This window comes from Dickeya ananatis, from assembly GCF_019464615.1.
GTDB classification, from domain to species: Bacteria; Pseudomonadota; Gammaproteobacteria; order Enterobacterales; family Enterobacteriaceae; genus Dickeya; species Dickeya oryzae.
Genome location: NZ_CP040816.1, coordinates 4,608,569 through 4,666,239, shown reverse-complemented (window position 1 = coordinate 4,666,239; position 57,671 = coordinate 4,608,569). Strand labels below are relative to the sequence as shown.

Sequence of the window (57,671 nt, the reverse complement as noted above, 5' to 3'; positions counted from 1 at the left end):
CACGCCGGTGCCCGTCCGAAAGACCGCGACGCGGTGGATAAACGCATCGTTAGCGATTTCCAGAAACGTAGCGGCACCTTCGTCAATAGCCAGAGTGAAGTGGGCGGTTACCCCACCGCGACCGCGACCACGCGTACGTTGACAGTGCCATCCACCGGCGTGGACAGCTGGCTGCAACAGATGGCGAAAGATCTGGAATAATCCCCCCCAAACTCATCACCAGCGCGTTAAAAAATAGCAGGGAACCGATTATAGGTTCCCTTTTTTCTGGCAGCATGACGCGCGTATACCCTAAATAATTCGAGTTGCAGGACAACACGCTAGCGTGTTGAACAACGCCACGCGTTGGCTCTTTAGGGCAAGGTCATTAGAGCCTTGTCACGCGGTAAGCGAGTGACAAATTCGTTGGGAACGAATTTGACCAGCCAACGGCTGGCCTCTGGTGAGAGACAGGATGTCTATCATTTCATCCCGATGAGCTTACTCAGGTAAGTGATTCGGGTGAACGACAACTCTGCCGGGAGCAGAGTTGAACGCAGCGTGCTGCGGCCCTGACAGGGCGAGGCCCAGGGATGGGCCGAGTAATGCAACCAACACACCGGCAACTTGAAGTATGACGGGTATATTGACAACAACCATCGCTAAACCGTATATCAATACTATCAAAACAGCGAAACAGACCGACATCGCGAAAACAGACACACAGCAAAATAGGCCGGACAGGTCATCATCAGGATGACGATGCCATTGCGTTGCCGAACGACATCCTATTCGGCCCTCCTGATTCTCACCCTGGTCAGGCATTATTCCGCCACGCTACGCGGTATCCTGCTATCGGATGGCAATAAACAAGCCTGCAACGAGTACAGACTTTCAGACACGCTTTTTATATCGTGTGCCTGCCTTGTCATGCTCTTGTACTGCAAATTCAATATATTTGTATTGGCCACTGTATCAGCATCAATAAAATCGATAGCAGTGACGCAAGGAAAGAGAATAAAAACCTAACTGCTATTCCGCTGAGCACGCACGAATAACAACGAATGCCAGTGACAGTCACACTTTTTGCTTTTTTTTATTTTGAGGTGATACATGCGAGTCGATGTCCCCACAATGTTTATGATGATCATCGTCTCAAGTTTTGCCCTGGCTCTGTGTGTGCGCTGGGCAGCGCATAGCCACCGGGATCGAGAACTGATTATTTGCACCTGGGCATTAATCTTTCACGGAATCGCCTACATATTGTATGCATTACGCGGCCAAATTCCTGACACGCTATCCATCATTCCCTCGAACATCCTGATTGCTCAGGCCTACTCATTACTGCTTCTTTCCGTCACCACGTTCCAGCAACGGCGTGTCCCGCACTGGTTGCTGTGGATGCCAGCAGTATTTGCCGCCGTGTTCTTTAGCATCATGCTGGATAACCAGAAAGCCCGTACGCTGGTCAGCGGCATTCTGTGCATGCTGCAATCCGGTGTGGTGATTGGGTATTTGTTGACACAGGCAACCGATCAGCCCGCTCGAGGGCGTAACCTGATGGTGTTAGGGTTAGGCGTGAATATCCTCAGCCTTATCCATCGACTCTTCTTGTTACTATCCAGCGGCAATTATCCTACTTCATTACTCTCCAGCTCCCCGGCACTGACGATTATCAATGTGGCGAGTCTCGCCACACTGCTTTTCATTGCTAACGGACTGATCATGATGGCGAAAGATCGTTCAGACCATCTCAACAGCCTGATGCTGCGCCAGGACAGCCTGACAGGTTGCTGGAACCGCATCCGGGTACAAGAGATAGCGCGTCAGGAAATGGACCGTCTGGAGCGATATAGCTATCCCGTATCGTTGCTGATGTTCGACCTGGATCATTTTAAGAAAGTAAACGACGATTACGGCCACGCAACGGGAGATGAAGTGCTCAAAGCATTCGCCCACATTGCCCGCACCACGTTGCGTTCCACCGACGTACTCGGGCGATGGGGAGGCGAAGAGTTTGTCGCGATCCTGCCTTCTACCGGTATCGGCGGTGCGATACTGACCGCTGAACGCATCAGACAGGCACTCGAATCACAACGTTTTTCCAACAGCCTGCAGGTGACAACCAGCATTGGCATCGCTGTTTGTCAGTCTAGCGACCATTGGGAAAGCTGGCTCAGCCGGGCCGACTCCGCGCTCTATCGCGCTAAAGCGGCGGGCCGTAACCGTATCGAGACAGAAGCACTGATTGTCGATAATTCGCTGATGGTGTTACCGGATACCAATCTGGTTCATCTGACCTGGCACTACAGCTACGCTACCGGTCATCCGGATGTCGACCAAGAGCACCAGTACCTGTTTCGCCAGGCTAATGCACTGTTGCAGATAATACTGCGTGGCGGAACACGGGAAGAGTTCTCACAGCAGGTCAGCCAGCTTATCGATTTACTGCACGAACACATGCAGCATGAAGAGCAAATACTGCGCGAAAAGCAGCACCCGGACGCCGGTTATCATGCCCGCTTACACAGCCACCTGCTCTATCGGGCAAGCGAGCTACTACAGCGGTTTGAGCAGCAACAGATAGGCATGTCGGAACTGTTTCACTATGTGGTGTACGAAGTGATCACCCAGCACATGCTGATTGATGACAAACAGCTGGCGCTGTCTAAAAAGTAAACGAGGCTGTTTCCCCACACCACAGCATCCTGCTGCGAAAATGGGGAAATAATGCAAAAAACATGTCAAACCAACAGGCGATTACTTCTTAATCACTTTTGCTGACTGAATGATAATAGGCTTCGTCGGTACATTCTGGTATGGCCCGACATTGTCTGTCTGGACTTGAGAAATCTTGTCCGCGACCTCCATGCCCTTGACCACTTTACCAAATACCGCATAACCAAAATCACGCTGGCCGTGATCCAGAAAAGCGTTGTCCGCCACATTGATAAAGAACTGACTGGTGGCGCTATCTTTTTCACTGGTGCGCGCCATAGCGATAGTGCCGCGCAGATTACGCAGACCATTATCCGCTTCATTCTTGATAGGCGGATTGGTGGCTTTCTGTTTCATATCACTACTAAAACCGCCAGCCTGAACCATGAACCCTGGGATAACCCGGTGAAAAATAGTGCCATTGTAAAAACCGCTGTTGACATAATCGACAAAGTTTTTCACGGAAATCGGCGCTTTTTGATCATCCAGCGCCAGTTCAATGTTACCTGCGGTGGTTGTCAGCAACACGTGAGTGGACGTGGTAGCGGCAAAAGCCGGTGAAAAGGCGGTCAGGGCAAATACAGTCACTACCGCTGCCAGTATACGTTTTGACATGAAGCATTCCTTTTGAGGATCAACGACAGAAAGCGTACCGATTTTAAATAGCCGTACCTTTCTGCGCCACCCATTTACCTTTTTTTACGCGATCACGGCCACCCATTGGCGAAAAAAAGAGCACTATTTGCTCTCCCACCCGCCGGCTCAACATTATGACAGCCGCCACCGCTCCCCCGGAGTCGAAACATCATAACCGGGGGAGAGAAAGGGTCAAAAGAATGATGTGCTACCTGGCTATTAATGCTGGCTCAGCGTGTGCGCCTCGATCCAGTCAAAGTTGATATCCTCGCCCAGGCCGGGACGTTGCGGCAGGTGAACGAAACCGTCTTCGTCCATCGGGTCCACCAGTGAATTGAGGTAAGCAGCTGGTTCGTCGTAGTTCATGAATGGATGCAGCAGACCACGTTCATACCAGCGACAGTTTTTAATCGCTCCCACGACGGCCAGATTGGGTGCCCCGTTGCCATGAATTTCGCAATCCATGCCGAAGGCTTCCGCCAGATGTGCCACTTTAAGGCACGGTGAAATACCGCCCACACCCTGTACCCCGGCACGCAAGATGTCGCAGGCACCCTCCTTCACCCAGTCAGCACGGCTGAAATATTTCCCGCCCAGACTTTCCGGCCCGATGACATCGATATCCAGATTTTTGTTCAGCCAACTGTAGGATGCCATGCTCTGCTCCTCCATTGGCTCTTCGAACCAGGTGAAGTTCAGTTTTTGCAGCTCACGACCGATATACAGAGCCTCGCTACGGCTGTACCAATGGTAGCCATCCAGCATCAGGTTGATATCCGGCCCTACCGCTTCACGCACCGCCGCACAGGCTTTCACATCCATTTGCGGGCTGGGTGCGAATGATACCGGCGGCATCCAGGTATGCAGTTTAATGGCCTTGTAACCGCGCGTGACCAGCTTTTCGGCGAACTGACCGTACTCATCCGGTGTCGACAGGCCACCTTTCAGTTCATCGCCACACATAGTGCTACCGTATGCCAGTACTTTATCGCGGTAACCGCCCAGCAGTTTATAGACCGGCGCGTTCAGTGCCCGCCCTGCCAGATCCCACAAGGCTTGCTCGACGATAGCCAGCGCCCGGTCAGTTAACTGGTTAGCACTACCGCGCTGCCAGTGCACCAGATCCTGCCATAAACGCTCACGATCAAACGGATCCTGCCCAATCAGTACTTTGCGGAAAAAACTGTTCACCACATAGGGACGAATGACCTCCGGCGGTGCAAATGCATAACCTTTGTGCTCATCCTCTGTACTGATGGTTAGCAGCGCCATGCTAGCCTGATGCTCATCGCCTGGGTGGGAATGTCCTGCGCTGTCAGAAACGCGGCGAGTGGGATAAGTGAAGACGGTGACGTCAATGGATTCAATTTTCACGTTGATTACCTGCCTGAAGGTGAAGCGCCCGCCAGCATCGGTTTTTATGAATTGATAAAAATAAAAACACAGTGCTGATTTAATAAAATTGCGTTTTATTTATATCGATTATTGAGGAAGTTTACCGCGAGGTCATTAGGCAATTTATAACATTTGTGAAAATTATCCGCCCGATGATTATGCAATTGCCCTATTTACAATCTCCATTTTTATTATCTTTATTTTCCTTATCTGCCGTCCAGACTGACATCAATAAAAAACGCCGCTTCCGATAAGAAGCGGCGCTGTCTGAATAAAAATAACCATGACCAGATAACGAACGATCAGATTACGGGCGAGCAACAAACCCCACCACGTCATAGGCTTTACGCAGTGTTTCCTGCGCACGGGCACTGGCTTTTTGTGCCCCATCACGCATCACCTGCTGCAAGAAGGCTTCGTCATCACGGAAGCGGTGATAACGCGCCTGCAGTTCGCTCAGCATGCCGGAAACGGCATCGGCCACTGCGCCTTTCAGGTGGCCATACATCTGCCCTTCGAACTCTTTCTCCAGATCAGGGATAGCTTTCCCCGTCACCCCGGAGAGGATATCCAGCAAATTGGACACCCCGGCCTTGTTTTGCAGATCGTAACGCACCACTGGCGGCTCGTCAGAGTCAGTGACTGCGCGTTTAATCTTCTTCACCACCGATTTCGGGTCTTCCAACAGGCCAATGACGTTATTGCGGTTGTCATCCGACTTGGACATCTTCTTGGTCGGCTCCAGCAAAGACATCACTCGCGCGCCGGATTTCGGAATAAACGGCTCAGGAACACGGAACACCTCACCGTAAATCGCGTTGAAGCGCTGGGCGATATCCCGGCTCAGTTCCAAATGCTGTTTCTGGTCTTCGCCTACCGGTACCTGGTTGGTCTGGTAGAGCAGAATGTCAGCCGCCATTAACACCGGGTAGTCAAACAATCCGGCATTGATGTTTTCTTCATAGCGGGCAGATTTGTCTTTAAACTGGGTCATGCGGCTCAGTTCGCCGAAATAGGTATAGCAGTTCAGCAGCCAACCCAGTTGTGCGTGTTCCGGCACATGCGACTGGACAAAAATCGTGCTCTTTTGCGGATCGATACCGCAGGCCAGATAGAGTGCCAGCGTATCCAGTGTCGCCTTGCGCAGTTGCTGCGGATCCTGACGCACGGTGATCGCATGTTGATCCACGATGCAATAAATGCAGTCAAAATCATCCTGCATGTTGACCCACTGACGTAACGCACCCATGTAGTTACCAATGGTCAACTCGCCTGACGGCTGTGCGCCGCTAAATACAATGGGCTTACTCATGTCATGCTTCCTGATCGTGTAAAAGGGATAACCCGGCAAGGGTCAATAAATCCGCAAAGCGATCCAGCACCACATCAGGGTGACTTAGCGCGATCGCTTCGCCATAGTTATAACCATACGTCATGCCGACGCACGGGCATCCGGCAGCTCGGGCAGCCTGAATATCATTACGAGAATCGCCGACAAACAGCAATTCGTTTACCCGCAACCCCAGTTTACCCAACACCATGTACAACGGTGCCGGATGTGGCTTTTTCTCGGTAACGTCATCGCCGCCTAAAATCAGCGAGAAATAATGTCCTATCCCCAGCACATCCAGCAGCGGCGCGACGAAAGGTGTCGGTTTATTGGTGACGACAGCCATACGAAAGCCGCGGGCGGCAAGCTCAGCCAGCGTGTCCTTCACGTCGGGAAACAGCAGGCTGCCGCTATCTACCGTGCGGGCATAGTACTTATCAAACAGCGAACGGGTGTCCTGAATCTGCCGACTCGTTGGTTCTACCCCCGCCCAGCGTAACGCCCGCTCCATCAGTACATCAGCGCCGTTACCAATCCAGGTGGATACTCGCTCTTCACCCGCACGCGGCAGCGACAATGCACCTAATGCCATATCCACCGCTTCGGCCAACCCCGGCGCGCTGTTGACCAGCGTACCATCCAGATCAAACGCCAGCCCGCGAATCGTAGCAAAATCAGTCATGACGTACTGTCTCCAACTCCTGGCGCATCTTATCAATCACCGCACGGTAATCCGGCTGGCCGAAAATCGCCGAACCGGCGACGAACATATCCGCACCGGCTGCCGCAATCTGCGCGATGTTATCGACTTTGACGCCACCATCGACCTCAAGACGGATATCGTAGCCGCTTTCATCAATCCGCTGACGCACCTGGCGTAATTTATCCAGCGTAGAAGGAATGAATGACTGGCCGCCGAAGCCTGGATTCACGGACATCAGCAAAATGATATCCAGCTTATCCATCACATAGTCAAGATAACTCAGTGAGGTGGCAGGGTTAAACACCAGGCCCGCCTTACAGCCATGACTCTTGATCAGTTGCAGCGTCCGGTCGACATGTTCGGATGCCTCAGGATGAAACGTAATGAAGCTGGCACCCGCCTCGGCAAAATCAGGTATCAGCCTGTCCACCGGTTTTACCATCAGATGCACATCGACCGGTGCGGTAATGCCGTAGTTGCGCAAGGATTTCAACACCAGCGGGCCAATCGTCAAATTGGGGACATAGTGGTTATCCATCACATCAAAGTGGACGACATCTGCTCCGGCAGCCATTGCGCGCGCGGTATCCTCGCCAAGACGGGCAAAATCAGCCGACAAAATAGACGGGGCGATTAAAAACGGTTTCATGCGTTTCTCCAAACCATCAAGTCTGCATTCCGCTGCCGGGTACGCCCACTGATGACACACCTTCGCAGCCACTCTGTTAGGGGAACAAGGGTGAGACTTTTCTCACCGTTATTCCCCCTGCCCATCGTCTCTCGTCACACTCAAGACGCCCGGCAGTACAACGCCAGCAGTTCATTGACCTTACTGCGGCCCGAAATATTGCGGCTGATGGTGCGACGCGCCTTGACCACATACAACGATGACGCATCACGATACCACTCGCGAGTCAGTACCGTATCATGGTTGGAAATCAGCACCGGGATCTGGTTTTGCGATGACAACTGCTGTGCCAACTGCGCCAGATTTTGCTGATCCTGATGGTTAAAGTTGTTGGTGTGGTACGCCGTGAAATTGGCCGTGGCCGACAGCGGCGCATAAGGCGGATCGCAATACACCACCGAGCCTGAGGTCGCATTGGTCAACGTCTGCTGATAATGCTCGCAAACAAACGTGGCGTTTCGCGCCTTTTCCGCAAACCAGTAAAGTTCTTCTTCCGGAAAATAGGGCTTTTTATAACGCCCGAACGGCACATTGAATTCACCCCGCATGTTATAGCGGCACAAGCCGTTATAACAATGCCGGTTCAGATACAGAAACAGCAACGCGCGGTGATAGTCATCGGTGCAGAGGTTAAATTCTGTTCTCAACTGATAAAAAACATCCGAGGTATTCACCTCATCAATAAACAACTCGCGGGCATCGCTAATGAACGTATCGGTTTCAGTTTTGACAATTTTATAAAGATTAATGAGATCGCTGTTAATATCCGCCAGAATATAGCTGTCGTAGTCGGTATTGAGAAACACGGAACCCGCGCCCACGAAAGGCTCGATTAATCGCTCTCCCGCTGGCAGATATCGGCGAATCTCCTCCACCAGCGGATATTTCCCACCGGCCCATTTTAAGAACGCGCGGTTTTTCTTCATGCCGTCGTTAGTTACTCACACAGTTCAGAGCCACGGATTGTACTCTGTTAAGACAGCACATCAGGGCCAATTTGGTCTTACTTGGTCAAGTCCTGCTTCACCTGACGGATCGGCCTGACCCATGGTTTTTTCGCCTGGACATCAGCAGGCAGGGACGCAATAGCACGCTTGGCATCTTCCGGTGTGGCGTAAACACCATTCACCAGCACATACCAGGGCCGCCCGTCACGTTTCGTTTCATATACCCAGTAGTTCGCCAGTCGCTGTTCCCGTGCATAAGCCTTGAGAGAATCTTCACGGGACGCACTGCTGAGCTGCAAGGTAAAGTGGCTGGCAGGCGCACTCTGGATAGCGGTACTGCTCTGGCTTGCGGCTGACGCCGCAGGTTTACCTACCGCAACTGGTCTGCTCGATGGTGCGGGCATCACAGCGGTCGTAGGGGCGCGATGCGTATTCGTAGCAGGCTTAGCCGCTTCTTTGGCTTCTGCGACCGTTTTATGGGATGGCCTGGTTTCATGGAATGGCACAGTAGAAGGCTGCTTTTCAACCTGCACACGCGAAGGTGACTTCTCCACGGGCTGCGTGCGCCCGCCTTTGGCCGTCGGCGAGAATACAGTAGCCGGCTCGGTCGGCAATCCCGCCGACAAGGCATTAACCCTGTCTTGCTGCTGAGGCTGAGACAAGGCATCGGTGATATTACCCGGCAGCTCAATACGCTGCTGGTTGTTATTCTGTGCGGGCAAGGGTGCCTGCGTAGGGGTACCGGAAACCGGCTGGCCGCTTAACGCCTGTGGAGCACTACTTCCTGCATTCGGGTTATTGCTTACCGGTACTGGGGAAGAAGGCTGAGATACCGCCGGTGATGCTCCCTGGGTCTGACTGGAAGACATCGACGATGACAAATCGATATTCTTACCAGAACCTGCTGCGGGTGACGACGCTGAAGGCGTATTCTGGCTGGGTGACTGCAAGGCAGAGCCGATACCGATGATCAGCAGCACCAATACCACAATGCCGATACCAATCATGGTGTGTTGTCTGGATAGCGAAACACTCGGAGCAGATAAACTTTTGCTTCTTCTCTGCTGACGCACGGGGCGTCGATCACTGGTATCCGGTTTCAACTCTTCTTCCGGGTTGAACTCATCCATTTTACCCTCCCACTGAAAGGCTAGCTTTCGCACACATCCGACGCTGCGAAAGTCTAAATCATAAGGCATTGTATTTTAAACGTAAACCACCGCAATTCCACCTGCTGGCTATTCAGCCAGCTCAGTGGAGGGTTTAGGGAAGGCAGTCGGCGATGGATGCCAGCACCAGTTCGTGCGATACACCCGACCGGACTTCAGACTGACCAATTGCCGTAGGCAGAACCAGACGCAACTCTCCGGCCAGAACCTTCTTATCCCTCATCATGTGCGGTAAATACGCTTGCGGGACCATTTCACGTGGTCCGGTAACAGGCAAACCGGCCCGCAGCAACAGCGCCTTGATACGCTCAACATCGTCAGCGCTCAACTGCCCAAGACGACGAGCCGCCTGAGCAGCCATCACCATTCCGGCCGCTACGGCTTCGCCATGCAGCCAGTTGCCGTACCCCATTTCCGCCTCAATGGCATGTCCATAAGTGTGGCCTAAATTCAGCAAGGCGCGCAGCCCGGACTCACGTTCATCCGCAGCCACTACCTCTGCCTTAAGCTCACAACAACGACGGATACAGTAGGCTAGCGGCACACCCTCCAGTCGACGAATTTCGTCGATATGCGCTTCCAGCCATTCAAAAAAGACGCGATCGAGGATAACACCATACTTGATCACTTCAGCAAGCCCGGAGGAGAGCTCGCGTGCAGGCAATGTTTTAAGGCAATCCAGATCGACAACCACCGAGGCGGGCTGATAAAACGCGCCAATCATGTTTTTGCCAAGCGGATGATTGACTGCCGTTTTACCACCGACAGAGGAGTCAACCTGAGACAACAGCGTGGTGGGAACCTGAATGAAGCGAACACCGCGTTGATAACAGGCGGCAGCAAAGCCGGTCAAATCACCGATGACGCCGCCGCCCAACGCTACCAGCGTGGTATCACGACCATGCGGTTTAGCCAGCAATGCGGAAAAGACCTGCTCCAGCACCGCCAACGACTTGAACTGCTCGCCATCAGGCAAAATAACCTGATCCACCCGTACACCGCTGTTCTCCAGCAGACTACGTACCCTGTCCAGATACAGCGGAGCCAACGTTTCATTGGTCACCAGCATGGCCTGATCGCCAGCCTTCAGCGGCATAAAAGAAGCCGCGTCGTTGAAAAGACCGGCGGCGATCGTAATGGGGTAACTACGTTCCCCGAGGGTTACGGTGACTCTTTCCATGCACGTTCCATTGATCTGTCAGAGACCTGCGGTATACAGGAGATTACACAAAATCAGTTGTTTTCCAGCATGCTGATAATCTGGTTGGCAACGACTTTGGCGCTTTGTTCATCGGTGCGAATTGTAACATCGGCGATCTCTTCATACAGCGGATTACGCTCTCTCGCCAATGCCTCCAGCACTTCGCGTGGTGGGGCTTCAACCTGAAGCAACGGACGTTTTTTATCTCGTTGAGTACGGGCCAACTGTTTTTCAATCGTGGTTTCCAGATACACCACCACGCCACGTGCTGACAGACGATTGCGGGTTTCGCGTGATTTTACCGAACCACCGCCGGTTGCCAGCACAATGCCCTGCTTTTCCGTCAATTCATTAATGACTTTCTCTTCGCGCTCGCGGAAGCCTTCCTCGCCTTCCACATCAAATACCCAGCCCACATCAGCCCCGGTACGACGCTCAATTTCTTGATCGGAGTCGAAGAATTCCATATTGAGCTGCTGAGCTAACTGACGGCCAATAGTGCTTTTGCCGGCACCCATAGGCCCAACCAGAAAGATATTGCGTTTCTCTGCCATTTTTTTGGTATTACTAAGAAATTCGTTAATGATAACCCGCCCCGCCATGTAACCTGCGGCGGAACCTAAACTGAAACCTCATGAGCGATAGTGCGAGAATCAGACAAAAAATTATCTCAATACTCAGGGTGGTTTGGCAACCGAATAAAACGCCACACAAACCAGGTCGTCATAAACCGTGCGTTTTATCTACACTGCTGATGTAACACCACTTCCGTGCTCAAGCCGCTATCCTTGTATGCTAAAACGACGGTATCGTCAAACAATGAAGGGCACTATTTCACAAAGCGAGTGTATAAAGCGGGCAGACGCATCGCACTGCCCACCGTTTAAGATAATCAGGCTGCTGGTGCACGCCTGGCCGCCTGAATCAGCGTAGGCGTGATAAAGATGACCAGCTCGCGGCGTGTATGCTGCTGGCTTGTGGCGCGAAACCACTGACCAATGCCCGGTAACGACCCCAAGCCCGGTACCTGACGCTCCCCTTGATTTTTTTGCTGCTGGAAAATCCCACCCAGCACAATGGTTTCGCCATCCTGTACGGTGACCTGAGTCTGGATCTCCTGTTTATCGATCGCCAGAATTTCGCCCCCTTCCCCCTGCTTGATAGCCCGCCCCGGCATATTCTGGCTAATCAGCAGGTTGAGCGTAATCTGCCCGCCATGCAGAATCCTGGGGGTGACTTCCATGCCCAACACCGCTTCCTTGAACTCGATCGATGTCGAACCGCTGGCACCGCTGGATACCTGATACGGGATTTCCGTGCCTTGCTTGATGCTGGCTGTTTGCTGATGCGCAGTAAACAGGCGCGGACTGGCGATAATCTCCACCTCGTTTTCCTGCTCCAGCGCCATCAGTTCCAGGTCAAGCAATCGTCCATTGAGCTTTGCCAGATGAAACCCGGCGTTAACAGCGGGCGATTCAACCGGGAGGCTAACCGTGAAGTTATTCATCTGCATCGCCTGCCCTGCAATAGAAGCGTCCCCCAGCCCCCAGTTAACGCCCAAGGCTTTAAGGTGCTCGCTGCTGATGGTGACGATGTGCGCCGCCAGTTGCACCTGCGACAATGGCTTATCCAACGCGTCAATCCAGGGTCGAATTTGTTCAAGTGCGGAAGCGACATCCCGAATCAGCAGCGTGTTGGTGCGTTTATCGACGGTGACGTTACCGCGTTCCGTCAGCAACGTACCGCGCTGGCTTTGCAGATTCGCCGCCACCTCAGTCGCTTCCGCGTATTGCAAGGTGACGGACAGATTTTGCAACGGTAGCTGCAAACGCTGCTTAGCCGCTTGTTCTTCCTGTTTCTGCTGACGGTCTTTCACATAGGTATCGGGGTAAACCATCATGACGCTATTTTGCTGTTCAACCGTCAATTGCCCCATTCGCAGAATAATATCCAGCGCCTGCTGCCAGGGAACCTGCTGTAAATTCAGGCTAATGTTACCTGCTACCCCCGGTGCCACCACCAGATTAAGTTGCTGGTGGTCTGCCAGCGCCTGCAAAACTCGCTGCACGGGCACATCGTCAAAGACCAGTGAAACCGGCTCACCGCTACCTGCTTTGGCCAGCATGCTGCCACATAACATCATCAACCAACTGTACCGGTAAAACCGTCTACCGGGAAAACATCCTGTCTTCATCCTTCATTCCTTGTTGTGATGAAAAGGCGGCCCAAGACGTATTTCCGCCACTCCACAGCTCACTTTCCCACCCGTTTGACGCAACGTTGCACCACCACGGTCAAGCTGGGTAATCTGCCAGTCACCGGGTGGAATAACATCGCCATCACGAACACGTAGCCAGCCGATTTGCGGCTGCACCAGCCAGGCAATCCACCTCGACGATGACCCCACCATTCCCTTGAGTTGCCATTTCTGCTGATCCTGCCCACTATTACACGACATCTCCGACAAGGGCTGGAACGGATCGCGCATAACGGACTCGCGTATTACTGAATCACATAGTGCCGCTGTACTCACCAAGCCAAGAAGCCCCCCGACACACAGTGCACAGCCTTGCCAGTAATTCATTGCCCCACCTTCACTGATGACGCTTGCGGCAGCGAGAGCCGCAGTTCGGTACGCAGCCCGACAGACGCCTTTCGGATAGTAATGTGGTCGATGCGCAGCACCACTGGCAGCGATTGAAAACGCGACAGGAAATTCAGGGTTGCACCGTACTGCGCATTAAAAACCAGTAACCAGGCAGATGGCTCACCATTAGCGCCCTCCGCCGGTAATGGATGCCAGCTTTCAAGTTGAACACCACTGTCACGTAACGGCCCATCCAGTAATGACGCGATGCGATTTACCGACCTGCCTTCTGCCAGAGAAGGTTGCTCAGCAAGCCAACGTTGTAATACGTGTAACGCCGGTAACGCGGTAATTTTCTCTCGCCATTGTCTGATGACCTGTTCACTGTCACGGACTTGCTGTTCGAGTTGCGCTAATTGCCGTTGTTGCGCCTGCATCCATATTCCACCGATGACAACCGCCGCCAACATGACCAGCATTGGCGGTGCCAGCAGCCATAACCATAGCGGCGCGGTCAGCCAATGTGCGATCCGGGGATAAAGCCAGCGCATCATCCTTTCGCTCCCACCCCGTCTACAGCCTGCCAGTGCAGGCGTAATGAAAAACTCAGCCGGGCACTATTGTTAGGATCGCGATCGGCCTGTTGCACGCTGGCGTGGGCTATTTGTGGTAACGCCGACATCGCCTTCACCAACGTGACGATAGCCGAATAGTGATTACTCACTCCAGACAGTGATAAACGCACACCGTTGTCGCCAATTTCTGTCAGCCAGAGTGCATCGGGCATCAGGGTCGGTAGTTGTGCCAGTAAGGTCTGATAACGCTGGTTCTGCCGCTGGCTCTGTTCTTGTGCCGCCAGTTGTGCCAATTGGACTTCACGTCGCTGCCAGGCAGCGAACGTCTGATGATAGCGCTGCGCATAGCTCGCCTGTTGCGACTGTGCCAGCCCAACCTGCAACTGCCACCACACCCGTTGTTGACGGTAGTTCACGCAGGTGATGACTGCCGCATAACCGACAACCACCACAACGATACTGGTCAGCAACAGGCTTAACCATATACGCCGGTGCAACAGGCGAGGTCGCCATGCCAGAAGATTCACAGTCAGCATGGTGAATCCTCCGGGCGAATCGCCAACCCACCCGCAATAGCAAAAGCGGCCGGGAACCCCGGTAATGGCGGTTGTTGTTGAGCAAATGCTGTCAGAGGCGACCAGGAAATCAGCCCGGCAGACGTTTGCTGCAACGTCACAGGAACAGATGCACTGAGATAGGCAGCAGGCGGGATCTCTTTTTGATAGCAAGTGCTCACGTACTTTAATAGTTCGTGCTCGGCTCCTGTACCCGTCAGGTCGTCTGCTATCTCATCCGGATGAAACGTACCGAATGCCAAAGGCGCGTCCAGCGGTGACACCCACAGCCAGTGATCATCAAACCGATGCAACAGCAGACGATCGCCAGCCAACCCGGCCCGTGCCGCCATACACCGCAATGCGCAAGGGGTAATATCCACCACATCGGGTTGCAGGCCAGCATCACGCAGGCAATGCAGCCAGACATCCAGCTCCGTCTGACGCGCCGCGGTAACCAGCAACTTATTGGGGGTTTGCGGATCAGGACGATAATCCAGCGCCAGATCGTCGCCACTCACCGGCAGCACCTTGGCCGCCATTTTACGAATATATTCGCCGCGTTGCGGTTCACGCAGACGATGGTCTGGCATCGCCAGCCGTTGTTGCAGTACGCGCGGGGCGGGGAACCCCAACCGTAGTGAAACAAATCGTGGCAATTCATGCCGCCATTGACGAAGAACCGTACAAAGTGCAGCGGGATGATGTAGACTACCGCCGCGTAATGTGTCGTCTGGTAACGGCAATTGCCACCAATGGCGTAATTGCCAGCTATGTCGGCGACGTTGTACGGCCAGAGCGCGCATCACGCCGTTCTGAATGTCCAACCCAACCTGCCAGATGGGATAAGCCATGAATGTTCGATCTCCTTATCGTTTCATACAGAACAGATACCCGATGGACATCGCGGTGCAGGTAAGGCGGTCATAGAGTAATACCCGGTTTACGGCGCCCCGCAAGGGAAGAGGACCATAAAAAAGCCGGGTACAGCGGGTCGCCATGCGCCTGTAACCTGAAAGACGACGGGTATATCCACCTTGCTGGCTTCCCTTTATACTAGCGCCCGTCTGTTTATAAACTATTCAATTGCTACTGAATGGAAAATCTCCGGTGAAGTTCGTAAAGTATCTATTCATCCTTGCAGTGAGTTGCATTCTGCTGGGAGTCGCTTCGCTCTATGGCCTCTATCGCTATATCGAGCCACAGTTACCCGATGTCGCTACGCTGAAAGACGTCCGCCTGCAAACTCCGATGCAGGTTTACAGTGCTGACGGCGAGTTGATCGCCCAGTTTGGCGAAAAGCGTCGTATCCCGCTGAAGCTGGACCAGATCCCGCCGATGCTGGTTAATGCGTTTATCGCCACGGAAGACAGCCGCTTCTTTGAACACCACGGTGTTGACCCGCAGGGGATCGTCCGCGCGGCGGTCATTGCCCTGACATCGGGTCATGCATCGCAGGGGGCCAGTACCATCACCCAGCAGCTGGCACGTAATTTCTTCCTGAGTCCTGAGCGCACGCTGTTGCGTAAGATTAAGGAAGTGTTTCTGGCTATCCGCATCGAACAAACGCTGACCAAAGACGAAATCCTGGAACTGTATCTGAACAAGATCTACCTGGGGTACCGTGCTTACGGCGTGGGTGCCGCCGCACAGGTCTATTTCGGACAACCGGTCGACCAGTTGACGCTGGCGCAAATGGCAATGATTGCCGGCCTGCCGAAAGCGCCGTCCACCTTTAACCCGCTTTACTCTTACGATCGCGCCGTGGCACGTCGTAACGTGGTGCTGTCGCGCATGCTGGACGAGAACTACATTACGCAGGCGCAGTACGATCAGGCCCGTAACGAAAAGCTGGTGGCGGACTATCACGCACCGGAAATCGCCTTCTCCGCCCCTTATCTGGCTGAAATGGTTCGCCAGGAAATGGTGAAACGCTATGGTGAAGATGCGTATAGCGATGGTTATCAGGTGTACACCACTATCACCCGCAAACTGCAATTGGCAGCGGAAGACGCGGTACACAACAATGTCATCGCCTATGATATGCGCCACGGCTACCGCGGCCCGGACCAGGTGCTGTGGAAAGTCGGCACCCCAGCGTTGACGCAGGACAAGATTGTCGAGGCATTGAAAAAACTACCGGTTTACGGGCCATTGTTCCCGGCGGTCGTCACCGATGCCAGCGCCGATAAAGCCCATGCCGTGATGGCTAACGGCGATAAGATCGAACTGCCAATGCTGGGTGTACGTTGGGCGCGCGCCTATCGTTCAGATGACCAGCAAGGCCCCACGCCAAAACGCGTCACCGATGTACTGGCTGCCGGTCAACAAATTTGGGTACGCAAAGTCGACAACGACTGGTGGCTGGCTCAGGTACCTGACGTCAACTCGGCGCTGGTTTCCCTCAATCCGAAAGACGGCGCGATACTGGCGCTGGTGGGCGGGTTCGATTTCAATCAGAGCAAGTTCAACCGTGCTACGCAGGCGCTGCGGCAGGTAGGGTCGAATATCAAGCCATTCCTGTACACCGCCGCGATGGATAAAGGTCTGACGCTAGCGACCATCCTCAACGACGCCCCGATTACACGCTGGGATCCCGGAGCCGGTTCCGACTGGAGCCCGAAAAACTCACCGCCGGTGTACGACGGCCCAATCCGTTTACGTCAGGGTCTGGGGCAGTCGAAAAACGTGGTGATGGTGCGGGCAATGCGTGCGATGGGTGTGGATTACGCCGCTAATTATCTGGAACGCTTCGGCTTCCCGGAACAGAACATCGTACATACCGAATCACTGGCATTGGGTGCAGCATCGTTTACGCCGTTGCAGGTGGTGCGTGGTTACTCGGTAATGGCTAACGGCGGCTATCTGGTCGACCCTTACTTCATCACCAAAATCGACAATGCCGCCGGCAACACCGTTTTCAGTGCTACACCGAAAATCGTGTGCGATACCTGCAATCTGCCGGTTATTTACGGCGATACCCAACGTTCCGCCGTCTTGTCGGATGACAGCATGGAAAACGTGGCGACATCGCAGGAAAATCCGGTGCAGGCTGCCCCGCAGGTTGACCCGATTACACCGTCGGAAGTCGCCAAACAGGCCGCCACCCAACCGTACGCCCCGCATGTTATCAGTACGCCATTGGCTTTCCTGATCAAAGACGCGCTCAACAGTAACGTGTTTGGCGAACCGGGCTGGATGGGTACCGGCTGGCGTGCGGGTAAAGTACTGCAACGCCATGATATTGGCGGTAAAACTGGTACGACCAACAACTCGAAAGACGCCTGGTTCTCCGGTTATGGCGCGAATATTGTTGCCTCGGTGTGGATTGGTTTTGACGATCACCGCCGTGATCTTGGCCGCACGTCGGCATCCGGTGTCATTCGCGACCAGATTTCCGGTTATGAAGGCGGAGCAAAAAGTGCTGAGCCTGCCTGGGATGACTTTATGAAAGTGGCGCTGGCTGGTGTGCCAGAACAACCGAAGACGCCGCCGCAGGGCGTCGTGACGGTTACTATCGATCGCAGCACCGGTAAGCTGTCGGATGGCGGCGGGAATAGTCGTCAGGAATATTTCATCGATGGTACGCAACCCACCGAGCGGGCAGTACATGACGCCGGTACCACGCTGTACAACACCAGCAGCGGTCAGGCAGAAGAGTTATTCTGATGCGAACACGCGGTGCAGCGCTGATGGCAACTGCACCACGACTGCGATAACAACGCAGCAAAAAGGCGCGATATTCGCGCCTTTTTCTTTATCTGGATCGACTGCTTTATCTGGGCTGTGATAAAGCGAGTGTTTTGGCAAGTCGTGTTTTGATAGTTAGTCCTGCTGCGCTAAAAACTGTTGCGCTAAGAACAACGCACTCACATTACGCGCCTCACGAAAATCCGGTTCTTTCAGTAGCGACATCATGTTTGCCAGCGGCCAGCGCACCAACTGCAATGGTTCTGGCTCGTCGCCTTGTAAGCGTTTCGGATAAAGACCACTCGCCACCACGATATTCATGCTGCTGGAAAAATACGACGGTGCCATCGTCAGGGTGGATAACAACTCAAACCGCTCCGCGCCAAACCCGACCTCTTCCATCAGTTCACGGTTAGCCGCTTCAAACACGGTCTCACCCGGATCAATCAGCCCTTTGGGAAACCCCAATTCATACTGCTCAATCCCCACCGCATATTCACGAATCAGCAACAGTTCATCGCCGATGACCGGTACTATCATCACCGCTTCACGGCCTGACGGACGCATACGTTCATAGATGCGGCGCTCACCGTTGCTAAACTCCAGATCAACGGCCTCCACATTGAACAAATGTGAACGGGCTACGGTCTCAACCTTGAGGATTTTAGGTTTTTGCAGGTTATTATCCATCGTGGCCTCGATGAGGAAACCGCAACAGGCTTTCCCCGTTCAGGCCAGTGTCGGCACGGAACACAAACTGGTAGAGCCGCGATTTCCTGCAGAATATTCAGTAAGTCATATTGTGCGTTAACATTAACAGTCGCTGCAACTCCATCATGGTGAATTTACATATTCGCAACAACGTTCACACATTAATTTTTTTTATACAAAAAACGACCGCATGAAGATATACCTCCACCCTAACCCCACCAGAAAAAATTCAGATTTTCCTCATTTTCGCGTTCGTGTTCGCTTGCTACCATACACTGTTAAACAAGTAATAGTCGGTTAATTCAGTTATTAACTGTACGACGTGGGTTAACATTGTTCGTGTAGTTTTGTTACTATCCGGGAATAACAGGGGGAACCTTACGCTGTTGGCTGGAGATAATATGCGCACAATACTCATCATATTGGCTGTATTGTTTGCCTGTCTAATTGTCGTGGGGGGGATCATTGGCTATCTCATGTATCGTCGTCTTCTATTCGCCAAACGTTTGCCGGTTACACCATCAGGGCATCGCCAGCTGACAGCGTCGGAACGTATTGCCGTCGAACGCTATCTGGCTATGGCCCATATAGACAGTCCGGTTTCTGCGTCTGTTCCGGCCACCTTGCCCCGTCTGCTACCGGGCAATCGGGTGTATCCCATAACTCATAGCATTACCCGCTATGGGCTGAGCACCGACGCGCCCAACAAATGGCGCTATTACATCGATACTCAGGAAATCCACCTGCCTGCACGCTGGGAGCAATACATTACTCAGAACAATGAAATCGAACTGATCAAAACCCGTTCGATCCCTCTGGTGATTTCGTTGAACGGCCATTCATTGACGGAAGTGGTTACCGAAATGGATTCGTTCGCCGGTTCACACATACCCGGCGAACAGGCATACATTCGTCCGGAAAGCCATGAACACACCGAACTGGTTGCTATCCGCAAGGAAACGCCGGAAGAACATGCCGTACACCGTTCACGCGGCCTGCGTGAAACCGGAGTGCTGAGTCTGGCGTTTCTGCTGCTGGTGTTTAGCCTGACCAGCCCGCTGACGATGCTGCCCTGGCTGGCTGGTGCCGCTTGCCTGATGGCCGCCTGGGGATGCTGGCAACTGTTTCGGCCTCCATCGCAAAAAGAGCTGCGCGAAGTGCATTGCCTGCACGGCACACCACAATGCATGGGATTATTCAGCGACACCACACAAAGCCAGATCAGTAATGTCTCGCTTGGCAATATCGACCTTATTTATCCCCCCCACTGGCAGCCTTATATTGGTTACGACCTCGGCAAAAAAACCGATGTGGATATTTATCTGACCCGTCAGGTCGTGCGCCAGGGCGGCTATCTGTCCTTACATAACGAAGTCAAATTCTTCCCGCTACAGCAATGGGGCAAAAACGCTGTACTGGCTGTCGGTGCCCTGCTCAGCCTTATCCTACTGTTAACCTCGGTACCGCTTGATCTCCCCTTAAAGCTCAGTCTGGCTTGGGTTCAGGGTGCCAGCAGCATCAAGGTAACCCAGGTTGAAGAGCTGGAGCGCATGCCGCTGCACATTGGCGATAAACTACAGGTTCGCGGCAGTGGGATGTGCTACGTGCCACCAATTAGTCTCAACCCGACGGCATCCAAAGCCTCGCCTTTCGCCCCGTTTGATTGCGCCGCCATTTACTGGAATAAAGCGGCACCGCTGCCATTACCTGAATCAGACACCATCGAGAAAACTGCGGCCTTGCAAAAAACGGTGAACGAACAGTTGCACCCCGCCGCCAGCGACAATCAGGTCAGTTCCCAGTTGGCAGATGCTATTCAGAAATCCGGCATGATTCTGTTAAATAACTTCTCCGATATCGTGCTGAAAACCGATGCCTTATGTGAGAAAGAAGAAGATTGTATCCGGCTCAAAAATGCGCTGATCAATTTGGGTAATGCCAAAAACTGGGACCTATTAGTTAAACGGGCGCGCTCCGGCGCGCTAAAAGGCATGAGTGTGGTATTACGTCCGGTCAGTGCTGAATCACTGGATGGATTGGTGAAAAGCGCCACCGACGAGTTCTACAGCCGCGAAATCATTACCGCCTCCAATTCACTGAATAGCCCGCCGCCGGGCGGTTTCCTGATTCGCAGTGACGAAGGCAGGCAATTCGTTAATCATCAGGCACCGGTCGCACCGCTACGTGATCTCCCGCCGCAGGAGCAATGGCAGGAACTTGAACGCCTGTCCTCACTGTTGCTGCATACGCCGTTTGAAGCCAGCGGCGTGATAACCCAGATCAGTATCGACGCAAATGGTACCCGCCATATTTCGCTGCATAGCGAGCCTGATGCCGTTACCATGTGGCGCTCACTGGGTGCCTGCCTGCTGTTGCTGACCTTTAGCGTCATTCTGGTGCTGAATCTGGTGCTGCTGCTGGTCAAACGCCGCCGTAGCCAGCAGCGTATCGCCAATATTCAGCAGTACTATGCGCGCCATCTGGTGCCAGAAGCGCCGACCGCCAGTACCTTGTACGGCAATGCGGTTCACTCCTAGCCCTCCTCAATCGATACGTGCTATCAGCCGCGTTTAGCGGTTATGCTACGCGGATAATATCGACTACCCCGTTTCCGGTTGAACCGGAAACGGGGCATTGTCCTGGAGTATGTATGAATCCCGAACTGAACTGGAATGAGATTGATACCGTCCTGCTGGATATGGACGGTACGCTGCTCGATCTTGCGTTCGATAGCTATTTCTGGCTGCAATTAGTACCGGAATCGCTGAGTCGTCAGCGTGATATCAGCCTGGATCAGGCACAGCAATTGATCGCGGTGGAATACCAGGCGGTGCGTCATACCCTGAACTGGTACTGCTTCGATTACTGGAGTGAGCGGCTGGGGCTGGATATTTACCAGATGACCAGTGACATCGGTCACCGCGCCCGCTTGCGGGATGACACCACGCCATTTCTGCACGCACTGCGTAAAAGCGGTCGCCGGTCGGTTTTGCTGACCAACGCCCACCCGCATAGTCTGTCGGTCAAGGTGGCCCATACCGGGCTGGATAGACACCTTGATTTATTGCTTTCCACCCATACTTATGGGTATCCCAAGGAAGATCAGCGATTATGGCAGGCGGTGCAGGAAGACATCGGGTTTAACCCGGAACGTACCCTGTTTGTGGATGACAGCGAGCCAATATTGGATGCCGCCAGAACCTTCGGTATCCGCTATTGTCTGGGTGTCCGCAATCCTGACTCGACCAGCCAGCAGGAAAATCGTTTCCGGCAACACCCGTCGATGAACGACTATCTGGCCTTTCTGCCGGACATTCATCAGTCGATTCGCGTCGGCAATCAGGAGTGTTCATGAGCAAAGACCGTCAACACGATGACGACAACGCCGTCCGGTTAGATAAGTGGCTATGGGCTGCGCGTTTTTACAAAACCCGTGCCCTGGCGCGTGAGATGATCGACGGCGGCAAAGTACACTATAACGGCCAGCGCAGCAAACCCGGCAAACTGGTGGAATTAGATGCCGAAATTACGCTGCGCCAGGGTAACGATACGCGCACGGTGATGGTTCGCGCCATCACCGATCAGCGCCGCCCGGCGGCACAAGCACAGGCGTTATATGAAGAAACGCCGCAGAGCATTGAAAAACGCGAAAAGCTGGCCCAAGCCAGAAAATTGAATGCACTGACAATGCCGCACCCGGACCGACGGCCGGATAAAAAAGAGCGTCGGGATTTAATCAAATTCAAATATAGTGACGCGGAATAAGCCGTCGTCACCACGAGAGAACATTATGGCCAATCATGACCAATTACATCGTTACCTGTTCGAAAATCACGCTGTTCGCGGCGAACTGGTCACAGTAAGCGACACTTTCCAGCACATGCTGGCGAATCACGACTACCCGGTACCGGTAAAAAACCTGCTGGGCGAGATGCTGGTAGCAACCAGCCTGTTGACCGCGACGCTGAAATTCAGCGGCGATATCACGGTGCAGTTACAGGGCGACGGCCCACTGAAACTGGCGGTGATTAACGGCAACCATCAGCAGCAAATGCGCGGCGTTGCGCGTTTGCAGGGCGACATTGCCGCTGACAGTTCACTGCGCGACATGGTCGGCAACGGTTATCTGGTGATAACCATAACCCCGACTGAAGGGGAACGCTATCAGGGCGTAGTGGGGCTGGATGGCGACGACGTGGCAGCCTGTCTGGAAAATTACTTCCAGCAATCCGAGCAGTTACCAACGCGTCTGTTCATTCGCACCGGTGAGCATGATGGTCGCCAGTGCGCTGCCGGTATGCTGCTACAGGTGCTACCCGCACAGCACGGCAACCGCGAAGACTTTGACCATCTCACACAGTTAACCGCCACGGTGAAAGCGGAAGAACTGTTTGGTCTGCCGGCCAACGATGTGCTGTACCGGTTGTACCATCAGGAAAACGTCACGCTGTATGAGCCACAGCCAGTCGTGTTCAAATGCCACTGTTCACGGGAACGTTGTGCTGACGCGCTGATGACGCTGCCAGCGGATGAGGTCAGCGATATTCTGGCGCAAGACGGGCAAATCGATATGCACTGCGACTATTGTGGCAGCCATTATCTGTTTAATGCCCAAGACATCGATAACATTCGCCAGTCCAGCGCCAACCCAACCTTACATTAATCACGCTAATTATTTGCGCGCCGTATCACTGTGTGTTAATCCACCACAGATAGTCCGCCAGCGGGCTATCTGTGCTCTCCAGGCTCATCAGTACATTCAGTACATAAATAAGCCACTGGTGTTTTTATCACACCATTCTGCTTACATACCAACCAATTGATTACTTTTCATTCACATGTATAAGCAAAGTTATTAATGAATTTATTTAATTTTTTGATTGGTATCGCGGTTAAAATAAGCTCACCTTCTAGACTTACTATGTAGTACAACTATAACGATCTAGGAGTAGCAACATGCAGATGAAAGGCATTACGCCAGAGGCACTGACGGCTTATGGTATTCATGATGTCCGCGAAATTGTCTACAACCCAAGCTACGATTTACTGTTTACTGAAGAAACATCCCCTACCCTGCAAGGCTATGAGCACGGTATCGAAACCCAACTGGGTGCCGTTGCCGTGGATACTGGCATTTTCACTGGCCGTTCGCCGAAGGATAAGTACATCGTCCGCGATGATGTGACCCGCAATACCGTCTGGTGGTCTGATCAGGGCAAAGGCAAAAACGACAACCATCCGCTTAGCCAGGAAACCTGGCAACACCTGAAACAGCTGGTCACCAACCAGTTGTCAGGCAAACGCGTGTTTGTCGTTGATGCTTTCTGTGGTGCTAATGCCGATACTCGCCTGAAGGTCCGTTTTATCACCGAGGTGGCCTGGCAGGCTCACTTCGTGAAAAACATGTTTATTCGCCCCAGCGAAGAAGAGTTGCAGGGTTTCGAGCCTGATTTCATCGTGATGAACGGTGCAAAATGCACGAATCCACAGTGGCAGGAACAAGGGCTTAACTCAGAGAACTTCGTGGCGTTCAACCTGACGGAGCGCATCCAGCTCATCGGCGGTACCTGGTACGGCGGCGAGATGAAGAAAGGGTTGTTCTCCATCATGAACTACCTGCTGCCACTCAAAGGCATCGCGTCAATGCATTGCTCGGCCAACGTCGGCGAGAAAGGCGATGTCGCGGTGTTTTTCGGTTTGTCCGGTACCGGCAAAACCACGCTGTCCACCGACCCGAAACGCCAGTTGATCGGCGATGACGAACATGGCTGGGATGATGACGGCGTGTTCAACTTCGAAGGCGGTTGCTATGCGAAAACCATCAACCTCTCCGCCGAAGCCGAACCGGACATTTACCACGCTATCCGGCGCGATGCGCTGCTGGAAAACGTGACGGTGCTGGCAGATGGCAGCGTTGATTTCAGCGACGGTTCTAAAACCGAAAACACCCGCGTGTCCTACCCTATCTATCACATCGATAATATCGTGAAGCCGGTGTCCAAAGCCGGGCACGCCACCAAGGTGATATTCCTGACCGCCGACGCTTTCGGCGTGCTGCCGCCGGTCTCCCGCCTGACAGCGGACCAGACCCAGTACCACTTCCTGTCCGGTTTTACCGCTAAGCTGGCAGGAACCGAGCGCGGCGTCACCGAACCCACGCCAACCTTCTCCGCCTGCTTTGGCGCAGCGTTCCTGACGCTGCACCCGACGCAGTACGCTGAGGTTCTGGTGAAACGTATGCAGGCAGCAGGCGCGAAAGCCTATCTGGTCAATACCGGCTGGAACGGCACCGGCAAACGTATCTCCATTAAGGACACCCGCGGCATTATCGACGCGATCCTCAATGGCAGCATCGATGACGCCGAAACCCAGACGTTGCCGATCTTCGATCTGGCGATCCCAACGGCTCTGCCGGGTGTCGATCCAGCGATTCTGGATCCTCGCGATACCTACGCCTCTGTCGAACAGTGGGAAGAGAAAGCGCACGATCTGGCGCAGCGTTTTATCACCAACTTCGATAAATATACCGACACCCCAGCCGGTGCGGCACTGGTATCCGCCGGGCCGAAACGCTAACCAAACAACCGCCGCCGCTCACCCGGCGGCGTTGTCCTGACAGCAGTTTTCTCAATAGCTATTTTCCCGACAGCAAAAAGGCGCGATAACCGCGCCTTTTCTTTGCTATTTTTACCGGTTTCACCTCGGTGGGTCGACATTATTCTTTGTCTTGCCGGGTGCGACCTGTCTGCGTCGAACCACGTCGATGGCCTTCACGTGCACGGACTGAAGCCGTGCCGGATGGATTCGGGAACGTCAGTGGCAAATAAGCCCGCACGCGCAGTCCGCCGCGTTCACTGGTCCCCACATCCAACGATCCATTGTGTGCGTCAATGATACGCTGCACGATCGCCAGACCTAATCCCGTACCGCTAGTGCTGCGGGCGCTATCACCGCGAACAAACGGCTGAAACAGGTGCGCCAACTGCGATGGATCGATACCGGGGCCATCATCTTCCACCTGGAACCAGGCACGCTGTAATTCCCGGCCGCTGCTGACACGAATCCAGCCATTACCATAACGCGCGGCGTTCACGACCAGATTCGCTACCGCCCGTTTAATCGACAAGGGACTGACCTTCATGGGTAATTCGCCCAGAGTCAGTTCACTGTCGATTTCCCGCTCATAACCGCTTTCAGACGCAACCACTTCACCCAGAATCGCATTGAGGTCAGCGACTTCCATCTGCATTTCCTGACCAGTACGCAGGTAGTCGATGAACTGCTCGATGATGGCGTTACACTCTTCAATGTCTTTATTGATAGATTCCGCCAGATATTCATCCTCCTGGCCCATCATCTCGGTTGCCAGGCGAATGCGGGTCAACGGCGTGCGCAAATCATGGCTGACGCCAGCCATCAGCAACGTTCGGTCATCCGCCAGTAACTTGACCCCGGATGCCATCTGGTTGAAGGCACGCGTCACCGAACGCACCTCCGAGGCACCATATTCACGTAACGGTGGCGGAATAATGCCTTTCCCCACCTGAATGGCGGCATGCTCCAGTTCCACCAAGGGTCGATTCTGCACCCGAATAAATAACCAGGCGCCGCCTATCACCAGCAGCATGATAGCCAGGGTATAGCGAAACAGTGGCGAGAAGTCGCCCTGATGGATTTCCGTTAGCGGCACCCGTACCCAGATATCTGGTGATAACCAGGTTTTCAGCCATACCACCGGCGTATTCTTGCTTACCTCAACCCGCACTTCGGTCGGCCCACCCAGTTGCTGCGCCATCTGTTGGCTCAGAAACTTGTAGTGCTGCGCCCAGCGCAGACCGCTCTCTTCGGCTGCGGCGTTGGTGTAGAGCGAAATACCCAGCTCGCGATAAATCTCACGCCGGAACGCCGGGGGGACGTCCAGCGTGGAACCATCTTCCAGTTGCAGCTTGTCCGTCATCAACATTCTGACCTCATAGGCCAGAACTTTGTTGAACTGTTGCAGACTGGGCAGAATCGCGAAGTTAAGCACCACCAGATAGGTGGTGACAAGGCTAACGAATAGCAGAGTAACAATCAGCAACAGCGTGCGGGCGAAGGCGCTGCGTGGTGAGAAGCGCCATCGAATCATGCTTTACTGCCGTCCGGCACAAAAACGTAACCCAGTCCCCAAACGGTCTGGATATAACGCGGATGTGCCGGGTCTTCCTCAACCATGCGGCGCAAGCGGGAAATCTGCACGTCAATGGAACGTTCCATGGCGCTGTACTCACGGCCACGAGCCAGATTCATCAGTTTGTCACGGGACAGCGGCTCACGCGGGTGGCTTACCAGCGCCTTGAGTACCGCGAACTCGCCACTGGTCAGCGGCATAGGCTCATCGTCACGGAACATCTCACGTGTGCCCAGATTCAGTTTAAATTTGCCGAACGCGATAACGGCTTCTTCCTGTGACGGCGCACCGGGCAATTCATTCGCCTGACGGCGCAGTACCGCACGAATACGGGCCAGCAGTTCGCGTGGGTTAAACGGTTTGGGAATATAATCGTCGGCACCGATTTCCAGCCCTACGATCCTGTCCACTTCTTCACCTTTCGCCGTCACCATGATGATCGGCATCGGGTTGCTTTGACTGCGCAGACGACGGCAAATGGACAACCCATCCTCGCCCGGCAACATCAAATCCAACACCATCAGATGGAAAGACTCGCGCGTCAGCAGGCGATCCATCTGTTCGGCATTGGCAACACTGCGTACCTGAAAACCCTGTTCGGTCAGATAGCGTTCCAATAACGCTCGCAGGCGCATATCGTCATCCACAACCAGAATTTTATAATTCTCTTGCATCTCTCTTCTCCAAAGACATGATAGCCGCCAGCGCTTGGTTCCATCACGAAACACAATCTAGTATTGTTCAGAAACCCGCAACGAACTGACAGCCGTTTCTGGTATACATTCTAGGCAAAATTGTTACAAAGGATATAAAAATACGTTGTAATCAAGCCGTTCCCGCCATAATTCACCGTAAGCCACGCTACAAATGACGATTTATCCGCTATGTTATCTCACAGTCGTCGATTATAACGATTTTATGATCTTCACATTTCAGAAAAGCGTATGAAAACCGATCTGATCACTCGCGAAGGCTATGAAGCCCTGCATCAGGAACTGAACTATCTGTGGAAAGAGCGTCGCCCGGAAATCACAGAGAAGGTGGCCTGGGCGGCCAGTTTGGGCGATCGCAGCGAAAACGCCGATTACCTCTACAACAAACGCCTGCTGCGTGAAATCGACCGCCGGGTACGTTATTTGCGCAAACGCCTGCAGGTGGTGCGGGTGGTGGATTATTCCCCCCAGCAGGACGGTAAGGTCTTTTTTGGTGCCTGGGTCGAGGTGGAAAACGAAGAAGGTGAGGTGAAACGCTTTCGTATCGTCGGGCCGGATGAAATCTATGGTCGTAAGGATTACATCTCGATTGACGCGCCAATGGCCCGCGCCCTGCTGAAAAAAGCGGTGGACGAAGAAGCGGTGGTCTCGACACCTGCCGGTCCCAGGGTCTGGTACGTCAATAAAATCAACTATCAGCACCCGATTGACTGACGGTGAAACAGGCAACACTGAACGCAACGGCAGACCCCGATCTGCCATTCATATTTTCTTTCATCTTCCTGACATGTAACTGAGATTTTTTTGCAATAACCCCGTAGCATTCCCCCCTACTGATAACACTCCAAGAATAAAAATGGATAACTACCAGCAGCATGCCCGCACCCTGTTAAAAACCCTGTGGTGCCAAATTTTATTATTGAGCCTGTTGTTGTCCGGCGCCCGTCTGACCATGTTTGCCGTGTTTGCCGACACTCAGCAATTACACCATTACGACGCTGCCGTGAGGCTGATGTGGCTCACCGGGCTACGTTACGATTTACGTGCAGTGTCCATCCTGCTGGCACCGCTGCTGGTCATCGGCCTGGCGATGAGCCTGCATCGCACCGGCTGGCGCTGGGTGCAGCGTATTGCGCCCTGGTATCTGGGGGTATGCGCATTTCTGGTCAGCATCATCGCCATCATCAACTATTTTTATTACCAGACCTACCACACCTACATCGATATCTTCGCTTTCGGGCTCATTGACGATGGCCCGCTCGCTGTCATGACCACCATCTGGCAGGACTACCCGATTGTCAGATCACTGCTGCTGGTAGCGTTGTTTGTCTGGCTGAGCAACCGAATGGGCAGGAAAGTCCTCTTTTCGCAGCCTCAGCAGACTGGGTTTGCACAAATACGGCAGTCAGCACGGCAGCCTCGTTTGCTGCCCAACCCAGTCTTTGTGGTGTACCTGCTGATTAGCCTGCTGGTGTTTTTCGCCATGATCCGCGGCAGCCTGAGTACCTTCCCGCTGCGGCGTAACGACTCGCAAATTTCCTCCGTCACCATCCTCAATAAGTTGACCCCCAATGGTTTAATGGCATCGGCCTGGGCGATGGGTGACAGGGATGACGATATCCACTTCGAGCCGGTAACACGTGCAGCGGGAGAACATTTGCGAATCCAAAGTGGGCTGGCCACACTGGAAAGCCGCACCCCTGCTAATCCCTGGCTGGCCCAGCATCGCCCCAACGTGGTGATGGCGCTGATGGAAAGCATGGGGAGCAATATGTTGGTGTATGACCACCTGCCAGATAACGACATGCTGGGCGCGCTGCGGCCTCATTTCGCATCGGATTTCGTTTTCCGTCGCTTCGTATCAGAAGGCAATGGTACAGCACCGTCGTTCGCTGCCCTGTTTTTCCAAAGCCCTATCCAGAACCTCAGCCATTCATCCGCACAATATAAATCGCTGGATGACACACCTTACGCCACGTACAAAAAAGCGGGCTACAAAGTGATATTCATCACGTCAGGAAGCCGGATGTGGCGTAACTTTGGCAACTATTTACCCCGGCTTGGTGTGGATGAGATTTACGACCAAAGCTCCCTGATGGAACGCTACCCCGAATCACGCGCCATGCTGACCGACTGGGGCGTACCGGATGAGTTTGCGTTTCGCCTGGCGCAACGTTTGCTGACAGAAGCGCACCAGCCGCTCTTCATCAGTATTCTAACCGTCACCAACCATCCCCCTTACAAGGTTCCTGCCAGCTATCACCCGCAACCGGTGCATGCCGGGCCGGAAATGATGGCGCACGCCGAGGTAAGTCAACAAGAGCAAGAATCCATCGCTGCTACCTACCAGTACGCTACCAACGCGCTGGGAGAATTTATCGCTGCGGTGAAATCCTCCCCGGTGGGAGAATCCACACTGATTGCGGCAACCGGCGACCACCAGATGCGCCGTCTGAAGGCACAGTATCCGCATGAGCAGTTCCTGGATCGGGCCGTCCCTTTTTATCTGTACGTGCCAAAAACCATTCTGGCGAACACCGCCTGGCGTTTTGACCCATCACGCCCCGGTTCGCACAAGGATATCTTCCCAACGCTCTACGCTTACAGCCTCGCCGATACCCCCTATTACGCACTCGGCGGGCGCAATATGCTGGCGGAGCAGGACGATACCTCGCGTGCGTTTGGCTACAACCAGGTGTTGTGGATTGATGAACAAGGCGTGATTCCTGTCGGCAGTACCGGACGTTATTCCTGGGATGCAGCCAACCCGATGCTCACCCAGACAACCTCTCACCCCATCAGCACCGAGCAGCAACAGCAAATCGCGGCCTTCCCCGCCTTGCTGCACTGGCAGATTAATGCCCGCGAGCAGGGTTTCACCGAGAAGTAACCACTTACGATGCCTGCCCCCACAGGCATCGTTACGCTCACTTGCTTTTGCTTTACTTCAATTACATTAAGAAAAATTTGTTCTAAGTCTGAAATAAAGATGTCATTTCCCTCCCTTACCGTGACAACGGTGACTATGGAGGCCAATTTATGTTCAGCCTGGATACCATTCTGCAAGATCTTGCTCCGCATCGTCCCACGCCGAAGTGGCAGCGCTCCATTCTGCGCACGATGTTATTCGAAACTGAAATACAGGATTTTGCCCAGCGCTACCCACACCTGAAAGGGTTGGATCTGGTAGAGCAGATCCTGGATCACTTCAGCCTTAACTGCGAAATGGTAGAGGGCGACCTGGAAAACATCCCTAGCCAGGGGCCGGTGGTACTGGTGGCTAACCACCCAATCGGTTCACTGGATGGACTCGCCTTACTGCGTACCGTTGCCAGCGTGCGCCCTGATGTCCGTGTCGTCGCCAGTCAATTACTTTCCTATATCGGGCCACTGAAAAACCTGTTTTTCTCGGTAGATAACTTCAGCAACCGAACCCGGCGCCACCAGCTTGCTGCCATTCAGGAACATCTGGCCGCCGAGGGTGCGATCATTATGTTCCCGGCCGGTGAAGTCTCCCGCATGAGCCTGAAAGGCATCCGCGACGGTCACTGGCATAGTGGCTTTATTCGCATGGCAGCCAAAGCGCGTGCGCCGATAGTCCCAATACACATCAGCGGCCGTAACAGCAACCTGTTCTATCTCTCCTCGCTGATTTATCGCCCGTTATCCACCCTGTTGCTGGTACGGGAAATGTTCCGCCAGCACGGCAACCGGCTGCGTTTTCGCATTGGTGCACAGATCCCCTACCCGACCTGGAGTCAGGGCGAGTGGCAGCCCAATGATCTGGCCGCCCGTTTCCGTCGTCATGTCTACCGCCTGGGACAGGGTAAGCCCGGCAGTTTCTCTGGTGAAAAGCCGATTGCGCTACCCGAAGAGCGCTCGCTGCTTAAACGCGCGTTAGAAAGCTGCGAAACGCTCGGTACCACACCGGACGGCAAGAAAATTTATCTCTACCGTCGCGGCAGTGAAGATTATGTGCCTATCTTGCGTGAGCTGGGACGCCTGCGGGAAATCGCCTTTCGCGCCGTGGGGGAAGGTACCGGCAAACGCCGTGATCTCGATAGCTTCGATGACGACTACCTGCATCTGGTGCTATGGGATGAGCGCGAGCTGGAAATCGTTGGCGCTTACCGGTTCACGCCGACAGCACGTCTGCTGATGGAAAAAGACATCGGTAGCCTGTACAGCCACAGCCTGTTCCAATATGGCGAAGAGATGGCCCCGGTGTTAGCCAGCGGCATTGAACTGGGCCGCAGCTTTATCCAACCCAAATACTGGGGAAAACGCGGTCTGGATTATCTGTGGCTGGGCATTGGCGCCTATATTGCCCGCTACCCGGAATACCGTTATCTGTTTGGCCCGGTTTCCTTGTCCAGCACTTTGCCGTCTACCGCGCGCGACCTGCTGATTGCCTTCTACCGCCTGCATTTCGCGCCCAGTCAGATGCTAGCCCGTTCGCGTCGGCCTTACCCGGCGTCGTTGTCGGACGTATTGCGACAGTTCAAAGGGGACGACTACCAGCAGGATCTGACCCGGCTCAAAAGTATGCTCAGCAACATGGGATGCTCCATTCCTACCTTGTATAAACAGTACTCGGAAGTGTGCGAGCCAGGCGGCGTACAGTTTATCGACTTTGGCGTCGATCCCGACTTCAACAACTGCGTCGATGGCCTGGTACTGGTGGACTTACAGCAACTGAAACCCTCACGCTATCAGCGCTATATCGCACCGTTCTGCGACAACACGTAACCCGTTTGCGGGTCGGCTTACGTCGACCCGCCACAAACCCTCCATTTGTCTGACTGGCATTTTGTGCCATCAATCCGTATAACTGTCCCCCAGTTGTCTATCCTTGCAACATTCATTATCTCGCTAATTACACTATCTTGTTGATAACACTATTTTGTTGATAACACTATGACGAATGCATTAAGCCAGATTATTGCCAGCGAATTGCAGGCGCGTACCGAGCAGGTGAGCGCGGCCATTCAACTGTTGGACGAGGGCAACACAGTCCCGTTTATCGCTCGCTACCGTAAAGAAGTGACCGGCGGGCTGGATGACACCCAACTGCGTCAGTTGGAAAGCCGCCTGTCCTACTTGCGCGAGCTGGAAGAACGCCGCCAGACTATCCTCAAATCCATTGAGGAACAGGGCAAGCTGACCGATGTGCTGGCCGCCTCCATCAACGGTACGCTGAGCAAAACCGAGCTGGAAGACCTCTACCTGCCTTACAAACCCAAACGCCGTACCCGTGGACAAATCGCCATTGAGGCAGGGCTGGAGCCGCTGGCAGACAGCCTGTGGAACGACCCAGCGCAAACACCGGAACAGGCGGCAGAGGCTTACGTCAACGCCGAAAACGGGGTGGCCGACGTCAAAGCGGCGCTCGACGGTGCACGTTACATTCTGATGGAACGCTTTGCCGAGGACGCCGCGCTGCTGGCCAAGGTGCGTGATTATTTGTGGAAAAACGCCCATCTGGTGTCCCGTGTGGTGGAAGGCAAAGAGGAAGACGGTGCCAAATTCCGCGACTATTTCGACCACCACGAACCGCTGTCGCAAGTGCCGTCGCACCGTGCGCTGGCAATGTTCCGTGGCCGCAACGAGGGTGTATTGCAACTCTCATTGAATGCCGACCCGCAGTTTGACGAGCCGCCTAAAGAGAGCTACTGCGAGCAGATCATCATCGACCACCTGGGTTTACGCCTTGGTAATGCACCGGCAGACAGCTGGCGACGTGCCGTGGTGAACTGGACCTGGCGCATCAAGGTGCTGCTGCATCTGGAAACCGAATTGATGGGCAGCGTGCGTGAGAAAGCCGAAGACGAAGCCATTAACGTCTTCGCCCGTAACCTGCACGATCTGCTGATGGCAGCACCTGCCGGTATGCGCGCCACTATGGGGCTGGACCCTGGTCTTCGCACCGGTGTAAAAGTGGCGGTGGTGGATGCAACTGGTAAACTGGTAGCAACCGACACTATCTATCCGCACACTGGTCAGGCAGCCAAAGCCGCCGCCATCGTCGCCGCGTTATGCATCAAGCATCAGGTAGAGCTGGTCGCTATCGGCAATGGCACCGCATCGCGTGAAACCGAACGCTTCTTCCTTGATACCCAGAAGCAGTTCCCAGAAGTGAAAGCGCAGAAGGTGATCGTCAGCGAAGCGGGGGCTTCGGTCTATTCGGCCTCTGAACTGGCGGCGCTGGAGTTCCCGAGTCTGGACGTATCGCTGCGCGGCGCGGTATCTATCGCTCGCCGCCTGCAAGACCCGCTGTCCGAACTGGTCAAGATCGACCCGAAATCCATCGGTGTCGGCCAGTACCAGCATGACGTCAGCCAGACTCAACTGGCGAAAAAACTCGATGCGGTGGTGGAAGACTGCGTGAATGCCGTCGGCGTCGATCTGAACACCGCCTCGGTGCCGCTGTTGACCCGTGTGGCGGGCCTCACCCGGATGATGGCGCAAAACATCGTCAATTGGCGTGATGAAAACGGCCGTTTCAACAACCGTGCGCAGTTGCTGAAAGTCAGCCGCCTCGGCCCGAAAGCCTTCGAGCAATGCGCCGGCTTCCTGCGTATTAACCACGGCGATAACCCGCTCGATGCCTCCACCGTCCACCCGGAAGCCTACCCGGTGGTGGAGCGTATTCTGGCAGCAACTGAGCAGAAACTGCAGGATCTGATGGGCAACACCAGCGCGCTGCGTAGCCTGAAACCGGCCAGCTTCACCGACGATCGCTTCGGTGTGCCGACGGTGACCGACATCATCAAAGAGCTGGAAAAACCGGGTCGCGACCCGCGCCCGGAATTCAAAACCGCCAGCTTCGCCGACGGGGTGGAAACCCTCAACGACCTGATGCCGGGCATGATTCTGGAAGGTGCTGTCACCAACGTCACCAACTTTGGTGCGTTTGTGGATATCGGTGTACATCAGGATGGGTTGGTGCACATCTCTTCACTGTCGGATCGCTTCGTGGAAGACCCGCATCAGGTAGTGAAAGCCGGTGACATCGTTAAGGTGAAAGTGCTGGAGGTCGACCTGCAACGCAAGCGCATCGCGCTGACCATGCGGCTGGACGAACAACCGGGCGAAGGCAATAGCCGTCGTGGCGGCGGACGCGAGCGCGACAACGCGAATGCCTCCCGCCCATCGTCGCAGGCGGGCAACAAGGCACGTCCACGCCAGACCAGCAGCACCCCAGCCGGTAACAGCGCCATGAGCGACGCACTGGCGGCGGCATTTAAGAAACGGTGATAGCTCAACACTGCATCCGTCTCACACAAGGTGGCCGGGTGCAGTGTTTAAACACATATTAATTAACCATTTAAAAATAAAGCGTGTCGATTAGAAGACAAAAAAGATTATTGCTCCGTCTTTTTATTCAGCACACGTTCTAATACCGCCCCTATTTGTTCTCTTACTGCAGCCGTTTTAATTTTCCCTTTACCCGCATAATTAACCGTAGGATTGGAATAGCGATTTATTTCTCTGGCTATATCCAGCATAGGGTGACCATATCGCCGTCCCTGAGTACTTTCGCTTTCTAGTGAGACTACTCTTGCAATAACGTCGATAGTGGAGTCAAGCATGACTTGCATTTTCATATTGGTATCAGGCAGCAAGTCATGTACTTTCCTTAATACCGTTTGCTGCGCTTCCACCAAAAGCGACGAGGCAATCACGTAATTAGATACCAACTGAATGGTCAATCGTTTAACCATTTTATTAAAATTAGAAAAAACAACGCCATCAGAGCATATTACAGGTAAGTTTTCTAAAAATGAGAAATAGTTATTTCCATCATATTCAAGTATCGAGCCATATTCTTGTTTTGTATATTCAGTGTAAGCATAGATATCTTTTTTAGGACCTCTAACTTTCGATTCTGAAATGACTAAATGTTTTTCTTCCGGATTATATGCTAATACATCAATATCGCTCCAGCCCCCTTGACCAGTTTGATATGCAAATCTGACTTTGGTCCAGAATCCTTTTAATATCCATTCAGACTCGACAATTGATTCAGACACCATTGCTTCAGACATGATTGCTCCTTGCCATATTTTTCATTTGTTCTGAATAAAATTCACCACATGCTCCACAAACGCCTCCGGATGGGAAATAAACGGTGCGTGGGCGGCTTTCGGTATCACGACCGAAGTGGAGTGCGGGTACTGCTCGTCCATCAGCGCGGCAACTTTACGCGGCACCAGCCCATCGAGTGCGCCATACACACGCAGAAATGGCGTCGTCAGCCCGGCCAGTTCCTGGCGTAAATCCACCCGACGTAGAATCTCCAGCCCGCCGTCCAGCACTTCCACGGTGGGTGACGGTTGCGTCGTGACGACCGCCTTCAATAGACGCGCGTCTTTTCTGGCGCTATCGGTACCCAGCGTTTGCAACGCCAGAAACCGCTCAATAGTGCCGGAAAAATCCTCGTTCAGTAGTTGCTGGAAACCGGACAACACCAGTGGTTTGATTCCGGGCCATTCATCTGAGGCCTCAAAACGGGGTGAAGAGGCCACGGTAATCAACGCGCTTACCCGCTCTGGCGCGCGGATCGCCGCCAGACTTGCGACCAGTCCACCCAGCGACCACCCCAGCCAGACAGCTCGCGCGGGTGCGCCTGCCAGTACCGTCTCGGTCATCTCCTCCAGCGACATAGCGGGGAACCCTTGACTCTGACCATAACCCGGTAAATCCACACAATGCAGGCGAAAATGCGGTGCCAGCCGCACAACAATGTTGTTCCACACTTTCGAATTCATTCCCCAGCCATGCAGCATCACAAGTTCGCATGCGCCTTCTCCTTGCGTATACCAGTGCAATGATTCCATGAGTTATTGTGTCCTCCGTCAGAAGTAGAGTAGAAGTTGAATAGTTCAGGCCATGCTGCCCGCGGCCTGATAACTCAGGGAACGAGACAATGTTGACGATCATGGCACAGTGCTGGCTATGCCAGCAGCCGCTCTATCATAGTCATCACGGAATTTGCAGTCACTGCCGCTGTCATCTGCCCCAACCACTTGTCTGCTGTCCACGATGCGGATTGCCTTCGGCCTCAGATATCCTGCCGTGTGGACGTTGTCTGCAACAGCCGCCACCATGGCAGTCGCTCCTGTTTGTCAGCGACTACCAGCCACCGCTCAGCCGCCTGATTACACGGTTCAAATTTCAGGGACGTATTGAGCTGGCTCCAACGCTGGCTCGGCTGGTACTGCTGCACTGGCAGGGATGTCGCCGGGCCACGGCTCTGCGCCTTCCCGACGCTTACCCCCGCCCTGACGCTATCGTCACCGTTCCGCTACACCGACGGCGTCACTGGCGTCGAGGGTTCAACCAAACCGACCTTATCGCGCGCTGGCTGGCACACTGGCTGGGGTGTGCCTATGACCCTGATACCTTGATTCGCGTGCGCTATACCATTCCCCAGCAATCGCTGGGAGCCCGTTCACGGCGTCGCAACCTACGCGGCGCGTTTCGATGCCGACAGGATGTCATCAGCCAGCGCGTCGCTGGCAAACGGTTAGTGTTACTGGACGATGTGGTGACCACCGGCAGCACGGTGGCCGAGGTCAGCCGCACGCTATTGCGTGCCGGTGCGCAACACGTTCAGGTATGGTGTGTATGTCGCACCTTGTCGTAACCGCCGGGATGGGCGTATTATAACCAACTAGCGTAGTCAACTATTGAGTTAACATTATGATTCGTATTACCGACGCTGCTCAGGAGCATTTTGCCAAACTGCTGGCAAAACAGGAGGAAGGCACCCAGATTCGTGTCTTCGTTATCAATCCCGGTACACCTAATGCCGAGTGTGGGGTGTCTTACTGCCCGCCCGATGCCGTCGAGCCGAACGATACCGAGCTGAAGTTTGAGAAATTGTCCGCTTATGTGGATGAACTCAGTACGCCGTATCTGGAAGACGCCGAGATCGACTTTGTGACCGACCAGTTGGGTTCGCAACTGACCTTAAAAGCGCCGAACGCCAAGATGCGCAAAGTCGGTGATGATGCTCCGCTGATGGAACGGGTGGAATATGTGTTGCAGTCTCAGATTAACCCACAGTTGGCAGGTCACGGCGGCCGTGTATCACTGATGGAGATCACCGAAGAAGGCTACGCCATTTTGCAGTTCGGTGGCGGTTGCAACGGCTGTTCGATGGTGGATTACACGCTGAAAGAAGGCATCGAGAAAGAGTTGCTGCAAAAATTCCCGGAACTGAAAGGGGTTCGCGACCTGACCGAGCATCAACGCGGCGAGCACTCCTATTATTAAGCGGGTGTCATTGACACGCATGTCGTTTACGCGAATATCGTTTTGAATGTCATGAGCGGTCAGTCATCTGGCCGCTCGTTGTTTCTGGTTATCCCGTCGACGCGAACTCTCGTCACTCAGGCTTTTTTGTCTCTCCCTGCTCTCCCTGCTTTGCATTATCCGCCGGTTGATCCGCTGCTTTGGTCGTCTTTTTGGTTCGAGATGGCACTGGGCCGCCACGGCGCAAATCAATATCCCGAATCAGCCGTTCCAGATAGCGGTCAGTGAAAATAGAATCCAGCGGACGACTCAGCTTACGTCGCCAGTTGGGGTATTCCTGGTCGGTACCAGGCACATTCACCGGCGTTGCCATGTCCAGCCAGTCTTCAAGCTGCAATCCCAACAACGCGCTGGCGCTGTCCGCCAGATAACGCTGCACACCCCGGTTCAGCTGAGCACTCATGGTGGTCAGCGACGCATTACGCCCGACGCGCTGGGGCAGCAGCCCCTGTTCATGCAGCGCATCCAGCAGCCCTTGCTTGGCGCGCTCACGTGCATCGTATTGCTGCTTCAACAACGCCTCTGACGGGTACAACCCAAGATCTTTGCCCAGCGTCAGATCGACCCCCTGCCAGTAGCCGCGTAACGTCGCCAGGTCGTGTGTGGTGATGGTTGCCATCGAACGGGCTGGGTACTCATCCGGGGTGCGAAAACGATCGTGCTGATCCTTTTCAAAAAACAGGACTTTATAAGAGTAGATACTGTTGTCGGGCAACTTGTTGACGATCTCCTCCGGTACCGTGCCCAGATCTTCACCGATCACCAGGCAGCGGTGGCGATGGCTTTCCAACGCCAGGATCCCCAGCAAGTCATCCACCGGATAAAGCACGTAGGCACCGCGGCTCGCCGTGCCGCCATTGAGGATCCACCACAGACGCAGCAACCCCATTACGTGGTCGATACGCAATGCGCCACTGTGTGCCATATTGCTGCGCAGCAAATCGATAAACGGCTGATACCCACGCTGGCGCAGCCGTGCCGGGTGTATCGGCGTCAGGTTCCAGTTTTGCCCAGCGGGCCCCAGCGGGTCCGGCGGCGCACCGATGGTTACCGACAGGCAATGCAACTGCTGGTCGCCCCAGGTATCGACGCCACCCTGCGCGACACCCACCGCCAAATCACGATAGAGGCCTATCGGCATACCCAACTGTTTACTATGGGAAAAACAGGCGGCCAGTTGTTCATGTGCCAGCCACTGCAACCAGCAATAGAACTGCACATCATCGGCGTGTTCCTGCCGAAAGCGTAGCGTCGCATCGCTGTGGGCATCGTGGTATTCCTGCGGCCACTGCAACCAGTCAGCAGCCGGTTTACCTTGCAGCTTCATCCACGCCTGCAACGCATCATAGGTGGCCTGCTGTAGCAGACTTTCATCATGGGTTTTCAGGAACTGTAGAAAAGCGGTTTTACGCGGATCCAGCGCGCTACGGCCAGTGAAGTGACCAAATGCCAGGCGCAATGCCGTCAGTTTCAGGTGGGTCACCGCAGTATAATCCACCCATCGACTGGCGCGGGCCGCCGTCAATTGTCGTTGGATGTCGTCTTGCATCCACCAGGCCTGGGCTGCCTGACTTTGGTGAAAATCATCCACCTGATTCACATCAATATAGATAATATTCAGCCAGTTACGTGAAGAGGGGCTATACGGGCTGGCCGCTTCCGGCTCTGCCGGATACAGCGCATGCAGCGGGTTAAGGCCGACAAAAGCGCCCCCTCGACGCGCCACTTGTTCCACCAGCGTCTTCAGATCGCCAAAGTCGCCAACCCCCCAGTTATCCGACGAGCGCAGGGTATACAGTTGTACCATGACTCCCCACCAACGCTTCCCCTGTATCAGCGGGTCCGGTTCGTAGCAACGTGTCGGCGCGACAATCACCCGGCAGGACCACTGTTGCTCACCCTGCGTGAGCAATAACTGGTGGTAGCCGAGCGGCAGATTGTCCGGCAACATCAACGTTGCCTGACCACCTGAACGGCCTTCGATAACGCCGCCTTTTTCAAAGATGAGCGTCCAGATATAGTCGCCCTCGCCATGTAACGGCAGCCTGTACTGCTGCCCCTGACGAAACACATATACTGAGGGCAAGGGGGCTACCGCAGGTTCCGCCACATCCAGCAATTGCAGCAACGCTTTACGGGTGTCGCTATCGATTGCCTGTTCATTACCGTAAGCATCTTTATAGGTATCAGCGATCCCCTGATGGTGGGGTACAGATTTTTTTGCTTTCAACGCCATGGTATTGATTCCTTAATCACGCATCGTCCAGACGCGTTTCTGATAATCATGAATTGCCCGATCAGCACTGAACATGCCCATATGAGCCGTGTTCAGAATGCAGCGACGCGTCCATTCATCAGGTTCACGGTACAGTTCATCCACACGCTGTTGAGCCTGGCAGTAAGGGGCGAAATCAGCCAAAACCAGATAGGGATCACCCAGTTTTAGCAGGCTATCGAGCAAAGGGGCGAACGCCGTTTTATCTCCATGGCTGAACTTTCCTTTTCCCAGTTCAGTCAGGATTTCCTTTAATAGTGGATTCTCGGCAATGTAACGGGTGGGTTTATAGCCGTCGGCAATCAACGTTTTTACCTGCTCGACGGTATGACCGAAGATGAACAGATTCTCCGCACCGACTTCCTGCGCCATCTCCACATTGGCGCCATCCAGCGTCCCCACCGTCAAAGCACCATTCAACGCCAGTTTCATATTCCCCGTCCCGGATGCTTCCTTGCCTGCGGTGGAAATCTGCTCTGATACATCGGCTGCCGGAATAATCCGCTCCGCCAGCGATACTCGGTAATCCGGTAAAAAAACCACTTTCAGGCGATCATTGACCCGTTTGTCCCGGTTGATGTGTTCCGCCACACAGTTGATGGCGTAAATAATATTTTTGGCCAGAACATAGCCCGGTGCCGCTTTGGCACCAAACAGGAAAAGGCGCGGCACAATATCCAATCCAGGTTCGGTAAGCAATCGCTTATATAACGATAAAATATGCAGTAAATTCAGATGTTGCCGCTTATATTCATGCAACCGTTTGATTTGCACATCAAACAACGCGCTCGGATCGATGGCGATGCCGTAATCGCGCCGTAAAAATTGTGCCAGTTGCGTTTTATTGTCCTGCTTGATGCGGCGATAGCGCGCCTGAAACGCACTATCCTGTGCGTAGGGGGCCAGCCCTTCCAATAACGTGAGTCGGTTACCCCATTCGGTACGCAGGGTGTCGTCTATCAATGAAGACAGCGCCGGATTGCACTGCTTGAGCCAACGGCGCGGCGTAATGCCGTTGGTGACGTTATGAAATTTCGTCGGCCACAACTGGTGGTATTCCGGGAACAAGTCGCGTACCACCAGGTCCGAATGCATCTGCGCGACGCCGTTCACCGCAAAACACGCCACCACGCACAGGTTCGCCATTCTCACCTGACGGCGATACACCACCGCCAGCCGCGCCCAAACTCGCTTATCGCCCGGCCAGCGAGCGTCTACCTGCTGGCGCAGATGCGCATTAATGGTTTTGATTATCGACAGATGACGCGGTAATAACCGACCGAACAGCCGTTCATCCCAGCACTCCAGCGCTTCCGGCATCAGAGTATGGTTGGTGTAAGCAAATAAGCGCCCGGTCAGTTGCCAGGCCTGCTCCCACGATAAATCGTATTCATCCAGTAACAGGCGCAGGGTTTCGGGAATCGCCAGCGTCGGGTGGGTATCGTTTAGCTGCACCACCTCATAATCGGGTAATGTCGCCAGCGGCCGTCCGGCACGCTCATGCCGCCGGAAGATATCCGCGATCGCGCAGGCACATTGGAAATATTGCTGCATCAGGCGCAATCTTTTACCTGCCGCATGATTGTCGTTCGGGTAAAGCACTTTGGTCAGGCTGGTGGCAGCGATACCCTGCTGCTCGGCTTTCAGATAATGGCCCGCATTAAACTGTTCAAGATCAAATGGCTCGCTGTGAGTAGCCTGCCATAGCCGCAACGGCTGTACACGACCATTGCGATAACCGATAACCGGGATATCAGTGGCTTCGCCGATGACAACCTGATCCGGAATCCAACGCTCGCGGCCATCCGGCTGGATGACCAACTCACCGCCGAAACCGACTTCTACCGCCAGTTCCGGGCGGGGACGCGCCCAGGGATAATCGTCTCGCAACCAATCATCCGGGGTTTCACGCTGGAAACCCGCGTCAAAATGCTGACGGAACAAGCCATATTGGTAATGCAGGCCGTAACCTATCGCCGGTTGTCCCACTGTCGCCATCGCATCCAGATAACAAGAGGCCAATCGCCCCAACCCACCATTACCCAGCGCCGGGTCAGTTTCCTGCTCCAGCACGTCACTCAACTCCAGTCCGTGCCCGGCCAGCACCTCCGCCACCGCGTCATACCACCCCAGATTGAGCAGATTATTGCCGGTCAGGCGACCCGGCAGGAACTCCATCGACAGATAGTTCACATGCCGCGATACCGACGTGGCGGCATCAGGTGGAGACGACTCGGCAGCTATCAACACATCCAGTTGCTCCGTCAACGCCGCACTCACCAATTGCCAGCACTGGCGTAACGACAGTGCCTGTAACGACGGCTGAGCGAGAGCCTGCAACTGGCGTTGCAACGCCGCTGTAAACTGGGAAGGATTGAATAAGGGTGACATCGTGCCTCTCTCCTTTGCGGGTGATGGAAAAAGGCACGTCGGGATCAGCACAACTCCAACTGTACCTTATGTTGTTCGATGATTTTCAGCACACTGGGTGGCGGTAACTGATCGGTAAAAAGATAGTCGATCAAATCCATGTTGCCCAAGTTGACCATCGCATTACGGCCAAACTTGGAATGGTCCGTCACCAGCATCACGCAACGGGAGTTTTCGATGATTGCACGCTTGGTGCGAACCTCGTGGTAGTCAAACTCCAGCAACGAGCCATCCATATCAATGCCACTGATGCCCAAAATGCCGAAATCGAGCCTGAACTGAGAAATAAAATCCAGCGTGGCCTCGCCAATGATGCCGCCATCGCGGCTGCGCACCTCGCCTCCCGCCAGTATCAGGCGGAAGTCTTCTTTGGCGGTCAGTAACGTTGCCACATTCAGGTTATTGGTGACCACGCGTAAATCCTTATGATTCATCAGCGCGTGAGCCACCGCTTCCGGTGTCGTACCGATATCTATAAAAAGCGTAGCACCATCCGGAATTTGACTGGCGACCTGCCTCGCAATCCTGGCTTTTTCATCAGACCACATCATTTTTCGATCATGGTAAGCCGTATTCACTGAACTGGAGGGCAACGCCGCGCCACCGTGGTGGCGATGGATCTTGTTTTGTTCCGCCAGATCGTTCAGATCACGGCGAATGGTCTGCGGGCTGACTGCAAAATGTTCCACCAGCTCTTCGGTACTGACGTATCCCTGCCGACGCACCAGATCGATAATGGCGTCGTGCCGCTGTGTTTGCTTCACATTAATCCCCTCAAACGCCGACATGACCTCATGTCGGCCAACTAAGAAACCGCGCTCATTGTAAAATGCACACGGCAGTAGCCACGCGGCTCTACACCACGTATCAGGCTGCGGTAACGGTATGATAGCGTTAACGACGATGCTGGCGCGTATCCCACCATGCCATCAACACGCCAATGACTAACCCCGAGACATGCGCTGCATTCGCGATAGACATGCCCAAAATATCGAAATACCCGGCCACCAGCCACACCAGCGCGAACGCCATCAGCCCGCGTTGAAGATGCAGCGGCCCGCCCGGCTCACGCTCGCCACGTAACCAGACATACCCCATCAGGGCGTATACCACGCCGGACAAACCGCCGAAATAGACGCCGCTAAACCAGGACTGTACCCACCCGCTAATCGCGGACGACAGCAGTAAAATCACACACAATCGCCGGGTACCCAAGACACGTTCCACCGGACCGCCGAGGTACCACCACCACATCAGATTAAACAGCAGGTGCAACAACGAAAAATGCAACAACGCATGGCTAAACCAGCGCCAGAGTTGCAGGGTCTGGGTGCTATTCGGGAAGGCCAGCAGCGTCATCATGCGATTAACACCATACACCTGCATCAACAGGTAAACCGCAATGGCAACCACCAGCATACCCAGTGTCAGCGGCCCGGCACGCTGACGCAAGGTTTGCAGATAGGAATACGACGGGTAACGCAGCCCACTGTTGGTGGTGCCGCTCTGCCAACTGGCGGCCTGATAACGCTCATGCCACGGCTCTTGCAGAAAACGCTCCAGTTCCTGCTTTACCCGCACCTGCTGGCTTTCGTCAGGCAGCCAGATATCCACTTCATTCCCGTTAATACGGGCCACCAGCCGGATCTGCTGCGTGTGCATATAGTCGACAAACGCCTGCGCCAGACGCGGATTGGATAGCGCAACAATTCGAATCATGACAATAGCCCAACGCTTCCCGCCAATGAATTTATGTCTTCGATTCTAAAACATTTGCCACCCGGAACGCAGCGCAATAACCGCTGATTATCTTGCCTATTTCAATATCAGTGTGACGGCTTTCACATCTTGCCACTCTGCGTACTGACAGCCTCTCGTACTGCCCGGTAGATGTAGTAGGGATTTTTGTTTACTTCCGTTTTATCCGACATCCTATGATCACGGTCACTTTTCAACCAGGGCGGCTCCATTACTCTCATTCAAGAGGTGTTAACGGTATGTTTCTTGAAGAACGCAGAAACAAGATTCTGGACTATCTGGATCAACATGATCGCGTCAGCGTGGAGTATCTGGCCGAGGTTTTTTCTGTCACCAGAGAAACCATCCGCAGTGATCTGAATGCGCTGGCCCGACAGCGATTAGTTCAACGCTGTCACGGCGGCGCCATTATGATTCGGCGTAGTCTGCAATCTCAGCTGATTACCGAAACCGGGAAAGACTTCGAAGTCCTGTTAAAAAAAATAAAGAATCAGGTAAGAAATAGAAGTACCCGAAAAAAGGATAAAACCATGAAAGGTAAAGTATGTATTCTTGGTTCGTTTAATGTGGATATTGTTGCCAGGGTCGCCCGTTTTCCTAAAGGCGGAGAATCATTGCTGGCGCAAGGCAGTGCGTTGGGGCCGGGTGGAAAAGGCGCAAATCAGGCGATGGCTGCCAGCATGGCCGGTGCAAAAGTGCATTTCGTGTCTAAAGTGGGAAAAGACCAATTCAGTCATTTCGCGTATGAGCATTTGTCAAAATCCCCTATTCATTCCTTTAAATTATACCAGTCTGAAACAGAACCCACCGGCAATGCGATTATTTATGTCTCGCAACAAAACGGCGAAAATATGATTGCCATTTATTCTGGGGCGAATAAAACACTGACCGATGAAGAAATCGCTGAGATTATGCCCGACCTGGAAGACGCAGATGTGTTATTGCTGCAAATGGAAAATAACTTCCCGGCAACCTTGAGCGCCATGAAATTAGCCAAAGCGCTCGACACCCGAATTATCCTGAATCCGGCACCGTATTCCGATGACGTCGTATCCTGCCTCGATTATGTGGATATCATCACCCCAAATGAAACGGAAGCGTCGCTCTTATCCGGTATTGAGATCAGTAACCTTGAGAGTGCCAGACAAGCCGCGCAAAAAATCCATGCGCTTGGTGCCGCGCGGGTGATAATCACCATGGGAGCCAATGGCGCCCTACTATTTGACGGCCAGCAATTTCAGCATATCCCGGCCTTTCCTGCCGTCAGCGTGGATACCACCGGCGCTGGCGATGCGTTCAACGGCGCCTTCGCGGCTGCCGTCGCCGCCGGGCAGAGCGTGGCGCAGGCCGCCACGTACGCGAATGCGTTTGCCTCTCTGGCGGTCGAACGGGAAGGTGCGGCCAATATGCCAACGCATCAGCAAGTGACAAACCGGCTGGCACAACGCTAATCCCCACACCCTATTTTAAACACCCCGAAGCGATTTTCGGGCAAGGAGAAAGAGAATGAAAAGCATCGAAGGCATCGTTCCCGTCATGCTGACCCCGTTTAACACCAGAAACGAAATAGACTACCCCGGTCTGGCAAAGCTGATCGATTGGTATCTGGACAAAGGCGTGGACGCGCTGTTCGCCGTCTGTCAGTCCAGCGAAATGCTGTTTCTCAGCCTGGAGGAGCGCGTGAATCTGGCGCGTTTCGTTGTAGAACAGGTTGCAGGGCGCATACCGGTTATCGCATCCGGTCACATCAGCGACGACATTAATGACCAGATAGCCGAATTGCAGGCGATGTCGGAAACCGGCATCGACGCACTGGTGTTGGTCACCAACCATCTGGACCCGAAAAACCAGGGCTCAGAGACGTTCTTTGATACGCTGGAGACCTTGCTGGCATCCCTGCCTGCGACACTGCCGCTCGGCCTGTACGAGTGCCCGGCACCGTATCGCCGCCTGTTAACCGATGAAGAGTTGATGCACTGCGCCAACAGCGGCCGCTTTGTGGTACTCAAAGACGTGAGCTGCGACCTGCCGACGGTAGAACGTCGGGTGAAACTCACGGCTGGCACACCGCTGAATATCATCAACGCCAACGCCGCCATCGCTTTTCCGGCAATGCGCGCCGGTTCCAAAGGCTTTAGTGGCGTGTTCACCAATTTCCACCCGGAGCTCTATCAGTGGCTTTATTCCCAAAGCCAGCAGCAACCAGAACTGGCGCAGGAACTGGCGACCTTCCTGTCACTGGCAGCAGTGACCGAAACGTTGGGCTACCCCAAAAACGCCAAAATTTACCACCAGCGTCTGGGGACTTTCGAGCACGATAACTGCCGGGTCACCAGCGATAATGTGCTGGAAAAATTCTGGGCCTTGTCGGTGATCCTCGATCAGATCCGGCAGGGAACAGAGCATTACCAACAAAAAATCCAATAACGATAACGTCACTTTTTTTACCGGCGTATTGTCCGGCAGGTGGAAATATCCCCCCTGCCGGTTTAATGACACAACCTTGTCGCTCACCAGGAATAACCCACTATGATTATTTGCGATCAACAAAACTGGGCTCTGGAAAAATACGCGTTACATCCGATTATTCACCAGGCCATCGATTATATCTCTACCACCGATTTCGCCGTTATGGCGATCGGAAAATATGACATTATCCCTGGAAAGATGTTCTGTCTATTACAGGAGTTCACCACCGAACCGGCCGCGGACAGGCTGGCAGAATCGCATTTCCAGTATGTCGACATTCAGTATTTATTACAGGGAGAAGAAACTATCGGCGTTGCGCGAGGTAGCCGTCGTAATACCGTGATTGAAGATAAAAGCGAACAGCACGATATTGTTTTTTATCGTGACACTCAAAACGAGAGTTTTATTTCATTAACACCAGGCATGTTTGCCGTTTTCTTTCCGGAAGATCTACACCGGCCATGTTGCCAAAGCAATGGCCCCTCTTTTATTCGAAAAGCAGTTATTAAAATTCACATCAGTTTATTTACGGATTGCTGATTATTATGAAAAATACGACTTCTGCCTTACAAGACAATAGGGTTATCCCTGCCTCGCCGATTACCCGCTTACGCTGGGGGATCATTTTCATTCTGTTGATGGCGGCGGTCATCAATTACCTTGACCGCGCCAACTTAAGTATTGCCAATACCACCATCGCCAAAGAATTTGGTTTTAGCGCCACCCAGATGGGGATGCTGCTGTCTGCCTTCCTGTGGCCCTACGCACTCGCTAACCTGCCGGCCGGCTGGCTGGTGGATAAACTGGGGCCGAAAAAGATGTTCTCCGGCGCGGTAGGGTTATGGTCGACCTTTACCGTGCTGGCCGGGTTCATCAACGGCTATTCCATGTTTTATGGACTGCGCATGTTGCTGGGGGTAGCCGAGTCGCCCTTCTTTACCTCGGGTATTAAAATCACCCACCGCTGGTTTTCCGCCCGCGAACGCGGCCTGCCGACCGCCATCATCAATACCGGCTCGCAAATTGCCAACGCCGTTGCACCGCCGATCCTGACCGTACTGCTGCTGACACTGGGCTGGCGCGGCATGTTTATCGCCATTGGTCTGGCTGGCATTCCGTTACTGTTGGTCTGGCTGAAGTTTTATCGCGAACCGACCGCGGCCGAAGAGCGCGACATCCACGCCAACACCGCAGCGACAGCAGCACCCAGCCATGAAGCGGCAAAAAATCAGCAAGGCTGGGGTGCCTTGTTCCGCCATAAAACCACTTGGTTCATGATTCTGGGTAATTTCTCCATCATGTTCACCATCTGGGTTTACCTGACCTGGCTGCCGGGTTATCTGGAAAAATCCCTTGGCTTTACGCTGAAACAAACCGGTTGGATCGCTTCGATTCCGTTCCTCGCCGGTATTCTCGGCGTGCTGTGCGGCGGGGCTATCTCTGATCGTCTGATTCGTCGCGGCGTCAACACCATTACGGCCCGTAAAATTCCGATCGTCTTGGGGGCAGCACTGGCGGCCTGCTTTGTTGCACCGATCCCGTTTGTCAGCAACACCTCGCTGTCTATCCTGCTGCTGTCGTTGGGGTATTTCTGCTCGCAGTTGCCTTCCGGCGTTATCTGGACACTGGCGACCGACATCGCGCCTAAAGAGCAGGTGGCATCACTCGGGGCAATTCAGAACTTCGGCGGTTTTCTCGGCGCGGCCAGTGCTCCCATCATCACCGGCGTGATTTTGGATGCCACTGGGGTGTTCACCAATGTTTTCTTTCTGGGCGCAGGCCTGCTGATGCTGGGTGCGTTGAGCTACGGCTTGTTCGTTAAGAAACCAATAACCGTTTGAAACCTGAAGGTTTTATAGACAGACAGGTTTATAAACACACCGTTTTATAAACAGATGACAACAACCGGTATGGCGCGTCAGGCACCATACCGGTTCAGAATTACCCTGCCGCGACATCCTGCGGGAAGCGTTTTTGCCAGGCATCGAAACCACCATCCACGCTGTATACCGCCTCAAAACCCAGGCTTATCAGGTAATTCGCCGCATTACGGCTACTGATGCCGTGATAACACATCACCATCACCGGCTGTTCAAAATCCGCACCGCGCACAAAATCTGACAAGGTTTCATTGGTCAGGTGGATTGACCCCGGTACATGCGCCGCACCGAAACTCTGCGGGTCACGAATATCAACCAGCGACTGACCTTGCTGCCAGCGCTGATACGCCTGCTCAATATCGATTGCCTCAAACTGCTCCATTGCCTGCCTCATCGTTCGTGGTGAAAATTCGTGGTTAAAAAAGGGTTATCAACGGCTTTGCCTGACATTGTCGGCATTGTAACCCACCCACCGCACGTATAGACCGGACAAAACACAGGGATATCGCGCGCTCACGCAGGTATCGTGACGGCATGAGCCGACGCAGCAGGACTATTTTCAATCAAATCAGGCGCGAAACTGTTAGCTGTATCACGCGTAAATGTTTTTAATTGGTTAACGCTTGGCTAACATGTTTGTTTTCGATTAATATCGTGAGCGAAAACGAACATTTTAACTTTCAACGGCCGACCATGGCGGCGTTTGACGTAGCGGAGGAGAAAACGTGGAAACCCAAGATCTGATCGTGATCGGCGGAGGCATTAACGGTACGGGCATCGCAGCAGATGCCGCCGGGCGCGGGCTGTCCGTCCTGCTGCTGGAAGCGCAGGATCTGGCCTGTGCGACCTCTTCCGCCAGTTCCAAGCTGATTCACGGCGGCCTGCGCTATCTGGAACACTATGAGTTCCGGCTGGTGGGAGAAGCCTTGTCCGAACGCGAAGTATTGCTGAAAATGGCACCGCATATCATTTTCCCGATGCGTTTTCGCCTGCCGCACCAGCCGCATTTGCGCCCGGCCTGGATGATCCGCGCCGGTCTGTTCATGTATGACCATCTGGGCAAACGTGTCAGCCTGCCGTCCAGCCACGGGCTGCGATTCGGCCGTGAATCAGTGTTAAAACCCGAGCTGACGCGCGGTTTCGAATATTCCGATTGCTGGGTGGACGATGCCCGTCTGGTGGTACTGAACGCACAGGAAGTGGTGCGCCGTGGCGGCGAGGTGAAAACCCGCATGAAAGTCACCCGCGCTCATCGCGAAAACGGCCTGTGGATCGTCGAAGCCGAAGATACACTCAGTGGTGAAACCCACCGCTGGCAGGCGAAAGGCCTGGTCAACGCAACCGGCCCGTGGGTACGCCAGTTCTTCGATGAAGGCCTGGCGCTGCCATCACCGTATGGCATTCGTCTGATTAAAGGCAGTCATATCGTCGTGCCGCGCGTCCATCAGGAAGAGCAGGCCTACATTCTGCAAAATAAAGACCACCGTATTGTGTTTGTGATTCCGTGGCAGGATGAATTCTCCATCATCGGCACCACCGATGTGGAATACCACGGCGATCCGCATCAGGTGAAGATCGACGACAACGAAATTCGTTACCTGCTGGATGTGTACAACGACCATTTCAAAAAGCAGCTGACACGTGACGATATTGTCTGGACGTATTCGGGTGTGCGCCCGTTGTGCGACGACGAATCCGATTCACCGCAGGCTATCACCCGCGACTACACCTTGTCCGTTGCCGATGAAAACGGTAAGGCACCGCTGCTGTCCGTATTCGGCGGCAAGCTAACCACCTACCGTAAGTTAGCGGAGCACGCACTGGAAAAGCTGGTGAAATACTACCCGCAAGCCGGACAAGCGTGGACCCGTAACACCATTCTGCCCGGTGGTGATATCAGCGGCAGCCGCGAAGATTACGCCGCGACATTGCGCCGCCGTTACAATCTGCCGGAAGCGCTGGCACGTCGTTACAGCCGCACTTACGGCAGCCAGAGCGAGAAAATCCTCGGCAACGCCCAATCCTTAAGCGACCTGGGCGAACATTTCGGCCATAACCTGTACGAAGCCGAGTTACGTTATCTGGTGGAACATGAGTGGGTTGTCACGCTGGAAGACGCTATCTGGCGTCGTACCAAGCTCGGCATGTGGCTGGACGACGCACAACGCCAGCGTGTCGCCGACTGGCTGGTCAGCTACCGCAGCCAGTTAGCCAAAGCAGGTTAATACTAAAGAAAAACGGCTTCCTCATGGAAGTCGTAGCTGTGGTCCCACTCAATCCAAACGAAGGGGATTCGGCGTCAAAAACTGTGCTGAGGCGAGCGGATTCGCCGGGTGAGCCGCATATACGCGGCGAAAGCCCGTGCCGCGTCTGGAACGCGTCACGGGCGGCCCGAACAGCGAAGACGCTTGCCGAAGGTACCGCCTAGCGCCACACCATTTTGCAACGCAAAATGGAACAGCGCTTGCGCTGGCCCGCAAGGGTGAACCCGTCAGGGTTCATAGTTTAGCCCTTAGCCAGAGGTCAAGGAGAGGCGGCGTTTGAGCCTCTCCTTGTCGTGCATGCGATGATGCCGCAAAGGGATAACGGATGTCATCAAGCACGAAACCTCATGCTACTCCAACATAAATCGCCAATAACAAAACGACAGCGCTGTTTGTCTACAACCGTATTGGCTTGATATGCCAAATCTCGTCGGCGTACTCCTGAATCGTACGATCGGAAGAGAAATAGCCCATATTGGCGATGTTGTGCAATGTGCGACGCGTCCATTCATCTTCATCGCAATATACCTCGTCTACCTGGTCCTGGCAGTCCACATAACTGCGGTAATCCGCCAGCAACTGATAGTGGTCGCCGAAATTGACCAGTGAGTCGAACAGGTCAGCATAACGGCGCGGCTCGTCTGGACTGAATACCCCAGTCGCTATCTGTGTCAGTACCCGGTGCAACTCCTCATCCTGATTGTAGAACTCGCGCGGGTTGTAACCGTTGCGACGTAATTCCTCTACCTGCTCCGTCGTATTACCGAAGATAAAGATATTCTCTTCCCCAACCCGCTCACGCATTTCGACGTTGGCACCATCCAGCGTACCGATGGTCAGCGCACCGTTGAGCGCAAACTTCATGTTACTGGTGCCAGAGGCCTCGGTGCCGGCCAGCGAGATCTGCTCCGACAGGTCTGCCGCCGGAATAATGATTTGCGCCAGGCTAACGCCGTAATTCGGGATGAACACAATCTTCAGTTTGTCTTTTACCGCCGGATCGTTGTTGACCACGCTGGCCACATCATTGATTAAATGAATAATGTGTTTGGCCATGTAGTACGCGGAGGCTGCCTTACCGGCGAAAATGGCGACGCGCGGTACGCGGTCCAGATCCGGGTCATCCTTGATGCGGTTATAGAGCGTTATCAGGTGCAACACGTTGAGCAGCTGGCGCTTATACTCATGAATACGCTTGATCTGCACATCAAACAGCGCGTTAGGGTCAACCACAATATCCAGATGCTGAGCAATGTAGACCGCCAGCCGTAATTTATTTTCCTGCTTGGCTTTACGCACTTTCTGCAGGAAAGCCGGGTAATCGATGTTCGGTTTCAGGTCAGCCAGTTGGCTCAAATCGGTACGCCAGGTCTTACCGATGGTTTCATCCAGCACTTTCGACAGTGGGCGGTTTGCCAGCGCCAGCCAGCGCCGCGGTGTCACGCCGTTGGTTTTGTTGCAGAAGCGTTCTGGATAAACCCGGGCGAAATCAGCGAACAGCGACTGCACCATCAGGTCGGTGTGCAACTGGGACACCCCGTTCACCTTGTGGCTACAGATCACCGCCAGCCACGCCATACGCACCTTACGCCCGTGCTCTTCATCAATGATCGATACCCGCTTGAGCAGGTCGACATCATTGGGGAAACGCTCTTGCACCTCGTCCAGGAAACGGTCATTGATTTCGAAAATCAGTTGCAGATGGCGCGGCAGGATTTTGCCCATCATGTCGACCGGCCAGGTTTCCAGCGCTTCCCCCATCAGGGTATGGTTGGTGTAAGAGAACACCTTGGTGACCACATCCCAGGCTACATCCCACTTGAACTTGTGCTCATCGATCAACAGCCGCATTAACTCGGGGATCGCCAACACCGGATGGGTATCGTTAAGGTGGATGGCAAACTTCTCCGCCAGATTGGCGTACGTTTTATGCATCGTCCAGTGACGGCTAAGGATGTCCTGTACCGTGGCAGACACCAAAAAGTATTCCTGACGTAAGCGCAGTTCGCGGCCGGAATAGGTGGAGTCATCAGGGTAGAGCACGCGCGACACGTTTTCGGAGTGGTTTTTATCTTCTACCGCCGCGAAATAGTCGCCTTGATTAAATTTACCGAGATTGATTTCGTTACTGGCCTGCGCCGCCCATAGCCGCAAGGTGTTGGTGGCGTCGGTATCAAAGCCGGGGATTATCTGGTCATAGGCGCAGGCGATGATTTCCTCCGTTTCCAGCCAGCGGGTTTTACTCCCCTCCTGCTGGATGCGGCCGCCAAAACGCACCTTATAGCGGGTGCTGTGACGCACAAATTCCCACGGGTTGCCGTATTCCAGCCAGTAATCCGGCGACTCCGCCTGCTTTCCATCGACGATGTTTTGCCGGAACATACCGTATTCATAACGAATACCGTAACCCCGGCCCGGCAGCGCCATGGTGGCGAGCGAGTCGAGAAAACAGGCTGCCAGACGACCAAGACCCCCGTTGCCCAATGCCGGGTCGTCTTCTTCTTCCAGCAGCTCGTTCAGGTCCAGCCCCATCGCTTCCAGCGCATCACGCAGGTCGTCAAACATACCCATCGCCAGCAACGCGTTGGACAGCGTACGCCCCAGCAGGAATTCCATCGACAGGTAATAAACCTGTCGGACATCCTGTGATAACTGTGCACGATTAGAACGCAGCCAGCGCTCGACCATACGGTCCCGCACCGCCAGTACCGCGGCATTCAGCCAGTCATGCTTACTGGCGATGCTGGGATCCTTGCCGACGGTAAACATCAGCTTATAAGCGATGGAGTGTTTCAACGCGTCTACGCTGAGCGTAGGTGAGTTGTAGATAAATGGAGAGTTCATAATGTCATTCCCACTGATGCGTACTACCAAAGACGTTGATAAAGCGCACGATAGGCCTGGGCAGCGACCTGCCAACTAAAATCCATTGCCATTGCCTGACGTTGTACATAACGCCAAAGCGAAGGGCGCGACCACAACACAAAGACCCGACGAATCGCCCGCGACAGCGACGCGGTATTACAATCGCTGAACACAAAACCGCTCGCCAGGCCATCAGCCAGATTTTCCAGCGAGCAATCTGCCACGGTATCCGCCAGTCCACCGGTGCGTCTGACCAGCGGTAACGTGCCGTATTTCAGGCCGTACAACTGGGTCAACCCGCAGGGTTCGAACCGACTAGGAACCATAATCACATCCGCCCCGCCAATGATGCGGTGCGAAAACGCTTCGTGATAACCAATCTGTACGCCGACGCGGCCGTGATACTCCGCCGCCGCCGCCAGAAAACCTTCCTGTAAGGTGGCATCGCCTGCTCCCAACACCACCAGTTGTCCACCTTGTTCCAGCAAATCCGGCACGGCCTGCAAGGCAATATCCAGCCCTTTTTGGCTGGTCAGGCGACTGACGATGGCGAACACCGGCACACGGACATCCACCTTCAGTCCCATCGCTGTTTGCAAATGCCGCTTGTTTTCCGCTTTGCGCGCCAGCTCATCGCGGCTATACGTGGCGGTTAGCAAGGCATCGTGTGACGGGTTCCAGATCTCGTCATCCACCCCATTGAGAATGCCAGACAAACGCCCTTGCTCTTCACGCGACTTGAGCAGCCCCTCCAGCCCATAGCCATACTCAGCCTGTGTAATTTCATGGGCATAGGTCGGGCTGACGGTGGTGACATGATCCGCATAATACAGCCCGGCCTTGAGGTACGAGATTTGGCCGTAAAACTCCAGCCCGTACATGTGGAAGTACTCCGGCGGCAAGCGCAACTCCGACATGTGACGGGCATCAAATAATCCCTGATAAGCCAGATTATGGACGGTAAATACCGATTTTGCCGGTCGACCTTTCGCCGCCAGATACGCACAGGCAAGACCGGCATGCCAGTCATGGGCATGAACGATGTCTGGCCGCCAGAACGGATCCACGCCGTTGGCCATTTCCGCCCCCATCCAGCCCAGCAAGCCAAAGCGCAAGACATTGTCCGTATAGGCGAATAACGACGTATCGTGATACGGGCTGCCTGCCCGCTCATACAGGTGCGGGACATCGATCAGATAAATGCCCACCCCGTTGTAATGGCCATAACGCAGCGTGACATGGCCGCCAAACGTATCCAGCTCCCTCACGACCTGCGCGTCCGGGATACCTTTTTTCAGGTCGGGAAATGCCGGCAACAGCACTCGTACATCCATCCCCGCCGCTATCTGCGCACCGGGCAACGCGCCCACCACATCCGCCAGTCCCCCGGTTTTCAGCAAGGGGAATAGCTCTGAACACACGTGTAATACCCGCATCTTGTCTCCCATTCCACCACCCACGCCCCACACGTGGGCAGCATCAATCCGCCGACCCATTACGGCCGGGTACACAATCAGGTCAGGACGTGAGCTTCGCCAACATGGCTCGCGTCACCAGCACAATGCCCTCTTCAGAACGATAAAAACGACGGCTGTCATCCTCAGCGTTCTCGCCAATCACCATGCCTTCGGGAATGTCGCAGGCGCGATCGATGATGCAACGATGCAAGCGGCATGAGCGTCCGACGTTGACATCCGGCAACAACACCGATGAATCGATGCTGCAAAAGGAGTTGATACGCACACGAGGGAACAGAACCGAATGCGTGACCACCGAGCCGGACACAATACATCCGCCCGACACCAGCGAATTCATGGTTAGGCCATGACTGCCGGAGCGGTCCTGGACGAACTTGGCGGGTGGTAACGCCGCCATCGCCGAGCGAATCGGCCAGTTATGGTCGTACATGTCCAGTTCCGGCATCACCGAGGCCAGGTCGAGGTTGGCGCGCCAGTAGGCTTCCAGCGTGCCCACATCGCGCCAGTACGGCGGCGCGTTGTCCGAAGACGTCACGCAGGAGAGGGTGAAGGGATGCGCCCAGGCATTCCCTTCCGCCACGATTTTTGGGATCAAGTCCTTGCCGAAATCATGGCTGGAATCCGAGGTGCACACATCCTCCTCCAACCGCCGGTACAGGTATTTGGCGTTGAAGACGTAGATCCCCATACTGGCCAGCGCCATCTCGGGGTTATCCGGCATCGGTGCCGGGCTGGCGGGCTTCTCGTCGAAACTGATAATGCGGTTGTCTTTATCCACGCTCATCACGCCAAAGGCGTGTGCTTCTTTGATAGGCACCGGAATACACGCGACCGAACACTCCGCGCCATTCTCCACGTGGTCCAGCAGCATGCGGGAATAATCCATCTTATAGATATGGTCACCGGCCAGAATCACGACGTATTCCGCCCCGTAGCGCCGGATGATATCCAGGTTGTGGCATACGGCATCGGCAGTGCCGCGGTACCAGTGATCGTTTTCATCATGCCGTTGCTGGGCTGGCAGCAAATCAACAAATTCATTCATCTCAATATTCAGGAATGACCAGCCGCGCTGGATATGCTGCACCAGTGTGTGCGACTGATACTGGGTAATCACGCCAATACGACGGATCCCGGAATTCAGGCAATTAGACAGAGCAAAATCGATAATTCGGTATTTACCGCCAAAGTGCACCGCGGGTTTGGCACGGTGCGCCGTTAAGTCTTTCAGCCGGGTCCCACGCCCGCCCGCCAAAATCAGTGCGACAGATTTCAAGGGCAATTGTCTGGACAGCATCAGGGGATCATGTTTGTCAGTACTCACCATGTCAGACTCCTTTTTTATTGTTTTACCAGTACGCACACCGCATTCGCCTGCCCATGCCAAACCCGTCCTTTGAGTGGATTGTCAGCCGCGCTAAAGGGGGGCGAAACCCGCCACTCCCCAGCGGGAAGCGAAAACTCACTCGTCTGCGTCGTGGCGTTGAGCAATAGCAACCAGCGTTCGGAAAGTTGGATTTGTAACTGATGTGCCCCCTGCTCCCATTCATATGGCGTCAGCGGCTCTCCCTGCGCATTCAGCCACCGAACATCGTTTCCACCGTCACGCCACCACGCCGCTTTGCGTAACGCTGGAATAGCACGGCGCAGGCGGATCAGACCCGCGGTAAACGCGAGCAAATCGGTATCCATCTGATCCCAGTGCAACCAGGCCAGCGCGTTATCCTGGCAATACGCGTTATTGTTGCCCTGCTGGCTGTTACCGAATTCATCGCCAGCCAGCAGCATCGGCGTGCCCTGCGACAACAGCAGTGTCGTCAGCAACGCCTGTTGGCTGGCGCGTCGCCGCGCCTGTGTGGCCTCATCCGCCTCCAGCCCTTCCGTCCCGTGGTTGAAGCTGAAATTGCTGTTGGTGCCATCCCGGTTTTGTTCCCCGTTAGCCTGGTTATGCTTGTGGTTAAAACACACCAAATCCCGCAGGGTAAAACCGTCATGGGCGGTCAACATGTTGACCGACGCCCAGGGCAAGCGCCCGTTACGCTCGAACACCTCGCTGGAGGCGGCGAAACGGCGGGCAAATACCCCGACAGGCAGATCGCCGAGTAACCAGAAACGGCGCATGTCGTCGCGAAAACGGTCGTTCCACTCGACAAACGGTGCCGGAAA

47 protein-coding genes (2 of these 47 running past the window's edge) are annotated in these 57,671 nt (G+C 54.2%); 19 read left to right on the top strand and 28 right to left on the bottom strand.

Annotated features, from left to right (window positions below):
- Nucleotides 1–201 carry the 3' portion of a pectate lyase PelZ gene (pelZ, locus tag FGI04_RS20805; protein WP_342699269.1) on the top strand. The gene continues 1,062 nt to the left of window position 1, outside the view, so the window shows 201 of its 1,263 coding nt (coding positions 1,063–1,263); its start codon lies off the left edge, out of view; the stop codon is at nt 199–201.
- Between the two features lie 1,041 nt (nt 202–1,242).
- Nucleotides 1,243–2,658 carry a diguanylate cyclase gene (locus FGI04_RS20800; protein WP_434964875.1) on the top strand — a complete coding sequence of 472 codons (1,416 nt, stop codon included), beginning with the start codon at nt 1,243–1,245 and terminating at the stop codon, nt 2,656–2,658.
- 81 nt (nt 2,659–2,739) lie between these two features.
- Here FGI04_RS20800 and ppiA read toward each other — a convergent pair whose 3' ends face one another.
- The 14 genes from ppiA to pilM form a co-directional block, all read right to left on the bottom strand.
- Nucleotides 2,740–3,312 (bottom strand): peptidylprolyl isomerase A, encoded by a 573-nt coding sequence (gene ppiA, locus FGI04_RS20795; protein ID WP_038905857.1) that lies wholly within the window; start codon nt 3,310–3,312, stop codon nt 2,740–2,742.
- A 240-nt stretch (nt 3,313–3,552) separates the two neighbouring features.
- On the bottom strand, nt 3,553–4,707 hold the full coding sequence (locus tag FGI04_RS20790) for a mandelate racemase family protein (protein WP_342699271.1): 1,155 nt from the start codon (nt 4,705–4,707) through the stop codon (nt 3,553–3,555).
- Between the two features lie 328 nt (nt 4,708–5,035).
- Complete coding sequence (gene trpS / locus FGI04_RS20785; protein ID WP_012886398.1) at nt 5,036–6,040, bottom strand: tryptophan--tRNA ligase; 1,005 nt, start codon at nt 6,038–6,040, stop codon at nt 5,036–5,038.
- A 1-nt stretch (nt 6,041) separates the two neighbouring features.
- The gene (locus tag FGI04_RS20780; RefSeq protein ID WP_342699272.1) at nt 6,042–6,740 is read right to left on the bottom strand and encodes a phosphoglycolate phosphatase; all 699 of its coding nucleotides are present in this window, start codon (nt 6,738–6,740) and stop codon (nt 6,042–6,044) included.
- Nucleotides 6,733–7,410, bottom strand: a complete 678-nt coding sequence (rpe, locus tag FGI04_RS20775) for a ribulose-phosphate 3-epimerase (RefSeq protein ID WP_407337199.1) — start codon at nt 7,408–7,410, stop codon at nt 6,733–6,735. Before rpe ends, FGI04_RS20780 begins: the two co-directional genes overlap by 8 nt.
- 140 nt (nt 7,411–7,550) lie before the next feature.
- Nucleotides 7,551–8,375 carry an adenine-specific DNA-methyltransferase gene (gene dam / locus FGI04_RS20770; protein ID WP_407337198.1) on the bottom strand — a complete coding sequence of 275 codons (825 nt, stop codon included), beginning with the start codon at nt 8,373–8,375 and terminating at the stop codon, nt 7,551–7,553.
- Nucleotides 8,376–8,452: 77 nt separating this feature from the next.
- Entirely contained in the window at nt 8,453–9,526 is a 1,074-nt protein-coding gene (locus FGI04_RS20765; protein ID WP_407274150.1) for an SPOR domain-containing protein, read from the bottom strand.
- Nucleotides 9,527–9,659: 133 nt separating this feature from the next.
- Nucleotides 9,660–10,745, bottom strand: a complete 1,086-nt coding sequence (aroB, locus tag FGI04_RS20760; RefSeq protein WP_342699274.1) for a 3-dehydroquinate synthase — start codon at nt 10,743–10,745, stop codon at nt 9,660–9,662.
- Nucleotides 10,746–10,798: 53 nt separating this feature from the next.
- Nucleotides 10,799–11,320 (bottom strand): shikimate kinase AroK, encoded by a 522-nt coding sequence (gene aroK, locus FGI04_RS20755; RefSeq protein ID WP_029456528.1) that lies wholly within the window; start codon nt 11,318–11,320, stop codon nt 10,799–10,801.
- A gap of 338 nt (nt 11,321–11,658) precedes the next feature.
- Nucleotides 11,659–12,960, bottom strand: a complete 1,302-nt coding sequence (gene hofQ / locus FGI04_RS20750) for a DNA uptake porin HofQ (protein ID WP_407337197.1) — start codon at nt 12,958–12,960, stop codon at nt 11,659–11,661.
- Nucleotides 12,961–12,963: 3 nt separating this feature from the next.
- Nucleotides 12,964–13,350 (bottom strand): HofP DNA utilization family protein, encoded by a 387-nt coding sequence (locus FGI04_RS20745; protein ID WP_407321892.1) that lies wholly within the window; start codon nt 13,348–13,350, stop codon nt 12,964–12,966.
- On the bottom strand, nt 13,347–13,907 hold the full coding sequence (locus tag FGI04_RS20740; RefSeq protein WP_407321893.1) for a hypothetical protein: 561 nt from the start codon (nt 13,905–13,907) through the stop codon (nt 13,347–13,349). The genes FGI04_RS20745 and FGI04_RS20740 overlap by 4 nt, the downstream gene beginning before the upstream one ends.
- Nucleotides 13,904–14,464 (bottom strand): PilN domain-containing protein, encoded by a 561-nt coding sequence (locus tag FGI04_RS20735; protein ID WP_407337196.1) that lies wholly within the window; start codon nt 14,462–14,464, stop codon nt 13,904–13,906. The genes FGI04_RS20740 and FGI04_RS20735 overlap by 4 nt, the downstream gene beginning before the upstream one ends.
- Nucleotides 14,458–15,336 (bottom strand): type IV pilus biogenesis protein PilM, encoded by an 879-nt coding sequence (gene pilM, locus FGI04_RS20730; protein ID WP_407337195.1) that lies wholly within the window; start codon nt 15,334–15,336, stop codon nt 14,458–14,460. Before pilM ends, FGI04_RS20735 begins: the two co-directional genes overlap by 7 nt.
- A gap of 256 nt (nt 15,337–15,592) precedes the next feature.
- Between pilM and mrcA the strand changes: the two genes are divergently transcribed.
- Nucleotides 15,593–18,151, top strand: a complete 2,559-nt coding sequence (gene mrcA, locus FGI04_RS20725) for a peptidoglycan glycosyltransferase/peptidoglycan DD-transpeptidase MrcA (RefSeq protein ID WP_407337193.1) — start codon at nt 15,593–15,595, stop codon at nt 18,149–18,151.
- A 156-nt stretch (nt 18,152–18,307) separates the two neighbouring features.
- On the opposite strand, the gene nudE is transcribed toward mrcA, so the two are convergent.
- Complete coding sequence (gene nudE / locus FGI04_RS20720; protein WP_342699281.1) at nt 18,308–18,862, bottom strand: ADP compounds hydrolase NudE; 555 nt, start codon at nt 18,860–18,862, stop codon at nt 18,308–18,310.
- Between the two features lie 422 nt (nt 18,863–19,284).
- On the opposite strand from nudE, the gene FGI04_RS20715 reads away from it, so the two are divergent.
- The 5 genes from FGI04_RS20715 (at nt 19,285) to pckA (ending at nt 25,459) form a co-directional block, all read left to right on the top strand.
- Nucleotides 19,285–21,420 (top strand): intracellular growth attenuator family protein, encoded by a 2,136-nt coding sequence (locus FGI04_RS20715; protein ID WP_407337192.1) that lies wholly within the window; start codon nt 19,285–19,287, stop codon nt 21,418–21,420.
- 113 nt (nt 21,421–21,533) lie between these two features.
- Entirely contained in the window at nt 21,534–22,238 is a 705-nt protein-coding gene (yrfG, locus tag FGI04_RS20710; protein WP_407274159.1) for a GMP/IMP nucleotidase, read from the top strand.
- Nucleotides 22,235–22,648, top strand: a complete 414-nt coding sequence (gene hslR, locus FGI04_RS20705; protein ID WP_342699284.1) for a ribosome-associated heat shock protein Hsp15 — start codon at nt 22,235–22,237, stop codon at nt 22,646–22,648. The genes yrfG and hslR overlap by 4 nt, the downstream gene beginning before the upstream one ends.
- Before the next feature lie 25 nt (nt 22,649–22,673).
- Nucleotides 22,674–23,546, top strand: coding sequence for an Hsp33 family molecular chaperone HslO (gene hslO / locus FGI04_RS20700; RefSeq protein WP_210175168.1), 873 nt, complete (start codon nt 22,674–22,676; stop codon nt 23,544–23,546).
- A 293-nt stretch (nt 23,547–23,839) separates the two neighbouring features.
- Nucleotides 23,840–25,459, top strand: a complete 1,620-nt coding sequence (gene pckA, locus FGI04_RS20695; protein ID WP_342699285.1) for a phosphoenolpyruvate carboxykinase (ATP) — start codon at nt 23,840–23,842, stop codon at nt 25,457–25,459.
- A 139-nt stretch (nt 25,460–25,598) separates the two neighbouring features.
- Here pckA and envZ read toward each other — a convergent pair whose 3' ends face one another.
- Together envZ and ompR are read right to left on the bottom strand one after the other, a co-directional pair.
- Nucleotides 25,599–27,011 carry a two-component system sensor histidine kinase EnvZ gene (envZ, locus tag FGI04_RS20690; RefSeq protein ID WP_407321896.1) on the bottom strand — a complete coding sequence of 471 codons (1,413 nt, stop codon included), beginning with the start codon at nt 27,009–27,011 and terminating at the stop codon, nt 25,599–25,601.
- Entirely contained in the window at nt 27,008–27,727 is a 720-nt protein-coding gene (gene ompR, locus FGI04_RS20685; RefSeq protein ID WP_001157747.1) for an osmolarity response regulator transcription factor OmpR, read from the bottom strand. Before ompR ends, envZ begins: the two co-directional genes overlap by 4 nt.
- A 270-nt stretch (nt 27,728–27,997) precedes the next feature.
- Between ompR and greB the strand changes: the two genes are divergently transcribed.
- From greB to FGI04_RS20665, 4 genes are all read left to right on the top strand, one after another.
- On the top strand, nt 27,998–28,480 hold the full coding sequence (gene greB / locus FGI04_RS20680) for a transcription elongation factor GreB (protein ID WP_342699287.1): 483 nt from the start codon (nt 27,998–28,000) through the stop codon (nt 28,478–28,480).
- Between the two features lie 142 nt (nt 28,481–28,622).
- Nucleotides 28,623–30,656 carry an LTA synthase family protein gene (locus tag FGI04_RS20675; protein WP_407274161.1) on the top strand — a complete coding sequence of 678 codons (2,034 nt, stop codon included), beginning with the start codon at nt 28,623–28,625 and terminating at the stop codon, nt 30,654–30,656.
- A 149-nt stretch (nt 30,657–30,805) separates the two neighbouring features.
- Nucleotides 30,806–32,515 (top strand): bifunctional ornithine lipid synthase OlsF, encoded by a 1,710-nt coding sequence (gene olsF / locus FGI04_RS20670; RefSeq protein WP_407337191.1) that lies wholly within the window; start codon nt 30,806–30,808, stop codon nt 32,513–32,515.
- A gap of 168 nt (nt 32,516–32,683) precedes the next feature.
- Nucleotides 32,684–35,023 carry a Tex family protein gene (locus tag FGI04_RS20665; protein WP_407337190.1) on the top strand — a complete coding sequence of 780 codons (2,340 nt, stop codon included), beginning with the start codon at nt 32,684–32,686 and terminating at the stop codon, nt 35,021–35,023.
- 107 nt (nt 35,024–35,130) lie between these two features.
- On the opposite strand, the gene FGI04_RS20660 is transcribed toward FGI04_RS20665, so the two are convergent.
- Both FGI04_RS20660 and bioH read right to left on the bottom strand, forming a co-directional pair.
- The gene (locus FGI04_RS20660) at nt 35,131–35,814 is read right to left on the bottom strand and encodes a hypothetical protein (RefSeq protein ID WP_407274162.1); all 684 of its coding nucleotides are present in this window, start codon (nt 35,812–35,814) and stop codon (nt 35,131–35,133) included.
- A gap of 21 nt (nt 35,815–35,835) precedes the next feature.
- Nucleotides 35,836–36,606 carry a pimeloyl-ACP methyl ester esterase BioH gene (bioH, locus tag FGI04_RS20655; RefSeq protein ID WP_407337189.1) on the bottom strand — a complete coding sequence of 257 codons (771 nt, stop codon included), beginning with the start codon at nt 36,604–36,606 and terminating at the stop codon, nt 35,836–35,838.
- Nucleotides 36,607–36,695: 89 nt separating this feature from the next.
- Between bioH and gntX the strand changes: the two genes are divergently transcribed.
- Nucleotides 36,696–37,415 (top strand): DNA utilization protein GntX, encoded by a 720-nt coding sequence (gene gntX, locus FGI04_RS20650; protein ID WP_342699293.1) that lies wholly within the window; start codon nt 36,696–36,698, stop codon nt 37,413–37,415.
- A 56-nt stretch (nt 37,416–37,471) separates the two neighbouring features.
- Nucleotides 37,472–38,047, top strand: coding sequence for a Fe-S biogenesis protein NfuA (gene nfuA / locus FGI04_RS20645; protein WP_342699294.1), 576 nt, complete (start codon nt 37,472–37,474; stop codon nt 38,045–38,047).
- A gap of 112 nt (nt 38,048–38,159) precedes the next feature.
- Here nfuA and malQ read toward each other — a convergent pair whose 3' ends face one another.
- The 4 genes from malQ to glpG form a co-directional block, all read right to left on the bottom strand.
- Entirely contained in the window at nt 38,160–40,322 is a 2,163-nt protein-coding gene (gene malQ, locus FGI04_RS20640; protein WP_407337188.1) for a 4-alpha-glucanotransferase, read from the bottom strand.
- 12 nt (nt 40,323–40,334) lie between these two features.
- The gene (gene malP, locus FGI04_RS20635) at nt 40,335–42,752 is read right to left on the bottom strand and encodes a maltodextrin phosphorylase (protein WP_407337187.1); all 2,418 of its coding nucleotides are present in this window, start codon (nt 42,750–42,752) and stop codon (nt 40,335–40,337) included.
- 44 nt (nt 42,753–42,796) lie between these two features.
- Nucleotides 42,797–43,555, bottom strand: coding sequence for a DeoR/GlpR family transcriptional regulator (locus FGI04_RS20630; RefSeq protein ID WP_012768014.1), 759 nt, complete (start codon nt 43,553–43,555; stop codon nt 42,797–42,799).
- Nucleotides 43,556–43,685: 130 nt separating this feature from the next.
- Nucleotides 43,686–44,510 carry a rhomboid family intramembrane serine protease GlpG gene (gene glpG, locus FGI04_RS20625; protein WP_342699297.1) on the bottom strand — a complete coding sequence of 275 codons (825 nt, stop codon included), beginning with the start codon at nt 44,508–44,510 and terminating at the stop codon, nt 43,686–43,688.
- Nucleotides 44,511–44,788: 278 nt separating this feature from the next.
- On the opposite strand from glpG, the gene rbsK reads away from it, so the two are divergent.
- From rbsK to FGI04_RS20605, 4 genes are all read left to right on the top strand, one after another.
- Nucleotides 44,789–46,000, top strand: coding sequence for a putative transcription factor/ribokinase fusion protein RikA (gene rbsK, locus FGI04_RS20620; RefSeq protein ID WP_038905885.1), 1,212 nt, complete (start codon nt 44,789–44,791; stop codon nt 45,998–46,000).
- 55 nt (nt 46,001–46,055) lie between these two features.
- Nucleotides 46,056–46,976: a Dap2 family DHDPS-related protein gene (locus tag FGI04_RS20615; protein ID WP_342699298.1), complete on the top strand. Its 921-nt coding sequence runs from the start codon at nt 46,056–46,058 to the stop codon at nt 46,974–46,976.
- A 102-nt stretch (nt 46,977–47,078) separates the two neighbouring features.
- A complete protein-coding gene (locus tag FGI04_RS20610) occupies nt 47,079–47,558 on the top strand; it encodes a NanQ anomerase/TabA/YiaL family protein (RefSeq protein WP_342699299.1) in 480 nt (159 codons plus the stop codon).
- Nucleotides 47,559–47,563: 5 nt separating this feature from the next.
- Nucleotides 47,564–48,859, top strand: a complete 1,296-nt coding sequence (locus FGI04_RS20605; protein WP_407337186.1) for an MFS transporter — start codon at nt 47,564–47,566, stop codon at nt 48,857–48,859.
- A gap of 100 nt (nt 48,860–48,959) precedes the next feature.
- Here FGI04_RS20605 and glpE read toward each other — a convergent pair whose 3' ends face one another.
- On the bottom strand, nt 48,960–49,280 hold the full coding sequence (glpE, locus tag FGI04_RS20600) for a thiosulfate sulfurtransferase GlpE (RefSeq protein WP_407337185.1): 321 nt from the start codon (nt 49,278–49,280) through the stop codon (nt 48,960–48,962).
- A gap of 343 nt (nt 49,281–49,623) precedes the next feature.
- On the opposite strand from glpE, the gene glpD reads away from it, so the two are divergent.
- Nucleotides 49,624–51,123 carry a glycerol-3-phosphate dehydrogenase gene (gene glpD, locus FGI04_RS20595; protein ID WP_342699301.1) on the top strand — a complete coding sequence of 500 codons (1,500 nt, stop codon included), beginning with the start codon at nt 49,624–49,626 and terminating at the stop codon, nt 51,121–51,123.
- Between the two features lie 435 nt (nt 51,124–51,558).
- Here the strand turns inward: glpD and glgP are convergent, their stop codons facing one another.
- The 4 genes from glgP to glgX form a co-directional block, all read right to left on the bottom strand.
- On the bottom strand, nt 51,559–54,006 hold the full coding sequence (glgP, locus tag FGI04_RS20590; protein WP_407274165.1) for a glycogen phosphorylase: 2,448 nt from the start codon (nt 54,004–54,006) through the stop codon (nt 51,559–51,561).
- Nucleotides 54,007–54,029: 23 nt separating this feature from the next.
- Nucleotides 54,030–55,463, bottom strand: coding sequence for a glycogen synthase GlgA (gene glgA / locus FGI04_RS20585; RefSeq protein ID WP_407337184.1), 1,434 nt, complete (start codon nt 55,461–55,463; stop codon nt 54,030–54,032).
- An 82-nt stretch (nt 55,464–55,545) separates the two neighbouring features.
- The gene (gene glgC, locus FGI04_RS20580) at nt 55,546–56,832 is read right to left on the bottom strand and encodes a glucose-1-phosphate adenylyltransferase (protein ID WP_342699303.1); all 1,287 of its coding nucleotides are present in this window, start codon (nt 56,830–56,832) and stop codon (nt 55,546–55,548) included.
- Between the two features lie 14 nt (nt 56,833–56,846).
- Nucleotides 56,847–57,671, bottom strand: the 3' end of a protein-coding gene (gene glgX / locus FGI04_RS20575) for a glycogen debranching protein GlgX (protein ID WP_407337182.1). 1,146 nt of this gene lie beyond the right edge of the window; 825 of the gene's 1,971 nt are visible here — the last part of the coding sequence; its start codon lies beyond the right edge, outside the window — the gene reads right to left on this strand; its stop codon occupies nt 56,847–56,849.

Coding starts and splice junctions, on each gene's coding strand:
- pckA (WP_342699285.1), top strand. CDS start 23,840: ATGCAGATGAAAGGCATTACGCCAGAGGCACTGACGGCTTATGGTATT.
- FGI04_RS20605 (WP_407337186.1), top strand. CDS start 47,564: ATGAAAAATACGACTTCTGCCTTACAAGACAATAGGGTTATCCCTGCC.
- FGI04_RS20745 (WP_407321892.1), bottom strand. CDS start 13,350: ATGAATTACTGGCAAGGCTGTGCACTGTGTGTCGGGGGGCTTCTTGGC.
- nfuA (WP_342699294.1), top strand. CDS start 37,472: ATGATTCGTATTACCGACGCTGCTCAGGAGCATTTTGCCAAACTGCTG.
- glgP (WP_407274165.1), bottom strand. CDS start 54,006: ATGAACTCTCCATTTATCTACAACTCACCTACGCTCAGCGTAGACGCG.
- bioH (WP_407337189.1), bottom strand. CDS start 36,606: ATGGAATCATTGCACTGGTATACGCAAGGAGAAGGCGCATGCGAACTT.
- envZ (WP_407321896.1), bottom strand. CDS start 27,011: ATGATTCGATGGCGCTTCTCACCACGCAGCGCCTTCGCCCGCACGCTG.
- FGI04_RS20715 (WP_407337192.1), top strand. CDS start 19,285: ATGCGCACAATACTCATCATATTGGCTGTATTGTTTGCCTGTCTAATT.
- hofQ (WP_407337197.1), bottom strand. CDS start 12,960: ATGAAGACAGGATGTTTTCCCGGTAGACGGTTTTACCGGTACAGTTGG.
- aroB (WP_342699274.1), bottom strand. CDS start 10,745: ATGGAAAGAGTCACCGTAACCCTCGGGGAACGTAGTTACCCCATTACG.
- FGI04_RS20780 (WP_342699272.1), bottom strand. CDS start 6,740: ATGACTGATTTTGCTACGATTCGCGGGCTGGCGTTTGATCTGGATGGT.
- ppiA (WP_038905857.1), bottom strand. CDS start 3,312: ATGTCAAAACGTATACTGGCAGCGGTAGTGACTGTATTTGCCCTGACC.
- FGI04_RS20740 (WP_407321893.1), bottom strand. CDS start 13,907: ATGATGCGCTGGCTTTATCCCCGGATCGCACATTGGCTGACCGCGCCG.
- gntX (WP_342699293.1), top strand. CDS start 36,696: ATGTTGACGATCATGGCACAGTGCTGGCTATGCCAGCAGCCGCTCTAT.
- nudE (WP_342699281.1), bottom strand. CDS start 18,862: ATGGATAATAACCTGCAAAAACCTAAAATCCTCAAGGTTGAGACCGTA.
- yrfG (WP_407274159.1), top strand. CDS start 21,534: ATGAATCCCGAACTGAACTGGAATGAGATTGATACCGTCCTGCTGGAT.
- FGI04_RS20615 (WP_342699298.1), top strand. CDS start 46,056: ATGAAAAGCATCGAAGGCATCGTTCCCGTCATGCTGACCCCGTTTAAC.
- pilM (WP_407337195.1), bottom strand. CDS start 15,336: ATGGCTTATCCCATCTGGCAGGTTGGGTTGGACATTCAGAACGGCGTG.
- hslR (WP_342699284.1), top strand. CDS start 22,235: ATGAGCAAAGACCGTCAACACGATGACGACAACGCCGTCCGGTTAGAT.
- glgC (WP_342699303.1), bottom strand. CDS start 56,832: ATGGTGAGTACTGACAAACATGATCCCCTGATGCTGTCCAGACAATTG.
- ompR (WP_001157747.1), bottom strand. CDS start 27,727: ATGCAAGAGAATTATAAAATTCTGGTTGTGGATGACGATATGCGCCTG.
- FGI04_RS20665 (WP_407337190.1), top strand. CDS start 32,684: ATGACGAATGCATTAAGCCAGATTATTGCCAGCGAATTGCAGGCGCGT.
- trpS (WP_012886398.1), bottom strand. CDS start 6,040: ATGAGTAAGCCCATTGTATTTAGCGGCGCACAGCCGTCAGGCGAGTTG.
- FGI04_RS20735 (WP_407337196.1), bottom strand. CDS start 14,464: ATGCTGACTGTGAATCTTCTGGCATGGCGACCTCGCCTGTTGCACCGG.
- aroK (WP_029456528.1), bottom strand. CDS start 11,320: ATGGCAGAGAAACGCAATATCTTTCTGGTTGGGCCTATGGGTGCCGGC.
- glgA (WP_407337184.1), bottom strand. CDS start 55,463: ATGCGGGTATTACACGTGTGTTCAGAGCTATTCCCCTTGCTGAAAACC.
- malP (WP_407337187.1), bottom strand. CDS start 42,752: ATGTCACCCTTATTCAATCCTTCCCAGTTTACAGCGGCGTTGCAACGC.
- FGI04_RS20765 (WP_407274150.1), bottom strand. CDS start 9,526: ATGGATGAGTTCAACCCGGAAGAAGAGTTGAAACCGGATACCAGTGAT.
- FGI04_RS20610 (WP_342699299.1), top strand. CDS start 47,079: ATGATTATTTGCGATCAACAAAACTGGGCTCTGGAAAAATACGCGTTA.
- FGI04_RS20675 (WP_407274161.1), top strand. CDS start 28,623: ATGGATAACTACCAGCAGCATGCCCGCACCCTGTTAAAAACCCTGTGG.
- malQ (WP_407337188.1), bottom strand. CDS start 40,322: ATGGCGTTGAAAGCAAAAAAATCTGTACCCCACCATCAGGGGATCGCT.
- olsF (WP_407337191.1), top strand. CDS start 30,806: ATGTTCAGCCTGGATACCATTCTGCAAGATCTTGCTCCGCATCGTCCC.
- glpG (WP_342699297.1), bottom strand. CDS start 44,510: ATGATTCGAATTGTTGCGCTATCCAATCCGCGTCTGGCGCAGGCGTTT.
- rbsK (WP_038905885.1), top strand. CDS start 44,789: ATGTTTCTTGAAGAACGCAGAAACAAGATTCTGGACTATCTGGATCAA.
- greB (WP_342699287.1), top strand. CDS start 27,998: ATGAAAACCGATCTGATCACTCGCGAAGGCTATGAAGCCCTGCATCAG.
- glpE (WP_407337185.1), bottom strand. CDS start 49,280: ATGGAGCAGTTTGAGGCAATCGATATTGAGCAGGCGTATCAGCGCTGG.
- FGI04_RS20660 (WP_407274162.1), bottom strand. CDS start 35,814: ATGTCTGAAGCAATGGTGTCTGAATCAATTGTCGAGTCTGAATGGATA.
- rpe (WP_407337199.1), bottom strand. CDS start 7,410: ATGAAACCGTTTTTAATCGCCCCGTCTATTTTGTCGGCTGATTTTGCC.
- hslO (WP_210175168.1), top strand. CDS start 22,674: ATGGCCAATCATGACCAATTACATCGTTACCTGTTCGAAAATCACGCT.
- dam (WP_407337198.1), bottom strand. CDS start 8,375: ATGAAGAAAAACCGCGCGTTCTTAAAATGGGCCGGTGGGAAATATCCG.